Source organism: Psychrobacter sp. S1-30-MNA-CIBAN-0213 (assembly GCF_040309845.1).
Taxonomy (GTDB): Bacteria; Pseudomonadota; Gammaproteobacteria; order Pseudomonadales; family Moraxellaceae; genus Psychrobacter.
On the sequence record NZ_JBEOPE010000007.1, the window covers coordinates 57672 to 115342 of the forward strand.

General features: G+C 41.9%; 49 protein-coding genes and 1 pseudogene (1 of these 50 only partly in view). 24 read left to right on the plus strand and 26 right to left on the minus strand.

The genetic code is table 11. The annotated features are described in order from the left end of the window. Positions 1-1029: the 3' portion of an RNA polymerase sigma factor RpoD gene (rpoD, locus tag AAEY87_RS08550; RefSeq protein WP_350656812.1), read on the plus strand. Its footprint begins 870 nt before the window's first position; the window shows 1029 of its 1899 coding nt (coding positions 871-1899); the start codon falls outside the window, past its left edge; the stop codon is at positions 1027-1029. A 106-nt stretch (positions 1030-1135) separates the two neighbouring features. After that, positions 1136-1486, plus strand: a complete 351-nt coding sequence (locus AAEY87_RS08555) for an integrase arm-type DNA-binding domain-containing protein (protein ID WP_350656864.1) — start codon at positions 1136-1138, stop codon at positions 1484-1486. 386 nt (positions 1487-1872) lie between these two features. On the opposite strand, the gene AAEY87_RS08560 is transcribed toward AAEY87_RS08555, so the two are convergent. The 3 genes from AAEY87_RS08560 to AAEY87_RS08570 are packed head-to-tail and all read right to left on the minus strand — an operon-like array spanning position 1873 to position 4947. Continuing rightward, positions 1873-2418 (minus strand): DUF3124 domain-containing protein, encoded by a 546-nt coding sequence (locus AAEY87_RS08560; RefSeq protein ID WP_350656813.1) that lies wholly within the window; start codon positions 2416-2418, stop codon positions 1873-1875. Between the two features lie 18 nt (positions 2419-2436). Next, a complete protein-coding gene (locus tag AAEY87_RS08565) occupies positions 2437-3138 on the minus strand; it encodes a potassium channel family protein (protein WP_350656814.1) in 702 nt (233 codons plus the stop codon). Between the two features lie 48 nt (positions 3139-3186). Then, complete coding sequence (locus AAEY87_RS08570) at positions 3187-4947, minus strand: TrkH family potassium uptake protein (RefSeq protein WP_068036032.1); 1761 nt, start codon at positions 4945-4947, stop codon at positions 3187-3189. A gap of 411 nt (positions 4948-5358) precedes the next feature. Here AAEY87_RS08570 and ampC point away from each other — a divergent pair, with 411 nt between their 5' ends. Beyond that, a complete protein-coding gene (gene ampC, locus AAEY87_RS08575) occupies positions 5359-6534 on the plus strand; it encodes a class C beta-lactamase (protein WP_350656815.1) in 1176 nt (391 codons plus the stop codon). A 90-nt stretch (positions 6535-6624) separates the two neighbouring features. On the opposite strand, the gene AAEY87_RS08580 is transcribed toward ampC, so the two are convergent. Next, complete coding sequence (locus tag AAEY87_RS08580; RefSeq protein WP_350656816.1) at positions 6625-7458, minus strand: hypothetical protein; 834 nt, start codon at positions 7456-7458, stop codon at positions 6625-6627. Between the two features lie 114 nt (positions 7459-7572). Next, a complete protein-coding gene (locus AAEY87_RS08585; RefSeq protein ID WP_350656818.1) occupies positions 7573-8499 on the minus strand; it encodes a bestrophin family protein in 927 nt (308 codons plus the stop codon). A gap of 477 nt (positions 8500-8976) precedes the next feature. On the opposite strand from AAEY87_RS08585, the gene AAEY87_RS08590 reads away from it, so the two are divergent. The 10 genes from AAEY87_RS08590 (at position 8977) to yfaE (ending at position 16994) form a co-directional block, all read left to right on the plus strand. Beyond that, positions 8977-9357 (plus strand): YbeD family protein, encoded by a 381-nt coding sequence (locus tag AAEY87_RS08590; RefSeq protein ID WP_082785672.1) that lies wholly within the window; start codon positions 8977-8979, stop codon positions 9355-9357. 506 nt (positions 9358-9863) lie between these two features. Further along, positions 9864-12140 carry a class 1a ribonucleoside-diphosphate reductase subunit alpha gene (gene nrdA, locus AAEY87_RS08595; protein WP_350656819.1) on the plus strand — a complete coding sequence of 759 codons (2277 nt, stop codon included), beginning with the start codon at positions 9864-9866 and terminating at the stop codon, positions 12138-12140. A 130-nt stretch (positions 12141-12270) separates the two neighbouring features. Continuing rightward, a complete protein-coding gene (locus AAEY87_RS08600) occupies positions 12271-12450 on the plus strand; it encodes a hypothetical protein (RefSeq protein WP_350656820.1) in 180 nt (59 codons plus the stop codon). A 214-nt stretch (positions 12451-12664) separates the two neighbouring features. Then, complete coding sequence (locus AAEY87_RS08605) at positions 12665-12892, plus strand: hypothetical protein (protein WP_350656821.1); 228 nt, start codon at positions 12665-12667, stop codon at positions 12890-12892. Between the two features lie 87 nt (positions 12893-12979). Beyond that, positions 12980-13891 (plus strand): hypothetical protein, encoded by a 912-nt coding sequence (locus tag AAEY87_RS08610; protein WP_350656823.1) that lies wholly within the window; start codon positions 12980-12982, stop codon positions 13889-13891. Between the two features lie 433 nt (positions 13892-14324). Continuing rightward, complete coding sequence (locus AAEY87_RS08615; RefSeq protein WP_350656825.1) at positions 14325-14576, plus strand: type II toxin-antitoxin system Phd/YefM family antitoxin; 252 nt, start codon at positions 14325-14327, stop codon at positions 14574-14576. Next, positions 14566-14853 (plus strand): type II toxin-antitoxin system RelE family toxin, encoded by a 288-nt coding sequence (locus AAEY87_RS08620; protein ID WP_068327992.1) that lies wholly within the window; start codon positions 14566-14568, stop codon positions 14851-14853. The genes AAEY87_RS08615 and AAEY87_RS08620 overlap by 11 nt, the downstream gene beginning before the upstream one ends. 23 nt (positions 14854-14876) lie before the next feature. Further along, positions 14877-15248, plus strand: coding sequence for a hypothetical protein (locus tag AAEY87_RS08625; protein WP_068327995.1), 372 nt, complete (start codon positions 14877-14879; stop codon positions 15246-15248). 97 nt (positions 15249-15345) lie between these two features. After that, positions 15346-16479 carry a class Ia ribonucleoside-diphosphate reductase subunit beta gene (gene nrdB, locus AAEY87_RS08630; RefSeq protein ID WP_350656827.1) on the plus strand — a complete coding sequence of 378 codons (1134 nt, stop codon included), beginning with the start codon at positions 15346-15348 and terminating at the stop codon, positions 16477-16479. Positions 16480-16727: 248 nt separating this feature from the next. Continuing rightward, entirely contained in the window at positions 16728-16994 is a 267-nt protein-coding gene (gene yfaE / locus AAEY87_RS08635; RefSeq protein ID WP_068036052.1) for a class I ribonucleotide reductase maintenance protein YfaE, read from the plus strand. Positions 16995-17095: 101 nt separating this feature from the next. Here the strand turns inward: yfaE and AAEY87_RS08640 are convergent, their stop codons facing one another. Further along, entirely contained in the window at positions 17096-18442 is a 1347-nt protein-coding gene (locus tag AAEY87_RS08640; protein WP_068328001.1) for a S1C family serine protease, read from the minus strand. A 348-nt stretch (positions 18443-18790) separates the two neighbouring features. Here AAEY87_RS08640 and AAEY87_RS08645 point away from each other — a divergent pair, with 348 nt between their 5' ends. Together AAEY87_RS08645 and AAEY87_RS08650 are read left to right on the plus strand one after the other, a co-directional pair. Then, positions 18791-19633, plus strand: coding sequence for a Nif3-like dinuclear metal center hexameric protein (locus tag AAEY87_RS08645; RefSeq protein WP_350656829.1), 843 nt, complete (start codon positions 18791-18793; stop codon positions 19631-19633). Positions 19634-20616: 983 nt separating this feature from the next. Continuing rightward, a complete protein-coding gene (locus AAEY87_RS08650) occupies positions 20617-21822 on the plus strand; it encodes an MltF family protein (protein WP_068328004.1) in 1206 nt (401 codons plus the stop codon). A 122-nt stretch (positions 21823-21944) separates the two neighbouring features. On the opposite strand, the gene AAEY87_RS08655 is transcribed toward AAEY87_RS08650, so the two are convergent. The 3 genes from AAEY87_RS08655 to AAEY87_RS08665 all read right to left on the minus strand — a co-directional run bounded on the left by AAEY87_RS08655 (position 21945) and on the right by AAEY87_RS08665 (position 27286). Then, positions 21945-24941, minus strand: coding sequence for a LysM peptidoglycan-binding domain-containing protein (locus tag AAEY87_RS08655; RefSeq protein ID WP_350656830.1), 2997 nt, complete (start codon positions 24939-24941; stop codon positions 21945-21947). Between the two features lie 331 nt (positions 24942-25272). Beyond that, positions 25273-25767, minus strand: coding sequence for a hypothetical protein (locus AAEY87_RS08660; RefSeq protein WP_068036061.1), 495 nt, complete (start codon positions 25765-25767; stop codon positions 25273-25275). A 364-nt stretch (positions 25768-26131) separates the two neighbouring features. Continuing rightward, positions 26132-27286, minus strand: a complete 1155-nt coding sequence (locus tag AAEY87_RS08665; RefSeq protein ID WP_440453679.1) for a CNNM domain-containing protein — start codon at positions 27284-27286, stop codon at positions 26132-26134. Positions 27287-27948: 662 nt separating this feature from the next. Between AAEY87_RS08665 and yajC the strand changes: the two genes are divergently transcribed. The 6 genes from yajC to AAEY87_RS08695 all read left to right on the plus strand — a co-directional run bounded on the left by yajC (position 27949) and on the right by AAEY87_RS08695 (position 34580). Continuing rightward, on the plus strand, positions 27949-28227 hold the full coding sequence (gene yajC, locus AAEY87_RS08670; protein ID WP_068036063.1) for a preprotein translocase subunit YajC: 279 nt from the start codon (positions 27949-27951) through the stop codon (positions 28225-28227). A 345-nt stretch (positions 28228-28572) separates the two neighbouring features. Next, positions 28573-30450 carry a protein translocase subunit SecD gene (secD, locus tag AAEY87_RS08675; protein ID WP_068036066.1) on the plus strand — a complete coding sequence of 626 codons (1878 nt, stop codon included), beginning with the start codon at positions 28573-28575 and terminating at the stop codon, positions 30448-30450. 9 nt (positions 30451-30459) lie between these two features. Next, complete coding sequence (secF, locus tag AAEY87_RS08680; protein WP_350656832.1) at positions 30460-31743, plus strand: protein translocase subunit SecF; 1284 nt, start codon at positions 30460-30462, stop codon at positions 31741-31743. A 209-nt stretch (positions 31744-31952) separates the two neighbouring features. Further along, a complete protein-coding gene (locus AAEY87_RS08685; RefSeq protein ID WP_350656833.1) occupies positions 31953-33353 on the plus strand; it encodes an MATE family efflux transporter in 1401 nt (466 codons plus the stop codon). Positions 33354-33586: 233 nt separating this feature from the next. Continuing rightward, positions 33587-34228 (plus strand): AzlC family ABC transporter permease, encoded by a 642-nt coding sequence (locus tag AAEY87_RS08690; protein ID WP_350656866.1) that lies wholly within the window; start codon positions 33587-33589, stop codon positions 34226-34228. After that, complete coding sequence (locus tag AAEY87_RS08695) at positions 34221-34580, plus strand: AzlD domain-containing protein (RefSeq protein WP_068328017.1); 360 nt, start codon at positions 34221-34223, stop codon at positions 34578-34580. The genes AAEY87_RS08690 and AAEY87_RS08695 overlap by 8 nt, the downstream gene beginning before the upstream one ends. Before the next feature lie 111 nt (positions 34581-34691). Here AAEY87_RS08695 and purF read toward each other — a convergent pair whose 3' ends face one another. From purF to AAEY87_RS08750, 11 genes are all read right to left on the minus strand, one after another. Next, complete coding sequence (gene purF / locus AAEY87_RS08700) at positions 34692-36227, minus strand: amidophosphoribosyltransferase (RefSeq protein ID WP_068036077.1); 1536 nt, start codon at positions 36225-36227, stop codon at positions 34692-34694. A gap of 352 nt (positions 36228-36579) precedes the next feature. Next, a complete protein-coding gene (locus tag AAEY87_RS08705; RefSeq protein ID WP_068328020.1) occupies positions 36580-37077 on the minus strand; it encodes a CvpA family protein in 498 nt (165 codons plus the stop codon). 36 nt (positions 37078-37113) lie between these two features. Further along, positions 37114-38148: a quinone-dependent dihydroorotate dehydrogenase gene (locus tag AAEY87_RS08710; protein WP_068036081.1), complete on the minus strand. Its 1035-nt coding sequence runs from the start codon at positions 38146-38148 to the stop codon at positions 37114-37116. 194 nt (positions 38149-38342) lie between these two features. Then, complete coding sequence (locus AAEY87_RS08715) at positions 38343-38861, minus strand: DUF4870 family protein (RefSeq protein ID WP_350656834.1); 519 nt, start codon at positions 38859-38861, stop codon at positions 38343-38345. Positions 38862-39084: 223 nt separating this feature from the next. Next, positions 39085-39651, minus strand: a complete 567-nt coding sequence (locus AAEY87_RS08720; protein WP_068328024.1) for a type II secretion system protein M — start codon at positions 39649-39651, stop codon at positions 39085-39087. A gap of 165 nt (positions 39652-39816) precedes the next feature. Next, a complete protein-coding gene (gspL, locus tag AAEY87_RS08725) occupies positions 39817-41142 on the minus strand; it encodes a type II secretion system protein GspL (protein WP_350656867.1) in 1326 nt (441 codons plus the stop codon). A 52-nt stretch (positions 41143-41194) separates the two neighbouring features. Continuing rightward, positions 41195-41653: a phosphohistidine phosphatase SixA gene (gene sixA, locus AAEY87_RS08730; RefSeq protein WP_068036087.1), complete on the minus strand. Its 459-nt coding sequence runs from the start codon at positions 41651-41653 to the stop codon at positions 41195-41197. Between the two features lie 43 nt (positions 41654-41696). Further along, positions 41697-43127 (minus strand): NAD(P)H-dependent glycerol-3-phosphate dehydrogenase, encoded by a 1431-nt coding sequence (locus AAEY87_RS08735; protein WP_350656835.1) that lies wholly within the window; start codon positions 43125-43127, stop codon positions 41697-41699. Between the two features lie 144 nt (positions 43128-43271). Next, complete coding sequence (locus AAEY87_RS08740; protein ID WP_350656836.1) at positions 43272-43925, minus strand: nitroreductase family protein; 654 nt, start codon at positions 43923-43925, stop codon at positions 43272-43274. 186 nt (positions 43926-44111) lie between these two features. Continuing rightward, positions 44112-45218 (minus strand): cell division protein ZapE, encoded by a 1107-nt coding sequence (gene zapE, locus AAEY87_RS08745; protein ID WP_350656837.1) that lies wholly within the window; start codon positions 45216-45218, stop codon positions 44112-44114. An 81-nt stretch (positions 45219-45299) separates the two neighbouring features. After that, entirely contained in the window at positions 45300-45953 is a 654-nt protein-coding gene (locus AAEY87_RS08750; RefSeq protein WP_350656838.1) for an alpha/beta hydrolase, read from the minus strand. 339 nt (positions 45954-46292) lie between these two features. On the opposite strand from AAEY87_RS08750, the gene AAEY87_RS08755 reads away from it, so the two are divergent. The 3 genes from AAEY87_RS08755 to xseB all read left to right on the plus strand — a co-directional run bounded on the left by AAEY87_RS08755 (position 46293) and on the right by xseB (position 48842). Next, positions 46293-46661 (plus strand): hypothetical protein, encoded by a 369-nt coding sequence (locus AAEY87_RS08755; protein ID WP_350656839.1) that lies wholly within the window; start codon positions 46293-46295, stop codon positions 46659-46661. Positions 46662-46849: 188 nt separating this feature from the next. Next, positions 46850-48355 (plus strand): exodeoxyribonuclease VII large subunit, encoded by a 1506-nt coding sequence (gene xseA / locus AAEY87_RS08760; RefSeq protein WP_350656841.1) that lies wholly within the window; start codon positions 46850-46852, stop codon positions 48353-48355. Between the two features lie 241 nt (positions 48356-48596). Beyond that, a complete protein-coding gene (xseB, locus tag AAEY87_RS08765; protein WP_350656843.1) occupies positions 48597-48842 on the plus strand; it encodes an exodeoxyribonuclease VII small subunit in 246 nt (81 codons plus the stop codon). 7 nt (positions 48843-48849) lie between these two features. On the opposite strand, the gene pncB is transcribed toward xseB, so the two are convergent. From pncB to AAEY87_RS08795, 6 genes and pseudogenes are all read right to left on the minus strand, one after another. Then, positions 48850-50076 carry a nicotinate phosphoribosyltransferase gene (gene pncB / locus AAEY87_RS08770; RefSeq protein ID WP_068328031.1) on the minus strand — a complete coding sequence of 409 codons (1227 nt, stop codon included), beginning with the start codon at positions 50074-50076 and terminating at the stop codon, positions 48850-48852. Between the two features lie 312 nt (positions 50077-50388). Then, positions 50389-51717, minus strand: a pseudogene (locus AAEY87_RS08775) (erythromycin esterase family protein). Between the two features lie 4 nt (positions 51718-51721). Next, positions 51722-52372: a protein-L-isoaspartate(D-aspartate) O-methyltransferase gene (locus AAEY87_RS08780; protein ID WP_350656844.1), complete on the minus strand. Its 651-nt coding sequence runs from the start codon at positions 52370-52372 to the stop codon at positions 51722-51724. A 202-nt stretch (positions 52373-52574) separates the two neighbouring features. After that, on the minus strand, positions 52575-53525 hold the full coding sequence (locus tag AAEY87_RS08785) for an ATP-binding cassette domain-containing protein (protein WP_350656868.1): 951 nt from the start codon (positions 53523-53525) through the stop codon (positions 52575-52577). Positions 53526-53631: 106 nt separating this feature from the next. Then, a complete protein-coding gene (locus tag AAEY87_RS08790) occupies positions 53632-55575 on the minus strand; it encodes a glycine betaine ABC transporter substrate-binding protein (protein ID WP_350656845.1) in 1944 nt (647 codons plus the stop codon). Positions 55576-56013: 438 nt separating this feature from the next. Then, positions 56014-57492: a coniferyl aldehyde dehydrogenase gene (locus AAEY87_RS08795; protein ID WP_068328041.1), complete on the minus strand. Its 1479-nt coding sequence runs from the start codon at positions 57490-57492 to the stop codon at positions 56014-56016. Between the last annotated feature and the right edge of the window lie 179 nt (positions 57493-57671).

The following is a 57671-nucleotide window of genomic DNA, read 5'->3' on the forward strand; positions in this document are numbered from 1 at the left end:
ATGCATGACGTCTATGATGACGTACGTAAGCAAGAACGCCAGATTATGCGCTTGGTTATTCGCCGTGGTCGTATGCCGCGTTCTGAATTCCGTAAAACTTTCCCAAGTAATGAAACCAACGTTGATTGGCTCACTGAGCGTCTTAAAGGCAAGCCTGCTTTTTCTGAGACCTTAGAAAAAGTCATTGATGATGTCATTTTATTACAACGTAAAATCCGTGATTACGAGCAAAAGCTCGACATGGAAATCCACGACATGAAAGATGTGGCACGTGGTATGGCGATTGGTGAAGCCAAAGCTCGCCGTGCGAAGAAGGAAATGGTTGAGGCCAACTTACGCTTAGTAATCTCTATTGCTAAAAAATATACTAACCGTGGTTTACAGTTCTTGGATTTGATTCAGGAAGGTAATATCGGTTTAATGAAAGCGGTTGATAAATTTGAATATCGCCGTGGTTATAAGTTCTCGACTTATGCAACATGGTGGATTCGTCAGGCTATCACCCGCTCTATCGCTGACCAAGCACGTACTATTCGTATTCCGGTACACATGATTGAGACCATTAACAAGATAAACCGTGTCTCACGTCAGTTGCTACAAGAGATGGGACGTGAGCCAACGCCTGAGGAATTAGGCGAACGCTTAGAGATGGACGAAGTTAAAGTTCGTAAAGTGCTGAAGATTGCCAAAGAGCCTATCTCAATGGAGACTCCTATCGGTGATGATGAAGATTCGCACTTAGGCGACTTTATTGAAGACTCAACGATTTCAAGTCCTGTTGATGATGCAACATCTGCTGGTCTACGTGAAGCCACTCGTGACGTATTAGGTAACCTAACTGAGCGTGAAGCGCGTGTACTAAAAATGCGTTTCGGTATTGATATGCCAACCGATCATACTTTGGAAGAAGTCGGTAAGCAGTTCGATGTGACTCGTGAGCGTATTCGTCAAATTGAAGCAAAAGCGCTACGTAAGTTACGTCATCCTTCACGTTCTGAGCATTTACGCTCTTTCCTTGAAAACGACTAATTTATATAGGAATTGCTGAACTTATATAAACGTTCTGAAAAGAAAATCAAAAAAGCTGAGCATGTCTCAGCTTTTTTGTGCCTGTTAGATACCATGTGATAACGCTATAGTCCTTTCACTACAAGAGACTCAAGTTAAAAAATCTATCAAAAGTGCACAAGGCCAAAAGCGTGTTTATCACACCATTCGCGGCTATACTGGCTTACGTTTACGCATACGTAGTGAGAATGTCGAATTCCAACACCTTTACACACATCCAGCAACTATTAAATGCAAGGAAATGACACTAGGACTTTACCTAGCCTTAACGTTTGAACTTGCACGGCAAGCATATAATGATAATCTTAGCTTGTTAGCGCAAGGCATAGATCCGATAGCTCACCGTGATAATAAACGCATAGAACAAACCAATTCTTTAAACACTACCTTCCAAGATGTTGCTCATTACTGGCTTTGACCTATGCTGTCAATCCCCTAGATACTAACTTGGAAGATTTTAATCAGATAGCTTTATGATAATAATCTATGCTATCGATTTCATAGTCACTAAAGTTATATCTAACATTCGCAGTTCAATGTTTGTATAGCGCATCGAACGTATTCGAGTGATTATGGTAAATAGATTAAGAGATTAGTGTCTCAATCGCTTTCGATGCATTTACTCATTTAATAGAATGGTTATCTTAGGGCATACTTTAAAGAAAAAGGATTTGCACTGAGAATGTGATTTTGTATTTTGTATTTTGTATTTTGTATTTTGTATTTTGTATTTTGTATTTTGTATTTTGTATTTTGCTAGATATGATAAAGAACAATATACATTTAATACAAAATGATTTTTTATCAGTGCACAACCGGTGTACCTTCTGTACTAAAAGCAAAGCTTTTATTACTGAAGTTACCAATCATAACTGCCTCAATGACTGGTCTCACGGTCTCATCTACACCTTCAACTTCAATTATGAAGTTAGCGCCCGAACCGCCTTTATCTTCTTCTCTTTCGACAATATAGTTCAAGGTTGCCATGGCTGTTAGTTCAATGGTTTCTGTTAAGTATGATTTAACAAGCTCGCCATGTGTCCCGTAATAATCTATTTTATTAATATATAGTGAGTTCTTTAAGGTTGTGTTGCGCACGCTCAAGGTCGCTGACAGTAAAACCTTACGATTGTCTCTATCGGTATAAATGTCTGAATAAATCGGTACATAAAAGGTTTGTTTATAGCCAAACTTGCTGTGATCAACTTTTTTTGAGCTGTTCTCAAGCTCTTTAATAGGATCTTGATGTTCTTCTGAAAACATGACATTTGGGTCTTGTTTAGACGCATCACAGCCGCTCAACAGTAGCAAGCCAGTAATACATAAGACGGATATGCGACATTTATTCATAACGTTACCTTCTATCGATTAGTGTACCTTAACCCCAACACTACGTAAAAACTGATGGATATGTTTGTTCGCCCCGTAGACCACCAGCACATCATCATTCTGTAATATCTGCTCGGGCGTTGCTAGACCTTCGATACTAGGTTTACTTTGGTGACGACCAAAGCTGTCTTCATAGTGCTCATAGCGCATGGTGCTCAGCAGTTTAAGATCAAATTTATGTTCCATTTGTAAAGCCGCAATCGTTTTTCCAATTAAAATATCTGGGATACTAATCTCAACGATACTAAAGTGATCCGTTAAGCTAAACGAGTCGACGAAATAACGTAGCGATAGCCGTTTTGCCCAGCGCATCGCTGATTCTTTTTCGGGATGAAAAATATCATCAACCCCAATCGCTTGGAGGACTTTTTCGTGGAGCGGATTGATACTGCGACTGATTAAATGCTTGGCTTTCAAGGTTTTAAACAGTGCCGTCGCCATCACATTTGCCCCTTGGTCTTCACCAATTGCCACCACGACAATATCAGTATCCATAATCGGTAGACCGTTGACCGTATACTCATCGGTTGCATCCATGCAGATGGTATGGGTGATAACCTCCTTATAAGCTTCAACCTTTTGCATGCTGCTATCGATAGCAATGACCTCATGACCTTGGCTGGTCAGCGCCATACCGAGCGAGGAGCCAAAACTTCCTAAACCTGCAATGATATATTTCATGATACTCCTTGTCATTTATGCCATCGTAAATACAGCAATGGGGCATGATTAGTTAATAGTAATCTCTTCGGTTGGATAACGATAGTTACGTTGATGCCTGTTTTTAAGTAGTGCAACAAAAATAGTTAACATGCCGACGCGCCCAACAAACATAATCACTGAGACCACAAGCTTGCTGAAGGTTGATAAATCAGCGGTTAGGTTTAAGCTGAGACCTACAGTGCTATATGCCGAAAAACATTCAAAAACGACTTTAATCAAATCAAGCTCGGGCTGCTCATAACTAATGAGCGTCACGCCCAGTCCAATGACCAATAATGACAACCACATAATTGAAAATGCACGACGAATAGAGATGTCAGCAATCTCACGTTGGAATACTTCAACTTTGGTCTGACCGCGCGCTAAGCTCAAGGTATTTAAGACTGCAATAGCAAAGGTGCTGGTCTTGATACCACCGCCCGTTGAGTTTGGCGAGGCTCCAATCCACATCAAAAAAATGGTCAGCATAATGGTCGGGAATGCCAGCGCATCCATATCAGCAATATTAAATCCTGCCGTACGCGGAGTCGCTGCCGTAAATAACCCCGTAATGACCTTGCCGTAAACACTGCTATGCTCAGCAAGTATGCCATTGTATTCAAACATCAACACTCCAATCAGCCCGATCAGTAATAAGGCACCAGAAGTAATCAACGTAATACGACTATTAATACTGAGCAGCCATGGCTGATAACCATAACGCGGATCATGAGCATGGAGCGCCCTTTGGGTACGGTGACGTAGATAACGCAGTAAATTGGCAACAATCAAAAACCCCATACCACCAAATAAGAAGGTGGTACTAATGATCAGCTGTAAAGAATAGTTAAAGCGTAGCGACTCATCATATAAGCCAGCACTGAATGTTGAGAATCCAGCATTACAGAAAGCAGAGATGGCATGAAAAACAGAAAAAAACATCCGTTCAGAGAAGTTCATACCAGGTAAATCATAAATACTGATATAAATTAGCATAGCAGCGAGTGCTTCAATGCCAAAGGTGATATATAGAATAGACTTTAAGGTTGACACCATGTCGCCTAAACGCCGTGAAAAGTTCATCTCACTGATACTGAGTTGGGTCTCATAACTGACGCCACCTTTAAAAAAGTAGCTGAAGTAAGTCACAAAGGTCAAGATTCCCAAGCCGCCAATTTGAATCAGCCCTATAATAATCACTTGCCCAAAAGTAGTAAAACGCGTTGCCGTATCTACCACAATCAGCCCTGTGACGCAGACTGCGCTGGTAGCAGTAAATAAGGCATCAACAAAGGATATAGGCTCAGTGGTAGCGTTAGGCATCATCAATAGTAACGATCCAACCAATACCACTGATAAAAAACTTAAGATGAAAAATTGACCAGGGTTTAAAAAGGCACGATTCAGATTAAAGTTATTGTCGGATATTTCACGAATAAAAGTGACAAACACGGCAATCTTAATCGCAATAAATCCATCAACTGGCATCGATAGCCCTGAGCGAGCTAATTCAGTGAAATGTACCGCCAGTAAAACAAAAATAGCCACACTGGCTAGTAAGTCAAAAATCGCTACTTTATTTACAGAGAGGCGCGTCTTTGCGCGTACATAGCGCCAAACCGTTGCGACGAATCCGAGTAAAATGATAATTAAGTAAAAAAGATGAAAAATATGTTGTAGCCAAGATGATAGGGTAAATCCACTATCGACCAATGCAAATCCTATTCCAATAACACTGATAATGACGGCAAAATTATTTAATAAGCGATATGGTAGGGCTGGGTGCATAGCCTAATTCCAGACGAGGAGTAAATAGTATATTTATACTCCTTTTTTCTATTATTAACTAAGATTGGTTTTTAATAATCGTAACTAGCTATAATTTCTATGACAAACCCCTATAAATAAAGTTTGCCTTTATTTATAGGGGTTTGTCATATATTCGATATCAAATGAAATAGATGAGTTTTTTTGGCTTGCTGTGTGTGCCTATGTATGACAATGGTGGTCAGATTTAACGAATAAATAGGCAAATAATCATGGCAACAATCAAAATAGATACTAAACTTAAAAACTTATAAAAAATGTACAAGAGTGTTTACTATGAGATAAACTGCAAAAAATAGTAATCTTACTGGCTATTAAATCTAGCATATTTAATACCTACTATATCTACCAGACTGGACGAGTAATTGCACAATGAAAAAATCAGTTCAAACCATTTTAAATCGAGTGGGACTTACCGCTTTAATTGCAGCATCATTGATATCTGCAACGGTACAAGCAGCAGACAGTAATGATCGTCTAAAAAGCGTCGTTGATAAGCAAGCCAAATTACTAATGAAGGACCATAATATTCCAGGGATGGCTTTTGGCGTTATTATTGATGGCAAATCACATTTCTATCATTATGGTTTGGCTGATAAAAAATCTGGCAAACCTGTGTCAGAAAACACCATTTTTGAGCTAGGATCTATCAGTAAGACGTTTGCAGCTACCTTAGCCAGTTACTCTGAATTGAATGGCACACTGGCATTAGAAGATACGGCTGACAAATATATTCCTTACCTAAAAAACAGCGCCATTGGCAATACTAGGCTTATAAACTTAGCCACCTATTCGACTGGTGGTCTACCCCTACAAGTTCCTGATGAGGTTGAAAACAATAAGGGGTTACTGCGTTATTATAAGTCTTGGCAGCCTGTCTTTCCTGTAAACTCAAAGCGTCTATATTCCAATGCCAGTATAGGACTGTTTGGTTATATATCAGCACTGAGTATGGACTCTGATTACACACAGCTGATGGAAGAAAAAACACTGCCGTCACTCAATATGCCAAATACCTTTGTCAATGTTCCTAACGACAAAATGGCGGATTATGCGTTTGGTTATAATGCTGCTGGAGAACCGATAAGAGTCAATCCTGGCATGTTGGACGCCGAAGCCTATGGTATTAAATCCACCATTTCAGATATGACGCATTTCATGGCTGCGAATATGGGGCTGGTGCCGCTGGATAAAGATATCCAGCAAGCGTTAGACAACAATAGAAAGGGTTACTATCAGGCGAGCACTTTTACCCAAGGTTTAGGATGGGAGATGTATCCTTATCCTACCAAGCTAGAAACCTTGCTTGAGGGCAATTCAATGGATGTAGTGCTAAAGCCTCAAACCATTACAACCGACAATCATCCAACGCCTGTTTTAAACAACGTATGGGTTAATAAGACAGGTGCTACCAATGGGTTTGGCGGCTATATCGCTTATATTCCTGCTAAAAAATCAGGCATTGTCATTTTGGCAAATAAAAACTATCCAAATACAGATAGAGTCAAAGCAGCCTATACGATTTTAGAGAGTGCGATGACTCATTGATTGAGCATGAGTCACAAAGCAACCTTATGCAAATAGCTTTATAAATTATTGAGAACCCAGCTAAATGCTGGGTTCTTTTACATCTATGGCTTAAGAGCAACCTTCGACCAGATAAATCGCTTCTGGTATACCGATATCAATACTCTCTACCTGACCTTTTAATAGGTTTTTATTGTATGCTGTCCATTCAGTCGCTTTAATTTGATAGTCATTAAGCTTTTGACCGCCCTTGATATGATATTCAATCTGTATAGGCATCTTGTGCCCTTTATTATCAAGCTTAACGTCTTCGTCTTTTAACCACTCTCCTTGTTCATTTTCTTTGATAACTTCAAAATTCACATTAGCAATCAGGTTATAGTAGTCGCCATCAACTGCATATTTATCAACTTCGTAAATAAGGTCATTATTATGTGCTTTCATAACCTCTTTGACTGAATCACCGACGTTAATACCTGTATAAAGCGACATGGTTGGATCCTGAATAGTAATTAGTGCAACCTTGTCATTTATAATCTGATATAGCACAGAGGCACGTTTACCGTACTCTTCATCCACATAATTTAGTTTTTCATTACTGACGTAATAGCATTGTTCGTTATCGCCATCCTCTCTCGTAAGTCCTAAATCACTTAACAGTTTAGGAGTAATAACTTGCCCGAAGCTTAACTTCTGATAACCTGATAGGCTTACCATTGAAGCATTTGTCGGGGTTATATCTTTAGGCGATGTACTATTTGTCTCAATTATATTTTTATCTGTATCACTAGTTTGTGAATTTACATTATTAGAAGCACTATGGTTACCGGATGATAAACTCTGTGAGTCACAGCCAGTTATCAGTTGCATACTACCGACAATAACAGTAAAGAGTAATATGAATTTGGTCATTAAAAAAAGTGACTTTTGATGAAAATTTGACATCGCTACTCTCCTAATATGAGTCTGTTGATACATAATCTCTACTCTATCAGAAGTTCAACTTAACTATTGTAATAAGCTTTTGACAGCACAGTATTTAAAATGTCGAATACCTATCTATTCTAGATAACCGTTTTTGGGAGCGATATCAGGCGGAAGATCGGTCTCTCCCAGGGCTTCTAGTAAGTTGATTTCGATAGTGCGTGACAAAGCAGTCAGTGGCAATTGATTGGCCGCCAAGCCAAAAGGCTCTTCCAACTCTTCACTAAGGACATCTAGACCGAAAAAAGTATAGGCAATTACCGCACAAATTAAAGGGGTCACCCAGCCTAGTGAGGATACCAAGCCAAAAGGCAACATAAAGCAATACAGGTAGGTAGTACGATGCACTAAGAGCATATAAGCAAATGGCAGCGGCGTGTTATGAATGCGCTCACAGGCGGCCAAGACAATCGTCATAGAAGTAAGACGCTCGTCCATGTTTTGTATCATCTGCTCCGACGATAAGCACTGACGCCGACTGTCTCCGAGTTTTTTACCCATCAGGCGCATCAGATAATCAGGCAAGTTCTGCGTCTGGCGCATGTTGGCATGATGTATTGGTTCGACAAAACGCTCGACATCCTCCCAAGGCGAAGTACCACGAAGCCGGTGGCGTACAGCATGAGTAAAAGCAATAGTCAGGTAAATCATAGAACGCTGGGTGTCTCGTCCAGTCTCATCTTCTTCGTCTATAAAAGAAAGCAGTTGGCGAGTTAGGCTGCGGGCATCATAAACTAGCTGACCCCATAAACCGCGAGCTTCCCACCAACGCTGATAGCTTGCATTGTTACGAAAGCCAAGAAACAGCGATAAGGCGACCCCAAGCAAGGTAAAAGGAGCCGTACTATAAGATGGGAATGACAAAGGAAACTCGTGCTGAACAATCGTTATGAGTGTACTAAGCAAGGTGACTAGCAAAATCTGCGGATAGATCTTCGGGATGATTGAGCCGCGAAGGGTAAAGAATATCTTGAGGGCATTGGGTGTTTGCCGGACAATCATATTAGCTTCCTAGCGAGATGGTCTGTAAGCGCAGTATTAATTATAGGCTGTGTTTCGAGTACAGAGTTGCAAACTATACATTGGCATCATAGTATAGGTAATAATTGATTAAAAGCTCTTAAATAAATGTTTATTAATCGCATCCATCAAAAGTAGTCCAACTGCTCAACATTGTAAAAAATAGCGACAAATCATTGACTACCTGTTTGACTATTCCTATCTCCTCAAAAAAATTGATAGAACAGCGCGCGCGTAAACGCCAACACTTCTGCTACATTAATAATGTATTACCCTAGCCCTCCCAGCACTTGAATAATATCCAAATGCCACTATAAATAGTGAATACAGCTACCGCACATAACAAATGTACTAATCCAAAAATTACATCAACCAAAGAACTGAGCGAGTCTCAGCTTTTTTGATTTTGCGGAAACCAATATTAAAACCAATATTTTCATAAAAAATAAGGATACCATCATGACTGATGACCCAAAAGACACCAGTAATCAAAACCAAGCGCCCAAAAAAGATGTCAAAGTCACTGAGCTAGTCGCCAACGACGGTATCTTAAAAGGTAAAAAAACTGACGTGCAAAACCCTGAGCTTTGGGAGTTCCCGATGGACTACCCAATGAGCATCATCGGTCATGAAGGCGAGCATGAGACCTTACTCAATGAAGTCAAGCTTATCCTTGGTAGCCAGTTCCCAGAGTTCGATTTGGCATCTATGGAAGTAAAACCTTCAAAAACAGGTCGTTTTCATTCGGTACGGGTCAATTTATATTTAACTACCGTTGAGCAAGTGAACATCTTATATGCCTCACTTGATGAAGCAAAAACCGTACGCATGGTGGTATAAACTCGTACGCTAAAGTTAAAAAACAAATTTAACGTTTCAATACCGCAATCGTCACTCATATGGGTGGCGATTTTTTGTAGTCTCAGGTACAATCACCACCGCTATTATTATCGTGATTACGGCTATTATTAGTAGTTAGTTTGTCGAGTAATAAAAATAAAATGACAACTACTTTTTTACAAAAAATTTTATTATTTGAGTCAATCGCGTCTAACCCTTATCCCATCGTCCTTTGCTAAATTTTGGACACGCTACAACCTCACAGCAACATAGTTTCACTCTAAAATCAATATAGCATTTTCAAAATTTTCCCGCTATATTGTGCCTACTTACTAACAAACACGCTATATCTAGTGCTCAGTGGTTTTATTCATCACTATGAGCAGCGGTATGCTTTTGTCTAAAAAAACTTCAGCGACCGTAACACCTTGTTATAGCGTAATAAAAAACTTTGCTAGATTTAATCTACGCAGGGTAAATATCAGCAATCAATAATAGAGGGTAACATGACACATATCGATAAGATTCAAGTGACCAAACGCGACGGACGTTTAGAGCCTATTGATTTAGATAAAATTCATAAGGTTATCGCGTGGGCAGCTCATGATTTAGATAATGTGTCTGTATCACAAGTTGAGCTAAAGTCGCACATTCAGTTTTATGAAGGTATCAAAACTCGTGACATTCACGAGACCATCATCAAATCTGCTGCCGACTTAATCTCTGAAGATACTCCTGACTATCAATATTTAGCCGCGCGTTTGGCTATCTTCCACCTACGCAAAATCGCTTACAACAGATTTACCCCGCCGCACCTATTTGATCATGTAACCACCCTGACCAATGCCGGCAAGTATGACGAGCATATCCTAGCTGATTATAGCCGTGCTGAGTTCGATGAGTTAGAAGAGTATATGGATCACTGGCGCGATATGAACTTGGCTTATGCTGCCGTTGAGCAGATGGCTGGTAAATACCTCGTGCAAGATCGCGTCACCAAGACGGTCTACGAGAGCCCGCAGTTCTTATATATGCTCGTCGGCATGTGTCTGTTTAGCCGTTATGATAAATCAGAGCGTCTCGACTACGTCAAACGCTTCTATGATGCGACTTCACAATTTAAAATCTCTCTACCAACGCCAATCATGTCTGGTGTGCGTACGCCATCGCGCCAGTTTAGCTCGTGCGTCTTGATCGAATGTGGTGATAGCCTAGATTCTATTAATGCTACCACCAGCGCCATCGTGCGTTATGTATCACAGCGTGCTGGTATCGGCATCAACGCTGGTCGTATTCGTGCCCTTGGTAGCCCTATCCGTGGCGGCGAAGCGCAGCACACTGGCTGTATTCCATTCTATAAACTATTCCAAACTGCGGTTAAATGCTGCTCACAAGGCGGCGTCCGTGGTGGTGCTGCGACATTATTTTATCCATTATGGCATTTAGAAGTTGAGTCGCTATTGGTACTCAAAAACAACCGCGGCGTTGAAGACAACCGTGTCCGTCATATGGATTACGGCGTACAGTTAAATAAAACGATGTATACCCGCCTCATCAAAGGTCAAGACATCTCGCTATTCTCTCCAGGTGATACCCCTGGCTTGTATGATGCGTTCTTTGAAGATCAAGACAAATTCGAAGAGCTATACACCAAGTACGAGAATGACCCCAGCATTCGTAGCCGCCAAATCCCAGCGGCAGATTTGTTTAGCTTGATGATGCAAGAGCGCGCCAGCACGGGTCGTATCTATATCCAAAACGTCGATCATTGCAACACTCATAGCCCATTTGACCCGACGGTCGCGCCGATTCGTCAGTCAAACCTATGTATGGAAATTGCGCTACCGACTAAGCCACTTGATAACATCAATGACGAAGAAGGCGAAATCGCCCTTTGTACGCTATCAGCAGTTAATTTAGGTAAAGTTGAAAACGTCAGCGATATCGAAGAACCGGCCGAGCTCATCGTGCGTGCGCTTGATGCCCTACTCGATTATCAAGACTATCCGGTAAAAGCGGCGCAAAACGGCAGTATGCGTCGTCGTACATTGGGTGTGGGCGTGATTAACTATGCTTATTACCTTGCCAAAAATGGCGTACGCTATTCAGACGACAGCGCGCTTGGTCTGACCCATCAAACGTTTGAAGCGCTACAGTTTTATCTCTTAAAAGCCTCAAACAAATTGGCAAAAGAGCAAGGCGCGTGCCCTGCCTTTAACGAGACTACCTACTCGCAAGGTATCTTGCCGATTGATACCTATAAAAAAGACTTGGATAAAATCTGCCAAGAGCCGCTACATCTCGATTGGGAAACGCTACGTACTGAGATTACCACTCACGGTCTGCGCAACTCTACCTTAACGGCCTTGATGCCGTCTGAGACCTCTAGTCAGATTGCCAACGCGACTAACGGTATCGAGCCACCACGTGGTCTAGTCTCTATCAAAGCATCAAAAGATGGCATCTTAAAGCAAGTCGTTCCTGATATCGGTACGCTTAGACATCAGTACGAGCTGCTATGGCAAATGCCAAACAATGACGGTTACCTAAAGCTGGTGGCTGTTATGCAGAAGTTCGTTGATCAAAGTATCTCTGCCAATACCAACTACGATCCAGTTCGTTATGCTGGTGGCCGTGTACCGATGAAGATATTGCTAAAAGATCTGCTAAACGCTTATAAAATGGGCGTGAAAACGTTGTACTACCATAACACTCGTGACGGCGCGAACGATGCCCAAGCGGATATGGAAGATGATTGTGCTGGCGGTGCTTGTAAGATCTAGGTTCGACTATCCAGCTCTCTAATTCAATTTAGAGAGTTGGGTAGATATTTTGATTTAGCAAAAGGGGGTAAAACAGAAATATAGGTAGTAGAAAACCACTGAAACCAATTAACAAAGAGGTAAATTAAGTATGGCTAAAAATACAGGCCGTAGTACTCGCAAAGGTTCGGTAACAGCTCGAACTCAAATGAAGCATCCTAGTAACCCTAAGCATTCGCTTAAGAGAGACGCTAATACAGGTCAATTTATGAGTGGTATGAAAGGTCTATATAAGGGGGTAGCACAAGAAGTAGACGATAGAAGAAAATAAAAATGGCATATTCAAGTTAACTTAAATATGCCATTGGAGATAATGAATACGCCAATATTCGTTATCAGGAAGTTAAGACTATCGACTTTTACAAGTGATAAGCAAATAGAATAACGTTCCGTTCTTAGACAGCTATTCTAATTTAAAACTTACCCCTTGTCCAAAGAAACCGTGAAGTGATAGTCACAAATGTTTCAGCTCAGGAGAAATGAGCATGGAAAAATATCGTGATATCGATGGTAACTCTGGTATAAGCGCATATGAGGTCGGTGACGATTTCATAATTGTGCGTTTCAAGAAAGGTGGTATGTATCTGTATGACTATTCCATAACTGGTTCTAATCATGTTAACAAAATGATAGAACTAGCTAGAATGGGAAATGGACTTAACGGATACATAAACTTAAACATTGAACACGCTAGTGCTAGAAAAATAGCATAGGTGTTTAGTCTGACCTAAATGGTTTAGTGTTAGGGTGTTTCGACACCTTAGCACTATTGAGTATAAGTTGCTAAGAGGAATAAAAATTTGAATACTTCAATTAGTAAAAAGCCTTTTGTGAGAATTACTACTGAGGATGATATTTTTAAAATGAGTGGATATACTGACTCATTAGATTCTAAGAAGGAAAAATTAAAGCAAGTTATTAATAGATATGAACTTCCAAACAAGGTTAGATGCGGTTTATCAAATTGTCGTACACCTCATAATATTGGATGTATTGTTGAAACTGATACAGGCAAGCTAACAAACGTAGGACATATATGTGGTAAAAATCACTTTGGTGTTAGCTTCCAAACTTTAGAGAAGAGCTTCAACAGAGAGTATAGAGATAGACAAGCAAAAGAAAAAATAGCAAGCTTCAAGGGTAATTCAAGCCAATACCTTGAAAGAGTAATAGCTATAGAAAATACGTATGGAAAGATTGGTCATATTCATAAGCTACAGCAGTTTTTTACTCATGCTTCAAAAGGCTGTCCCTCATTTATCCTTGAGATGATTAAGCTTATGGTAAAAAACAGAAACCCTACTATTTATAAGACTACAAAGCTTAGCAAAGAAGAATATGAAACCTTAAAGACTAGTGGAGTAAAAGCACCGTCAAGGTATAAAGAGATACCTATAGGCACTATTGATGGCTTAGCATTTTTATATAATGAGAATAATCTGAGAGTGTATGCTGAAGGCTTCAAAAACCCTTTGGATGAGCTATTGAACCTAAATGTCAGTTCTTTAAGTAGCAGTCAACTTGATAGATGGTCTAAGAGAATCGGTGAGTTTGACCGTACAATTAACCAAACCCATGAAATAATGATAGACAGTAAAATATTTCTTGATAGGAGAAATATTTTAAAATTTAGAAAGTTAATACCTGATGACGATACGCAATTTATATATCTTGTAAAAATCCTAAAAGACCAGTTTGACATTAAAATCTAGTTGTAGGGTGCGCCCAACGCACCGATGATATTCAAATTGTGTTTAAAAGTGTGCGAGGCGCACCCTACAAATTAAGCTCAAACGAAAAAGTCGTTAAGAAAAAAGAAAGCCGACCTAACAAGGTCATTTAGCCACGACTATAGCGGTATCCTGCCAACGACGATGGCTCTCAGAAAATCACAGATTTTCTCTTGCGTTGGGGCAAAGCAGTGCTTTGCTTTTTCCCTCCTCAAGACTGTGGCTGGGAGTGGTCGCTCGAACGTTGGAACACTGCCAGACATAATAGACTGCACGCCAGCGGCTAGGCAGATACAAGCGGTAGGCGGGATTGGCTACCCAAAATATTTAAATTTAATACAATAACAAATAAGACCTAATTTTCATGCTAATATTAGACCTATATTTAGAGCCTAATATTAGTGGAGAATGAGTCATGCAACCGATATTTGCGACACAGACAGCCAGTATCTCAGAACTAAAAACCAACCCTTCGGCACTGATTAAACAGTCGGATGGTGAATCCATTGCTATTTTAAATCATAACAAACCTGTGGCTTACTTAGTTTCAACAGATATGTATGAGCGCATGATGGAAGCGATGGACGATATGGCATTAAGCCAAACCGTTGATGCACGAATGAATGACGGGCAAGTACCTGTAAAGGTAACGTTGGGTGACTTATAATCTTGAGTTTCATCCTTTAGCATTAAAAGAATGGAAAAAGTTAGCGCCCAGTATTCAGCAGCAGTTTAAGAAAAAATTACAGCAGCGCTTATTAAACCCTCGTGTTCCTGCTTCAAAACTCTCGGGACATACAGACGCCTATAAAATCAAACTACGCACCATAGGCTATCGTCTGGTTTATACCGTAAAAGATGATGTAGTGGTGGTTTATGTGCTAGCCGTAGGCAAAAGAGAAAACAATAAGGTATATGAAAGCCTTGTGTCACGCCAACCATAATTTATAAAAACGACGGAGGTCATGTGCAATATACCGCAATCATCAAAGACGGTGGTTTGTTTATCCCAAATGTATTTTCAGACCTAAACGATGGTGGCTCGCATATCGTACAAGTCGAGGTTGATATTGCAGAGGTGCGTCAGCAGTTAGGTGTGGATGAAGCATCAAAGACAGCCATCACCAAAAAAAGCGTGGCAAAAGCAGCCAAAAAGCCAGTATCGAGAACGGCTAAAAAGGACACAAAAATAGCAGCGGAAGATATGGATGTGAGTACCCTACGCAAAAGCGCACTTGATGAACTAGAAGCACTCGATGATAGTGAACTGAGCGAAATTTTTAAAGCCTATATGAACGACGGACAAGAGTCGTCACAGATATCACTAGAGAACCTCTAAGCTAAAAAGCTATAATCCGAAAACGTGTAATAACATCAAATCAAAGCCAGTCAAACCCATATAAATTAATAACCGTATCAATTATAAAGGCAGTCCCATGACTTACTCGATTTTTTCCCAAACGCCAAACAATGCTATGAAAGAGCCGATGTTCTTTGGTCAGCCGGTCAATATTGCCCGCTACGATCAACAAAAGCATCCTATCTTTGAGCAGCTGATCGAAAAGCAGCTATCGTTCTTTTGGCGTCCAGAAGAAGTTGATGTGTCAAAAGACCGCATGGACTTTGGCAATCTGTCCTCGCATGAGCAGCATATATTTTTGAGTAACCTCAAATACCAGACCCTACTCGACTCTATCCAAGGTCGTAGCCCAAACGTGGTGCTATTGCCATTGGTATCGATTCCAGAGCTGGAAACTTGGATTGAGACTTGGTCGTTTTCAGAAACCATTCACTCACGCAGCTATACTCATATCATTCGCAACATCGTCAACGATCCAGGCGTTATCTTTGACGACATTATGCAAAATGAGCATATTTTAGAGCGTGCGTCTGACATTGCCAAATACTATGACGACTTGTACCGCAATTCGCAGCTCTATAGCTTGTATGGTCCGGGTACGCACAATATCAACGGTACAGAAATCACTGTCGATTTAAAGTCACTGAAAAAGCAGATGTATCTGTGCATTATGGCGGTCAACGTCTTAGAGGCTATTCGCTTTTATGTGTCGTTTGCGTGCTCGTTTGCGTTCGCTGAGCGTAAATTAATGGAAGGTAATGCCAAGATTATTAAGCTTATCGCCCGTGATGAGGCGCTGCATTTAACTGGTACGCAGCATATACTTAACCTTATGCGTAACGGCAAGGACGATCCAGAGATGGTAGAGATTGCCCATGAGTGCTATGAGGCAAGTATTGAGATCTTCGTTAAAGCGGCAGAGCAAGAAAAAGAATGGGCCAGCTATCTGTTTAAAGATGGCTCGATGATTGGTCTGAATAAAGACATACTTTGCCAGTATATTGAATACATTACTAACTTACGTATGGAAGCGGTCGGCTTGCCATCAGCGTTCCCGAACTCTAAGTCAAATCCGATTCCATGGATTAATACATGGCTATCGTCTGATAACGTCCAAGTCGCCCCACAAGAGACGGAAATCAGCTCGTACTTGGTCGGTCAGATTGACTCGGATCTATCAAATAGTGATTTTGATGACTTTGAGCTTTAAAGGCTGGTATTTTAAAGGCTAATGCTCTAAGACTAATATTTTAAAGCTAGGCTTTTAATAGTTTAACTTTGCAACGCTCAACCTTAATAGTTATGGCTTAACCTTAATCCTTTAAGCTTAAGCCATTTTAGTTTTAGTAAGGACTTATTAGGCTGCGTTCAATATGCTCTAAATGAACATGCCTTAATTGAATAAGGTAACACTCAAAGAAAACTGGGACAATCAAACCAGTTAAAATAGGATCAACTATGACTTGGGTAATGACCAGTAAAAAACAGTTCTATTTGCATGATGATGAAAGTCTGCTCGATGGGCTGCTACGTACAGGACACGATGTCAACTATCAATGCCGCGAGGGCTATTGTGGTAGCTGCCGAGTCAAGCGCATTGCCAGCTCACACTTGGTGGACTATCCATTTGAGCCATTAGCCATGATTGAGGATGATGAGATATTGCCTTGCTGTTGCCGTGTGCAAGGCGTGATTTATATCAACCATGAACCTATTGTGAAATAACACCTCATTTATTAAAAGTTAAAATCAATAAAAAGCGCACTATCTAAATAAGATAGCGCGCTTTTTTATACATGACTGCTTGCTATATATATCTGTCTTGACTATTGGGCAGCAGCATCTTGTTCAAACAACTTTAATAGCTCTTCACGCATACGATTACGCTCTTCTTCCGACATCATAGGCGCATTTGGATCATCGTAATATTGCTGCTCGCCTTGACTATCTGGACTACCTTGACCATTCAACCTGTCATCATGCAAGATTCTTGGCTCTTCAACCTCCACGACTTCTTGGGCAGGACGTTCTTCAAGCAATATCTTAACCTGCTTGTTTTGACCATTGCGCAATACTTGTGCATTTAGCTCAGTCGTTGGTGCTTTACGTGCTACGTATTGAATAAGCTTGTTTGCATCAGTCATCTCGATACCATCAATCGTCAAGATCACATCACCGACTTTTAAACCACTTTTGGCAGCAGGGCCTTGAGCGACGACATTCAGGACTTCTACCCCTGTTGAGGTCTCAAGACGCGTTGGGTCGCGTAGTTGCGATTGGATTTCGATACCTAGCCAGCCGCGACTAACTCTACCGTCTTTAATGAGCGCATTCATGACCTGCTCAACGATAGCGGTTGGAATGGCAAACCCAATACCCATAGAGCCGCCAGAGCGGGAGAAGATAACGGTGTTGATACCGACTAGCTCACCACGAGCATCGACGAGCGCGCCACCTGAGTTACCGGGATTGATAGCCGCATCCGTCTGAATAAAATCTTCAAACTTATTAACGCCAAGACCAGTACGACCAGTCGCTGAAATAATCCCTTGAGTGACCGTTTGACCGACCCCAAATGGATTACCAATCGCTAAGGCTAAGTCACCAACGCGACTAGGCGCTTCACGAAAGCCTAATGGCGTCAGTCCGGTCATATCAACCTTGATAACTGCTAGATCACTATCTGGGTCAGTACCAATAACTTTGGCGCGGCTTTTACGGCCGTCATTGAAGGCAACGGTAATCTCATCCGCTTTCTCAATCACATGAGCATTAGTGACGATATAGCCATCCTCTGACACGATGACACCCGAACCTAGGTTAGTCGGCCCTTGACCTTGCGGTCCGCCATGGAACTCAAAGAAGCGGCGTAAGACTGGATCATCCATATAAGGATGCTCAGCCATCGTTTGGGTAGTATAGATATTTACCACTGACTGCGAGGCTCGCGCCACCGCATTGTGATAAGAAGCGATGGGTGCTGGCTTATCAGAAGTAGGTGCTAACGCTTCCTGCTCAGCAGCCGTCGTCCTTGGTGGCTCCCACGTTGTCTCAGATGGTGCCTTCATACTCATAAACAACCAGATAAACGCTGCGATTATTATCAGCAGTAATATCCAAGGCAACCACTTCCACAGAGTTGCCTTATTGTTGGTGTTTGGGGATGACGACATATATAAACCTCTATAAATTTGATACGGACAGACAGTGATAAATGTGGTGAGACGATTGCGATTAAATTGTTATTAAGTAGGTGCTGTTAACCGGTTATTAATCGGTTGATAAGCTGCTGTAAATCAGCTATTAATAAGTCAGACACTATCTATTAGACAGGCTCACGTAGGTAAATTATAACTGGCAACACCATAAAATAGTAACGTATCGTGTACCATTTCAGTTATGGGGTTTATCTCCTCATTTACAACATCATGCTAGAATGATTGCCATAAAAACTTGTTTATCAATTACGCTCGCTTGACCAACTGAAATCATTATATCAATTGAAATGATAAGGACACACAATGACCGCGAAAGATATTTTAACTGAACCATCAAATACAGCGATTACCGCACAAGCCTTGACCCAATTTTGCGATGACTATCTATCTGCGAGTGCCTTTAAAGACTATGCACCTAATGGATTGCAAGTAGATGGCGGACAGCCTATCAGACGCATTGTTACAGGCGTTACTGCCTGTGAAGCCTTAATCGATGCTGCAATTGAGGCAAAAGCTGATGCCATCATGGTACATCATGGCTACTTTTGGAAAGGTGAACCTGAGCCTATCACTGGTATGAAAGGTAGACGCATTCGTAAATTGATGCAACACGGTATCTCTATGATTGGCTATCATCTACCCCTTGATGCGCACCCTACCATCGGTAATAATGCCAAGCTCGCTGAGATGCTAGGATTAACCATTACCGAAGCGCTTTATCCTCATGAATCGCACCCTGTCGGCAATATCGCCATTTGTACTCCGCAAAGTGCTGAAACATTAATCCAAACGATTACTCAAGCATTGGGACGCATGCCTCTACATATTTCAGGTAACTATCACTATTCTGCGAATGACCAATCAGATCAAACCAATGTTACAGCACCAAAACTGATTGAACGTGTGGGTCTCTGCACAGGCGGTGCACAAGATATGATTGAGCAAGCGGCAGCGATGGGCTGTGATGCCTATATCTCTGGTGAAATATCTGAGCGCACTACTCATAGTGCTAGAGAGCTTGGGATTGACTATTTTGCCTGTGGTCATCATGCGACAGAACGAGGCGGCATTCAGGCGTTAGGTAAACTGGTTACTGAGCATTTTGGACTGCCAGTCACATTTATAGACATCGACAATCCCGCATAGCTCTACATGACCAGCATTCTAGATAACCAGCTTTTATCAGTGCGAGATATTGACGAGCTTATAATCTTTAACCAGCTCAACCCCTTTAACCTTTGAGAAAATAGACTTTATTCACTTATACGAATATAATGGCTATTTTTGACCGTCTATTCCTTAATTGTTAAGTTTTATCACTCTTTTATTAACTTTACTTGAATAATGGTGTTATAAACCGCATAAAGTTAACTTGCGAAAGAACGTTTTGTCATGAAACTTCCCATTTACTATGGCCTCCGGTTATAACGTTGAGCTAATGAGCGATTATCCGTATATCTATGACAGATTACGGATAATTAGTATTCTCTCAGCTTAACGTTGCAATGATTGTGTACATTAACTTTAAGAAATGACGTGTCATTTGCGCTAAAAACATTTGATACGACAAAATTCATATGGTTAATGATCAACATTGCTGGACATTAGTGTATTAGCAATATGCTGCCTTATCAGTTATTCATAGGCTGCTGAATCTGCTAGTGATAGTACAGTAGAATTAATTTTGGTTAAGATCAATATAGCCCCTTACTTTTACAACAATATTATTACTTATGCATTTGTCTCAATAACTTATTCATGACCTTACCTATGTTCAATATAGTATTTTAGTCATATTTTAGTCCGTTATCGGTAAAGGTGACATAACTGTCATTACCTGTTACCTTTATTTATGCTGCTTAGTTTATGTTACGTCTATAGCTTAAGCATACGGTTTATAAGGCTTTTTATGGGTTTATTATTAAACCTTATATGGAAAGCCTTTATGATAATAATATCTATATTGATACAAGATGCGGTAGTGCTTGTGCTATTAATGAGCCTATCATCATTTAAGATGCAATCTTATCGTCTATCTGCTGTTTAGTTGTTTAGAATAGCTGTTTGGATAGTCATGACGATAATTGCAGCTTTACGGTAAGTAGGATGGCTAAAATCAGGAGACATCCATGCAGCGTATTACTTATCGTGTCAAAGTATCTGCGCAAGGTGCTAAACGCCGTATTTCTTATTTACTGCGTCCTAAGCGCACACTTAGCACCAAAAGTAACATCGTTTCATCCGTTACCCCTACTAAGTCAAACCGTTTTGCCAAGACGAAAAAAATGGCACAAGTATCGAGTATTGCCCTACTCTCTTTACCTGCTGAGAGTCTGACAATGATGGACCCAAAAGTGCCAGCGTATGATCACGTCATGCTGGAGGAGACGCTAACTATCGCAGCTGTCCCTGGAGATAGCACCTATTTTGCGACCGATGGTTTCCAACATGGCTTTGGTTATGATCTGGTACGTAGCTACGCTGATGAGCTGGGAGTCAAGGTTGATCTAAAGGCTTATGCGAGCGAAGAAGCAGCATTGCGAGCGCTAAAATCAGGTAATGCTGATATGGCATTAACCACGGCTAGCACGCAGCTAAAAAGTCAGCTTAATCTATCGTCGGTCAATGTCAGCTGCGGTTATGATACTAGCCTGACTAAAAATGGCTTGCATCCAAAAGTCAGCTGGACGTTCAACCAAGCTGATGATCCATTGTCACAAAAGGCCAGTTACTTTTTATGTGATAGCATCAAGCTCGAAAATACGCAAAAGCTTGCAGCATTCTATAATCAGAACTTGCTAAAAGATGCGTACAGTCAAAACCATTTTAAAAAGACTCTGACAGAAAAGCTGCCTGATTATCAGTCTTCTTTTAAAGAGCAAGCGCGTAACTACAATCATGACTGGGAGTTGCTGGTGGCAATGGGTTATCAAGAGTCGCATCTTGATGCCAATGCAGTATCGCCAACAGGTGTACGTGGTTTGATGATGTTAACCAACAATACTGCAAAAGCCATGGGGGTCTCAGATCGTGTAGACCCTTATCAAAGCATCGGCGGTGGCGCTCGTTATCTAGAGCAGATGAAAACTGACTTTGCTGATGTGCCAAAGACCGATCGGATTTGGTTTGCACTCGCTGCTTATAATATGGGTCCTAATGCTATTAAAGGTATTCAGCGCAAACTTAGTGACGCAGGTATTGACGATAAAAACTGGGCGAACGTCTATACCTATCTATCAGAAAATAGAGCCTCAAATAGCCGATATGGTCAAGCGATGCACTACGTAAGTAATATCAGAAGTTATCTTGAAACCATTAAAACTCGTATGGTCTAGGCCTAACCTCTGAGTTGATAAAAGGCGTAAACATAAAAAAAGCTGCTCTTATTATTAAGAGCAGCTTTTTTTGGTTAACATTTTGCCAATAGTACTTACTATTTAGTAAATACTATTTAAAATCAACGATTAGGTACTGTCAAACGCTGACCACGTTGTAACATAGTATCTGCCGAGATTTTATTCATATCAGCAAGCTCTTGAGTTGAGACTCCATATTTACGTGCCAGCCCAATTAGACTATCGCCAGAGCCAACCGTATATCTAACTGTCGCCTTAGGCAATTTGATTGTCTGTCCACGCTGTAACTGAGCATTAGTCGCTAGGTTATTAGTTGCCGCTAAGTCTTCTACTGAAATACCAGAACGGCGCGCTAGAGCGATCAAACCATCACCTGACTGTACTTTGTAATTCTCAGTGTTACCAAGTTTTTTGCCAGTACTGGTGCTACTGCTGCTAGAAGCGGCACTACTACTGTTACTAGAGGTACTGACACTACCGCCACTAGCAGGAATAGTAATAGTGCGACCAAGTATCAAGTTTGAAGTCGTACTCAGACCATTCGCTGAGGCCAAGTCACTGACACCGATATTGTAGCGGCTGGCAACGCCCGTTAAACTATCTCCAGATTGTACTTTATAGCTTATTGGTTGATCATTTAACTGACGATTCACTTCTGCCTTAGATACTGGTACTTTAATCGTCTGACCGCGTTGCAAGCGAGCTCTAGCATCAAAGTTACTATTAACTGCTGCAACTTCTTCTGCACTTACGCCGATGCTATTAGCAATCCCAATTAACGTCTCACCTGACTTTACGGTATAGCGACTAGTAGGGGTTGAGCTGCTAGCACTACTATTTGTACTTGTGCTACTAGAGTTGTTGCTAGCAGAAGTAAAGTCAACACTGGCAGGTATTTTCAACGTCTGACCCACGTATAACGAGTCTGTCGTGCGTATCCCATTGAGGCTAGCTAGAACATCAGTTGAGATATTAAATTGACGTGCTAAGGCAATCAAACCATCACCAGATTTAACTTTATAGTTCTTAGTTGCAGTGGTAGATTTACTAGGCTTAGAAGACGGCGCAGCAGGTGTGCTAGTCGGCGCTGTTACTTTACCGGGTATCAACCATAGCTTCTGCCCTCTCATTAAGTCAGAACGGCTACTTAAATTATTGTAACTTGCTAGCTGTGTCACGGATAAACCAAAACGATTAGCCGTACCGATGAGCGTATCACCCGACTGCACTACATAGCTATCTGGCTGGCTTTCAGTCGTTGTATTAGCACTACTTAGTGGCTCAATAGTCTTCGCATTATACAAATACAGGGTGCTACCAGACAATAACTTTGCTTTGGAATCTATTTGATTCCACTCAGTGATATCGCGCCAGCTTACCCCAGCACGACTAGCAATATTCGATAAGGTATCACCACGTTTTACGGTATAAGTGGTACGTGTGCCTTGAGGTTTTGGCTTACTCACTGGCGTTTTTGCAAAGCTAAGTTTTTTCTCTTCCCCACTCGCTTCTAAGATAGACTGCTGAGTCTGTACCGCTGATAGATTGATATTACCGTCAGCATTGATTACATTGGTTTCAGTCGTTTTAGTTCGAATCTGATTGGCAATGAAATCACGCTCTTCTTTACTAAGAGGCGGCTCTTGAACAATGGTATTATTTTGTGTGATTTGAGCTGAAGTAGTTGGCAAACTATTACTGCTTTGTAGCTCAGCATTAATCTTGCTGGTCTCTTTACTAGTAATAGGTGGTTCATTACGGATAGATGAGTTGCTGTTATATCCAGAGCTACTAGTCGATGTCAGCGTTGGCGAAATATAACTGGTTGTTTGCTGTGGCACGCTAGCAGTAGCAGCATAATCAGCCAAACCGCTACCAGTAGAAGGTAATGATGAGCTGGTGTACGGTTTGCCATTATAGCTTGGCGTCGTAGTGGTACTGCTTGAGCTACTCGTACTGCTTGAAGCAAGTATATTACCTGTACCATTCCCTCTCAACGATATAAGCTTAGCATCAAGGTTGGTATTAACGTCATTAGGAATAATAATACGCTGCGGGCCTGATGAATCGATACGTCCTGACGTTAGCGCAGTATTCAATCTTTCTAGTTCATCATAACTAACCCCAGTAACTTGGGCTACTTCAGCCAAGCTTACGCCATAGTTAACTGGCACACTGCGAAAATGCTGACGGTTGGCAATGGCGGGTAAATAAACACCATATTGCTCAGGCTTAGCAACGATTTCGGCAACAGCCAAAAAACGCGGTACATAGTTCATGGTTTCAGTAGGCAGTCTGAGTGACCAGTAGTCAGTTGGTAATCCGTTTGCCGCATTGGCATCAATTGCCCTTTGCACACGACCAGGGCCAGCGTTATAAGCGGCTAATGCCAATTCCCAACTACCAAACTGATTATGTAACGCAGTCAAGAAGTCATAAGCTGCACGTGTTGATTCAATGACATCACGACGACCATCGTAGGTGCTACTTTGATTCAGACCATAGATACGACCAGTACTTGGAATAAACTGCCACAAGCCTGCTGCTGCTGCACTACTTGTACCACTTGGATCATAGGAGCTTTCGATGACTGGCAGCAAAGCAAGCTCAGTGGGAATATTACGGCGCTCAGCTTCACGTACCGTATGATAAATATAACGACTTGCACGCGCAGTTAAGCGGTTTAGATAGTCTTGTCTGCTGGTAAACCAACTTTTCTGTCCTTCAATCCGTTGGTTATAGATAGGCTGACCACCATTCATACGATAACCAGCACGCAAGCGATTCCATAAATCACCGTACTGTTGAATAGCAAGTTTGTTATCTTCCACCATCGTCATGTCAGTAGCTTCTAATAAGTCCGCCAACTCATCTAAGCTCTCTGCATCCAAAAATGCAGTCGAGTAATCATCACTTGTGGTTGGCCGAGCAGCTCCAGACTGATTAGCTGGACGCTTAGTCACAACAGGCGAGCTATTGGTAGCGCCTGTACCTTTCACTGCTGACGTATTACTACATGCGCTAATAAGCAAAGTCGACACCGCAAGCGTCAGTGGTAAAGCAATAAATGAGCGGGATTTTAATGACACAGTAGACATGATGATAGAATTTTCCTAACGACAAAAAGTGATAAAAATAAAGTTAATCGACAGTATAGTATGCAATGCAAACCAAAAACTATACTTCTGTAGAAGATTGTCTATAAAATTTAGAATAATACGGTTAGATGTCTTATTTTTGGCTATATTTTTAGCGCTTACCCTTCACTAGTGACAGTAATCACTAGTGACAATAACTGGCTTATTAAACAGTTTTTCAGCCAACGAATGCTAGTTGAATAATTACCTAGCCATTATTTACTGTAATAAATTAACAGCTATTTTAATAGATGATTACTTCAATCAGTAATTAATTTAATTAGCAATTACTTCAATCAATAGTTACCTGTGATACTGCACGTAATAACACAGCGTTCCCAGTAGATAAAGTAAGCGTAACTCTTGATGTGGTCACAAACGAAACGTTTTTGCCGTCTTTTACCCAACTCTCAACCGTCTTAACGTTTGCTTTAGCTTGTGAGCCAGTAGTGACAATGTTATCAACGCTGATATCATAGCGATAGTTTGAAGTTTGATTCCAACTATCTTGCAGTAATTTTAAGTAAGCATTTTTGTCAAGGCTAGTAGATTTTCCTTTTCTAGATAATGAAATCAATGCATCATCAGACACTAGGGTAGCAACTTGGTTGATGCTTTTATTGTTAGCAGCTGATTTCATTGCAGCTGCATAGTTCTGCACCAAGCCTTCACTCATCGTTGCTGCTTGGGCATTAATAGCAACCGTACCAACTACAGCCGCTAGCGTAGCTACGCTAGCACTTTTAATAAATAGAGCTAATAGCCCTTTATTCCATAATCGTTTCATTGTGATCCTTAGCGGTATCTCTTTTATTATCTAGTTTTTGTTAAGTGGCTCTATTCTATTGATATTTTTATAATCGAATGAGCTGTTTGACATATCAACTTTGATATATCGGCATAGTCATTATCTATACTTATTTGACGTCGTACCTGATAAGAAATAATAGGTTGCCATGACAAGCTACACAGTACAGTTAATCCACTACTTAAAGTTAATTTAAGCTTTTTAAGAGGCAGTTTTAGCCTAGCATTAAATCCTCACACCCATGTAACGTCATGTGTAATTATTGCGTGCATACCTGCCTATTCTCCTACTACATATAGCCAATAACTTTTTTCAAAAACTTTCAGTAGCTTATCAATGAGTTTTAAGGTTTCGTATTATCATCTATCGTCTGTTCATCATCGTTAAGCTTCATGCCTAAACGCTCTACTCGTCTGTCCATCATTTGTCGTGCTAATGCTTGCATATCTTCAACACGATCTATCTCATCGACAATCTCAAGCCCTAATAAAGTCTCGAAGACATCCTCTAAAGTCACTAGACCTTTAACCTCACCATATTCACCTACCGTGATTGCAATATGAATACGGTTTTTTAGCATTAATTCTAATAAATCGAATAGCTTCATTTTTGAGAATACAAAAGTAATCTCGCGTTGAAACTGCGTTAACGGCTTATGCATAGCATGATTGACTTTCGCTAACAACATATCTGTTTTTAATACAAAACCAGTAATATTATCTAGATCACCATCATAAATAGGTAACCGCGAAAAAGTCAGTTTTGGACGATCAGCCAGTACTTCGGCGACTGTTTTGTTCTGCTCAAATGCCAGCATCACCGAACGCGGTGTCATGATATCTTCGACTTTAATCGCGCCAAACGCGAGTAAATTACGAATGATTCGTGATTCTAATGGATCGATTTGACCTGATTCTTCGCCAATACTAGCAAGAGCTGCAAACTCGCGACGACTAAAGACATGAGTCTCTTTACCGCGCACAAGCAATTTGGTCAAACGCTCTGAGAACCAAATGAGAGGATATAGAAGAAGAATAATACCACGTACAAAGTAAGCCACCATACCGCTTAACTGACGCCAATATACTGTTCCTAATGTTTTTGGAATAATCTCAGATAAAAACAAGATTGCCAAAGTCATAATCGTAGAAAACAGTCCAAACCAGGCGCTACCAAAGACAATCGTTGCCTGTGCACCAGCGCCAATCGAACCTAACGTGTGTGCTACAGTATTCAACGTCAAAATAGCCGCTAGCGATTGATCAATATTATCAATCTTCAGGCGTCTTAGCATATTTGCTTTTTTGGGATTGCTTTCTTCAACATCAGCAATATATGACGGGGTCATACTGAGTAATGCTGACTCTGCTAAGGAGCAGACAAATGACACACCAATGGCAATAGCAACAAAGAATACTAACAGAGCAATACTTGCAGCAGTTGGGGCAGCTATGGCCGAAGCTTCAACAGCCAATGCTGAATGAGGTAAAAAAACCATTGGTACAGCTATCAGCGCTGATAAACCAAATGCGGACTTATTGCTAGGGCATGTGTAATCATGTGTCGTCGGGGGAGGTTCAGCAGACGCTTCTTTACGATAAGCGCGCGGACGACATAGACGAGGTATAAACGAAAAAGTGGTGAACAAGTTAGGTAACCTAAACAAAAAAGAGAATGAAAAAGGATAAAATACAATGAGTTTTATTGCTAGTAAATATAATGACTGGTAGCAGTTAGCTCTCATCTAATAAAAATAGCACTGTGTAATAGAGCTACAAACCAGCTACTATCAGCATCGACAAGAAACATAATCAACAATTTGATATTAGCACCGATGCTTATATTTAACAATAAAATGTCATGCTATCTACCTGTCTAGAAAAAATCCATTATAAATAAAAAGTGGTGCGGTTAGCATGGCTATTCATGGTGTTAAACAGATGTAACTTCAATATCTGGTTACGTAATATAGTCTTATATACAGCCGCTTTTATTTTTATAGATAATGCTTTAAAAGGATTGTCGTAATAGATATCGGCTGCTAGTATGCCAGTGCGCCAAGGAAAATACACTCATCCCATGATTAACAGTTACCAAGCTTGGGATTTTTTGTTACTATGCGTTTAATTTTACTATTATCTATAATTTATTGAGAGAGATATGGAAGCATTCGGTCAAATATTATTACCAGTCGCCTTTTTTGCTATTTTTTACTTTTTAGTGATCCGTCCACAGTCTAAACGTACCAAAGAACATCGTGCCATGGTAAATGCTTTGACCGTTGGTAGCGAAGTGATTTTTGCTGGCGGACTTATGGGTCGTATCAAAGGCCTTGAAGGCGACTACGCTATTGTAAGCTTAAACAACAATACCGACATTAAAGTACAGCGCGCTTCTGTTATTTCAGTATTGCCTACAGGTACTATAGAGAGCGTATAAATGTTAATGGTAAAGCTTCACGCCTAACATTCATTATCTTAGTATCAACCAGTATATTGATAAAAATGGCCGTTAACGTTTTACGGTCATTTTCTGCTACTAGATTGTCAAATTAGTTACCTAACTGACTGACGATAGCGGACTTACCTTCTATCGTATATATTACGATTCATAGTGTAGTCGTTTTATGATGCTTAGCTTTACGTTCTCTTATCATAGCGGATGATCTCAATGGTGAATAATTACTCATACTAATTGCGGTAGTTATCCATTGTAATCACGAACGTCCCATCTGCTGACTTGTGGCCTGCGTCGCCAGTACTTTATCAACTTAAAGAAGTGATTATGCAATATCCCGCTTGGAAATACTTACTCATTACCGTCGTGCTGATCATTGCTGGTCTGTATGCTGCTCCCAACCTTTATCCTGATGAACCTGCTGTGCAGATTACTAGTGCTGCAGCGGGTACTCAGCTATCTGAAGGCATTTTGACCGAGTCAGAAAGCCTGCTAAAAGAAGCTGGTATAAGCTACCATGATGGCACTTTTGAGGGCAACAGCGCACTGGTACGCTTAGACAATCCAGTCTCTCAGCTCAAAGCACAAGAAGTCCTAAAGAAAAATCTTAGCGATGATTATGTGGTTGCGCTTAACTTAGCACAAACAACACCGCAGTGGCTCCGTGATATCGGCGCAAAGCCGATGAAGCTGGGTCTAGATCTACGTGGCGGGGTACGTTTCGTTCTAGAAGTGGATATGGACAAAGCCTTAGAGCAGCGTCTGACCAGTGCGAGTCGTGACGTGCGCCGTGAGCTAAGGGCCGAGCGTGTCGCAGTCAAAGGCATTAAAACTGAGGCTCAAGGTATCATATTGCATTTTGCTGATACCGACGCGCGTAACCGTGCGCAAAATGTTTTACAAGGCTCAATGGGGTTGAATTTTAGTTTGCAGTCCTCTATCGATGACCAAGGCCCTGCGCTAATCATGGCATATAACGATGCGACGCTGGATGAGATTAATAGCTATGCAGTTAATCAAAACTTAACGACCCTACGCAACCGTATTGCTGAGCTTGGCGTTACCGAAGCCTTAGTACAGTCACAAGGTGCTAGCCGTATCGTTGTCGAGTTACCTGGTGTACAGGATACCGCTGAAGCCAAACGTGTACTTGGTCGTACTGCAAACCTTGAGTTCCGCCTAGTCGCTAAAGACAGCGAAAACTTCATGGGTGGTATACCTCCTGCTGGTACTGAATCGTTCCCGTTCGAAACGCTTGATGGTCCGCCAGTATTACTAGAGCGTCAAGCTATCGTCACTGGTGATAAGGTCACCAATGCCCAGACCAGTCTTGATGAAAGCGGTCGCCCTGAGGTCAATATCACTTTAGATAGCGCTGGCGGGAAGCTCATGCAAAACGCTACCCGTACTGCTGTTGGTGACCAAATGGCGGTATTGTTTATTGAAAATAAGCAAAGAATCACTTACGAAGAAGACCCTACTACTGGTGAATCTGTCGAAGTACGCACTCCTTATGCTGAGACCAAAGTCATTAACCGCGCTAATATTCAAGCGGTATTAGGCTCATCATTCCGTATTACAGGGCTTGATAGTAATGCTGAAGCTGCTGAGCTTGCACTACTATTACGTTCAGGAGCACTGGCTGCACCGATGTATTTCGTTGAAGAACGGACGATTGGACCTTCATTAGGTCAAGAAAACATTGCTAAAGGTCTGTTTTCTACTCAGGTCGGTTATCTATTAGTATTCGCCTTTATGATTATTTTTTATCGCTTGTTTGGGGTAATTGCCAACGTAGCGCTAGCAGTTAACGTCATCATTATCATCGCGATTATGTCAATTTTAGGCTCATCGCTTACCTTACCGGGTATTGCTGGCGTGGTCTTGACCATCGGTATGGCGGTAGATGCCAACGTACTAATCTTTGAGCGTATCCGAGAGGAGCTAGCGAACGGGGTGCGGCCAAAATCTGCAATCGTAGCAGGCTTCGACCGTGCTTTTAGTAGTATTTTCGATGCCAATATCACCACGTTGTTGGTCGCATTTATCTTATTTGCGATTGGTACTGGTCCGATTAAAGGCTTTGCGATTACTTTAGCTATTGGTATCGTCAGCTCGCTGTTTACCGCGATTTTGGTAACACGTGCACTGGTACAAATTGCTTATGGTAAGCGTAAATCTATCAAACGTTTGAGCATCGGCTAGGAGAATAACATGGCGATTGAACAGAATAATCCCCCAAAGAATGACAACACGCCGACATCTAGCAGCTCAGGTGGCGGTGCAGGTGACAGTCCTAACGAAAACAACAAACGTCGTCGCCGTAACAAGCCACGCCGTGATGGTAAAGGTAGCAATACCCAAGCTAATAATCCTACGACTGCAAAAACTGGCAAAGATAAGTCTCGTCGTAGTGCTCAAGGCACTAAAGATAATCAGGCATTGAGCACCCAAGCATCTAACGCTGCTGTTGATAACAATCATAACCACCTGATTGATAGTGCTGCTGATGACGCTGCTGTAAAAGAAGGCGGCATTAAAGCGGTTGGTAATCAGCGCATTATTCCATTTATGAAGATAGAAAAGCCTATGGCAATTTTATCTCTATTGATGGTGATTGGTAGTATCATTGCGATTGCTGTGAATGGCCTTAACTTAGGTTTAGACTTTACTGGCGGGGTTTCAGCAGACGTGCGTTATGAGCAGCCTGCCGAGCAAGTCGAAGTCGTACAAGCGCTGGCTGATAATGGTTTTGATGATGCTGTCGTACAGTATCTAGGCACCCGTCAAGAGCTATTAGTACGTTTGCCACCACAATCTGATAATATTGACGGACTAAGCGCAAGTCTGACTCAAGCACTAGCCCTACCCAATAATAATGCTGATATCAGTAACGTTAATATTATCGGTAGCCAAGTCGGTAATGAGGTGTACTTAAACTCAGTAATGGCTTTAGTGCTGGCACTGGTTTGTATGCTTGGTTATGTGGCCCTACGCTTCCAATTTAAGCTATCGCTTGGCGCAGTAATGTCATTATTTCATGATGCTATCGTCACCATCGGTGTCTTTGCATTATTCGGCTTTCCATTCGACTTAACCGTATTAGCAGCTATCTTGGCATTGATTGGCTATTCATTGAACGATACTATTGTCGTCTATGACCGTATTCGTGAAAACTTCCGTCGTGTCCGTGGCATCAGTCCTTATCAGACGGTTGATCTGTCATTAACAGAGACCCTGCGTCGTACTATTATGACTATTTCAACGGTATTGTTAGTTGTATTAGCAATGATGTTCTTGGGCGGTGATGGATTGTATTGGTTCTCAGTAGCACTATTCATTGGTCTACTTGCTGGTACTTATTCATCAACCTATATCGCTAGCTCTATCCCTCTTCGAATGGGTCTATCACGCGATGATTTCATCGTTAAAGTGAAGCCTGAGTTTGAGGAAGAGATTGTTACTTTCAATGACCCAAAGATGTTTGAACAAGATTAATCTTAAAAAGTTGTTTGGATAATGCTGACTTTTAACAATAGCAGCATTGTCCTAAACATAACTAAAGCATCAAATAAAAGCACCTATTAGTTAGGTGCTTTTATCTTTATATAATTACCAAATATATCGAATAGTACAAGCTCATCCCGCACCTATGCAATACACTGACGGGTACTATCATCTGTGTTTTATGCACAAGCGATCATTTTATGCCAACGACTACCCCGCCAAAAGCTATGCTACCTATTGATACTCGCTATACGCGCATTATCGCGATTGCCGTTCCAGTATTACTAGCAAACTTAGCGATGCCACTACAAAGCGTGATTGATACGGCTATCGTCGGCAATATGAATGATGCAGCAAAGCTTGCAGGTATGGGGCTAGCGATACAGCTTTTGTCCCTATTACTCGTTAGCTTTAACTTTTTGCAGTATGCGTCTTCTGGTTTATCCGCACAGGCTTTAGGGCAACTTGCTGATAATAACGACTCTATAAACTTGCAGCATAAAGCATCACCGCTCCTGTCTATTTTGCAGCGTGCGCTCTTACTAGCCGTCGTCATTGGTCTAGTGCTCCTACTAGCGAAGCCTTGGCTCATAGATTTTGGCTTGCAAGCGTTGTCAGCCAATCCTGATAGTGGTGCTGCTGCAAAGATTTATCTAGATGTGCGCTTTTGGGGTGTCATAGCTGAGCTAATGAACTTTGCCTTTATTGGCTGGTTTGCAGGGCAAGGTAAGACTCGCTATATGCTCTATCAGCAAGGTTTTATTGCCATCCTTAATATCATTCTGACGCTATTTTTTGTCTATGGTATGCAGTTGGGAATAGCTGGCGTTGCTCTAGGGACTACTATCGCATTTTGGTCAGGGGTTGTATTAGCGTTATGGCTTAGTCGCCGGAATTTGCAATTGACTTGGATAGCCTTTTTTGAGGTTGATCCACAGCACTTTACTAAAAACAAAATGCTTAGGCTATTCTCGCTAAATAAAGATATTTTTATTCGTACGCTCATTTTAACCTTAAGTTTTGCATGGATTACTCGTCTATCCGCTCAAAGTGGCGATTTGGTTTTGGCAGCCAATGCAATTTTATTGCAAGTATTGAGCATTTCAGCCTTCGCACTTGATGGTGTGGCAGTGTCAGCTGAGACCTTAAGTGGTCAAGCAGCAGGGCGGCGAGATTGGCCGCGCTTTCGTATTATCGTAAAGCGTACAGGAGTGGTCAGCTACGGTCTCGCCTTACTGTTAAGCGCGATTTGGTGGCTTGCAATGCCTACCTATCTAGATCTCATGACCAATATTGAAACGGTCTTTACCTTAACCAATGCTTATCAAGGTTATGCGATATTGCTACCACTCATTGGTGTGGGCGCTTATTGGCTCGATGGAATATTTTTTGGTCTAACCGCAGGCCATGTCATTCGTAATGCCGCCTTGATATTAGCCGTTATCTTTTTTCCGCTTAGCTGGCTGCTATATCAGCAGTGGGATATGACGGGTATTTGGCTCAGTGTTTGGTGCTTGTTATTATTACGCATGTTTATTCTCAGTGGCTTTTTATACCATGCACATAGAACAGGTAGCTATGAAAAATTACAGCCAATTTGATAGCCTACAAAAGAGGCCTAATTTGAAAGAAGCTTAGCTTGAAGGAAACATAGCTTGAAGGAAACATAGCTTGACAGTCATCATTTACGTGAACAAAAATTTGTAACGAAAAAGTCTTTAATAAATAGCAAAGTCAGACAATCTTAGGATATCTCGTGAACACTTACTCTGAACAACATCAAGACTCTACCTATCAGTGGGCAGAGGGCTTCAAAAAAAGCATTCCAGTTGCCATGGGCTACCTACCTGCAGGTATCGCCTTTGGCGTTCTTGCTCAGGTCGCTGGAGTGCCAATATGGGCAACTATTATGCTGAGTATCGTCTTATATGCGGGCGCTGCACAATACGCTTGTCTACCGATGCTTAGCGCCGGTTTGCCGATTGGTAGTATCGCGACCAACATTGCAGCCATCAACCTACGTCATGTGTTCTACGGGATGCCACTGCTACAGTATTTCCCTACGCATAAACTGGCTAAAGCTTACTGCTTATTTGCACTTACTGATGAGACATTTTCAGTAATGACTAGCTTACCTAATGAGACGCGACGCGCACTCATATTACCGATAAGTTTGTTTAACCAAAGCTGGTGGGTATTGGCCTCTATCATTGGAGTAATGATAGGCAGCGCTCTTAGCGACTTGGTGCCACACTTAGACTTTGCATTGGTTTGTTTATTCGCAATTTTGGCTTACGAACAATTCCAAAGTATCAAACGCTACTTCCCTATTGGTATCGCTGTCATTGCTTTGGCTATCGCCTCACTATTTACTAGCAACTGGCTGTTGTTAGTAGCAATCACCATTTGCATGCTGATGATTTTGGCGCGTGGTTTTTGGGTACAGCGTAAAGTAACAGGAGAGACTAATGAATAGCAGCTATTTGATTGCAGCCACTTTCGCTATGGCCGGAGTTACTTTTATTACTCGTGCTATTCCCGCCTTGATACCCAAAAAGCTTCTTGATACGCCTTGGCTGCATCGACTAAATGAGAGCCTACCGCTATCAGTCATGGTGTTATTAATTTTAACTAGCCTCTCCTATCAAGACTTATCCGCTAGTACCGGGCTAAATAGCGCACAAGTACAATTATTACTGGCTCAGATTGGTGCATTAGCGCTAGTGCTCATTGTGTACCATGTCAGCCGTCAGTTATTGGTAAGCATGGTCGTCGGTATCGCAGCGATTAATGCTCTACTTTGGCTATTAAATAACTTTTTAAGTTAATAGTTTTTTTAAACTAATAACTTCAAATTAGACACAATAAAAAAGGCTGGATTCATAATGAATCCAGCCTTTTGTCTTTAAATATCGTCATCTCTTAAGCTATATAGCTGCTTAAAACTCTTCCACACCCATCATATCGACAGGAGTATCAGCGACAACTTGTACGCCTTTCTTGCCTGTTTTAGCGGTTTCACTACGCTGCTCTTGCAGGTGATCAAGGTAAGCTTCATTGATTTGACCAGTGATATAGCAACCGTTAAATACGGCACAATCAAAGCCTTCCACTCGGCTATGTTTCGTATCTTTTACCGCATCGATAAGATCATCTAAGTCTTGGAAAATCAGACGATCAGCACCGATGATATTACGCACTTCTTCAACACTATGCCCTGAAGCGATAAGCTCGCTACGTACTGGCATATCAATACCATACACGTTAGGGTATTTTACCGGTGGCGCAGCACTGGCGAAAAATACCTTTTTCGCGCCTGCATCACGTGCCATTTGAATGATTTCATGACAAGTAGTACCACGCACAATAGAGTCATCAACCAATAAGACGTTTTTGTCTTTGAACTCTAACGGTACTGCGCTAAGCTTTTGGCGTACCGACTTTTTACGTTGCTGCTGACCTGGCATAATAAAGGTACGACCGATGTAGCGGTTTTTCATAAACCCTTCACGGTACTTAATATTCATCTTAAGTGCCAGCTCCATCGCTGACGTACGCGAAGTATCCGGAATTGGAATCACTACATCAATATCGTGATCTTCGCCCCATTCATTAAGGATTTTCTGACCCAGTTTTTCGCCCATACGTAGGCGAGATTTGTAGACAGAGATATTGTCCATAATAGAATCTGGACGCGCAAAATAAACGTATTCAAAAATACAAGGCGTGTACTCTTGTTGCTCTACGCATTGATACGTATGCAGCTTATGATCTAAATCAATGAAGATAGCTTCGCCAGGTTTAACATCACGGATGATGCTAAAGCCACAACCTGTCAATGCGACTGACTCAGAGGCAACCATATACTCTGTGCCACCGTTGGCAGCTAAACGTTCACCAAAAATAAGTGGACGAATACCATTAGGGTCACGAAATGCTAATAAGCCATGACCCGTAATCATTGCTACTACGCCATAAGCACCTTCACAGCGAGCATAAACTGCTTTTACCGCTTCAAAAATATCATCAGGCGTTGGATGAGTTTTGCCTAAGTTTTGCATCTCGTGGGCAAGCACGTTTAACAATACTTCAGAATCAGAATCGGTATTTAAATGACGACGATCATCTTGATATAACGATTTAGCCAAGCTCTCTGCATTGGTCAAGTTACCATTGTGTGCCAAGGTAATTCCATAAGGAGAGTTTACGTAGAATGGCTGCGCCTCCGCACTGCTTGACGTGCCCGCAGTAGGATAGCGAACATGACCAATACCGAACTTACCAACCAGTCTGACCATATGGCGGTTCATAAAAACATCACGAACCATACCGTTTTCTTTACGCAAGTATAGGCGCCCATCCTGCAAAGTCACAATACCGGCGGCATCTTGACCACGATGTTGCAACATAGTTAAGGCATCATAAAGAATTTGGTTGACTGGCTCATGAGCTGCAACCCCAACGACTCCACACATAGTTATGTCCTATTTAAAACCATACATTAGTAACGCAATAACGGCAAACTTAGTGGCAGTGATATGTGCCAGTTAACCGATGACCTGATGATATTTATATACTGATAATTACTTCATTGACAGTAGAGTGCTACTATCTTTAAGATTCAATTGATATAAGAATAAAGATACCGTTTAATTTAAGAATATAGCTATTATAATGATGACACATAAGTGGCAATATTTAGATTATGCATTATCAACAATAGAAATTTATATTTTAAATATTGTGGATGCTAAATGATATTGAATGATAATTTATCAAGGTGTGTTATTAACGCTTATCTATCGAAGCTAACTAATTTTATCATAGCTAGGACTGATTTATCTGTTCCCAAGCACCGCCTAACACATCTGATGCTAGCGTTTTAGCCATCGGTGCGTAAGGAAGCAACTCAGGTGCTAATACAGAAGTTTGCCACTGCGGAAGCTGTACCAATAATGGTGCGCTGACACTAAGAACCACTAAAACCACAAGGACGTTTTTGGCAGCACCTAGTACACCGCCCGCCATTTTATCTACCACGCCCAAGCGTAAAGTTTTAAGCACCCCTGAAAATACAAACGCTACCAAATGCATAACAGCTAATACAACGATCACTACCAACAAAAAAGCCGTTGCCATTTGTAGCACAGGATTTTGTACCAATCCTGATAACTGCGGGGCAATCGAACCTGCTAGTCGAGTAGCAACAATCAAGGCAATGAACCAACCTACTAAACCCACTGCCGTTTTAATCAGACCTACTTGAAAGCCGCGCCATAAGCCAATAAGAACAACAATGGCAATTACGATATCTAAACCACTCATATTTACCACCTTATTATCCTATCGAACCTACTTCAATTAACTCTCTTGCGCATCATAATAGCCGCCAATAGCTTGAATACAAGACTGTACTAACCCTGGGCCACGATAAATAAGACCCGTATAAAGCTGTACCATATCGGCACCTGCTTTAATCTTTTTGACGGCTTTTTCACCGCTATCAATACCACCAACACCTATGATAGCAACTTTACCATCCAACTGATCTGAGAACTGTTGCAAAATCTGGGTACTAATATGACTGACTGGACGACCAGATAAACCGCCTGCTTGGTCACCATCAATCAGATCCTCAACACCTACTCGGCTCAAGGTCGTATTGGTCGCAATCAAACCATCAATTTCAAAGTCTAATAGTTGCTGCGAGATATAATCAACTTGTAGCGGGTCTAAATCAGGGGCAACCTTTAGTACTAGAGGCACATAAAAACCATACTCCGTCGCCAGCTGGCTATGGCGGTTTTTGATTACATCTAACAGCTGAGTTAATGCCTCACCACTTTGCAAATCACGCAAATTCTTAGTATTCGGCGATGAGATATTAATCGTAATATAGGAAGCATGCGGATAGACACGCTCTAAACAATACACATAATCATCAGCAGCGTGTTCAACAGGCGTGCTGGCGTTTTTACCAATATTAATACCGATATTGCCTTTATACTTACAGCGTTTGACATTATCAATTAGATAATCAACACCCTGATTATTAAAGCCCATCCGGTTAATAATCGCATCTGCCTGTTTTATTCTAAATAACCGCGGCTTGTCATTGCCGACTTGTGGTTTGGGCGTCACCGTGCCCACTTCAATAAAGCCAAAGCCTAACTCAGCAAGCGCGTCAATATAATCACCATTTTTATCCAATCCTGCCGCTAACCCAACAGGGTTAGAGAACTGTAAACCCATGCACTCGGTTGGTTGCATGGATTGACCATATACCAAGCCCAAAGCACGTGCTTTATGAGCTTTAGCTAATAGAGACAAGGTCATATCATGAGCGTGTTCGGGGTCCATCTTAAACAAAAACGGGCGAAGTAAGGCGTAGGACATAATGACAATAAACCCTGCTTGGATGAAAATGATGAATGGAATAACATGAATGAAGCATTGAGCGTCATAAAACGCTGCGATTATATCAGCTTAACAGGAGTAAAACCAAAGTTTCATACCTAGTATTCTTAACAAAAACTTAATATTAGACTTAATTTGACAAGCATCAATGACAGCATTAATAATTAACAAACTTATGGTACAGGACGCTTGTCAGTGAGCGCAATCCAGCCTCTCACAATACGGTATAAATGCCAGATGAAGGTGAAAGTCATAAGTAACACACCAAACCCAGCTAATAAAAACGAACCAATAGCTATATTGCCGCTATCGGCTAACATGCTGACGCCAAAGCCACCTAATGCAAAGGTGATGATAACAGTACCAATAACAAAAAAGACAGTACTGTACCAAAAAGTCTTAATCTGCCAGTCAAAATGTGTCGCTAGCCATGTGCCATCAGCATCACGACGTTTGCCGTAATTCATTATAATCGGCACAACCCACAATAATCCTGCGGTAAAGTAACTGACCACGTAAAGCAAATAAGTTATATGGTTATAAGTAATTAATGAGCGCTGCTTTTCTTCAGTCAACAGCTGGCCTCGCCCATGCATAAGGCTGTGCGTCGCCTGTGACTCAATAAAAGATTCAGTCGTTTGCGTCCGAGTACCTGAATGCTCATCGAGATTATGATTAGGAGACTGGTTCATAATAAATATCCATAACTGACAGTAGCCATTAACTACTCAATTGTGGCAAATGCGACCGTTTTCAAGATGCAAGTCTTTAATGCCTGAGCTATGCTCATGAATGGTCTGATCTACGATGAGCGTTTGATATTGATGAATCTACAAGTAGTTTTTAACAAGAGCTTTCAAAAGTAGTTTTCAGAGTAGCTTTTAAAAGTAGTTTTCAGAGTAGCTTTTAAAAGTACTAAGAAGTGACAGTCGCTTGCACTTGCATCTGCTTGGTAGCCAAATCCTGCTGCATCGATAGCTGAGTGAACTGCCACCCTTGCTGTTCAAGCTTACCAAGGGCGGCACTTACAATCGCTTGGCTAGGATGACTAAAGCTCAGTTGCACCCCTTCGCCATTAGCAACCACTTGCGCATTATCGATACCAGAATTATTTAACGTAGCATTCACACGACTAGCTGGTGGCATCGTATCAGCACCATCTTGACTATTGGCAGCATTTAATGCATTTGGATCAATGTTACCTGCCTGCGAACGTAGCCAAAAATAATCAGCGACCTGCTCTTGGTAATCGGACTTACTGTCTTTAGCAGCTTGATGGACGCTATAGCCACCGTAACCACCAATGAATAATAGTAGAAATAATAGCAAAACAGCTAATGCTAACTGATCACGAGGAGATAATGCCTGCCAGCGCGACCATAGGGCATTTTGGTAGTTACCGACGCGTTCTGATAACGCATTGGTGACTGGCTGATTATGGGTAGCACGGCTAGGTTTAGCACGGCGCTGTAATAGTTTCATTACCTGACCTTGATGGATGGTATAAAATTTGTCTATGAATTCGTAGTTAATAAATGAATAGTAACTGACTATTAAACACAATGGGTAGCAACCAAATTGGCGCATGACTATAACTGTCAAAAACTATGATCGTCAAACCCTCATAAATTTATAAGCTATAAAAACTTAAGATTGAGCTGAGCTATCTATGGCAGCAGGATCATTTTCGATATTAACAGTAATCTGGCCACTAAACTGCCCCTGCTCATTACTATTGACCCGCTCTAAACTAGCAGCGATACCTTGGCCAGTCAATGTGCTAGCAAACTGATCGAGACTACCACGCTCTGGCGCTATCAATGTAAAGCTCAGCGCGGTTGGTTCCATAACCAACGCCTGTGCATGTAACGAGGATTGCTTAATAAGCGGTGATATCCGTGCCAATACTGCTAAATGTGAAGCTGATTCTTGGCTGTCGCTACGTAGTTTTGGCTGCATCTGCACTTGCAGCTTAGTACGACTGGTATTGAGCACTTCATCAGGGAACCAAGATTGATACTGAACTGCGATTGCTGTCTGCGTGGCATCGGTTGCAATATTATAGCGATAGATTTGCAAGCCATCGGTTGCCATTTGCAATACCAATGCTGACAGTGCGACCATCATAGCTATCCGCAAATAAGGTGATAGCTGGGTATCTGATGACTTAACAAAGAAATTAAGCGCATGCCGTTCTGGAGTTTCAATTGGCATGGGAACAGTGGATAGCGGTGTCAATAATATCTGCTGTTCAGTCAATAAAGCAGCTGTTTCTGTCGCGATATTAGAGTCTAGTGTCGATTCTGTTGCTGGTTCTAAAACAGTCTTCTGCAAATCAACATGATTGTCCACCATATCATTAAATGCATCAGCTGGAGAGCCAACAGTTGTCTTAACAGTTGACTGTATTGAGCGTAGTAAACAGACTTCACTTAAATGCGGTAAGCGCTCAAACATTAACGGTAAATAACTGACCGCTAACCCTTGGCGCTGCGATTGTCGCAATAGAGCGGTATATTGATCTTGATATAAGACTACTTGCTGGCCTGCCCCTTCTTCAGGAATAGGCAACAGCAAAAAATCTGGTAGTAACGCATTGATACTTAAGCCAACCAAAGCGGCGCTCTGTTTCCATGCTTCTATATCACTCTCAGCCAATGCGTACAGATGATGTGCATGGGTATCACTAATCTGGCGAACGGCTAACTGCTCAACTGGTGCTAGTGATGTCTCTTCAAATAAATACTGTTTGCCTGTGCTACCGAGCTGCTTAAGCTGGGCTGCATTAAGCTTGGTATCGACTTGTAATAAATGACTGGAAGGAAAATACAGACACAGTGATGTATGGCTACTTCTACTATTGCCGTAGATATCATACAGTTGCTGCCAGCCGCTAACAGATTGCCACTCTTTTGCATCAGCATGCCAAACTGCTAACGGACTATGTTGCGCTCTTATCCAAACATGTAACACCAAGCGTGTCCTTACTTATGAGACTAATTATTAAAATAAAACCAACCATTAATTAATACGGCTGCTGCGGCACAAAACGGTCTATTTCTGTTGCCATACCGGTCATGACAAATTCCATCTCAAAAACGCGCGCTTCAGCCAAAGCAAATGACTCAGGACTATCGCCAGTCAGTAAACTGGCAAGATAGGCGATGATAGACATATGGCAAACCACGACCAAAGATTCTGCTTCAATCTTTGCAATATCTGCTAACGCTACATGGGCATCATCAGATGGGGTAATATTATCTTGTATCGTAACTGGCACTGTAGGAGCGCGCGATTGCAACTCAGCTAACGTTTGCTGCGCTCGTTTATAAGGGCTCACTACAAAGTGGTCTGGCGCATAACGCCCAATAATATAATCAGCTGTTTGTGAAGCTTGCTGTTGTCCATAGTCGGTCAGTTGACGTGCACTGTCTGGACGAGTCTCATCTTCTGCTTGCCCATGACGCATCAATATAATTTTCATAATATTCCTTTAGCAAAGCTTCTTATGTGCTGTTTTATCGAACTCACTTTTTGTCTTTATTAACATCATCTTTGTTAGCAGTATCTTTTTTAGCAACTTTATTTTTAGCTGAATCATCATCAGTATTAGTAACGTTTTCAGAGTCTTGTTCTTGGTCTTGGTCATCTGAATTCTTAGCAGCCGCTTGCATCTGGGCAGTAAGCGCAGCATTACTATAATCATGTGGCATTACAAATTCGACATCGCTACGGAACCCTGCTTCCATCAAATGCAATGCAACACCTAATGCCGCTTTATCTTCATATATGACAGCATAGAGTGCATGGGTAATCGGCATATATATGCCTTCTTTAGTCGCTTTTTCATGCACTTGCTGAATGGTATTGACCCCTTCAGCAGTTTGTCCAAGTTTCTTTACTGCCGCATCAATGCTCATTCCGCGTCCGAGCATATTACCGATTTGATAGTTACGGCTCAGCTCTGAGCTACAGGTGGCATATAAATCACCAACCCCTGATAAGCCTAAGAAAGTTAATGGATTAGCACCAGTCTCAACTCCGAAGCGACTCATTTCTGCTAACGCGCGCGTCAACAGCATAGCTTTAGTGTTCTCGCCTACATCGTATGCAGCAGCCATACCCATGGCGATCGCATAAATATTTTTGAGCGCACCGCCAAGCTCTACCCCATGAATGTCATCGCTGGCGAATACTCGAAAGAATGCACTATGCAACGCTGCTTGTACCGCATGACGCAGTGGCTCTGAATGACTAGCAATTACCGTAGCCGACGGCATATTTTTCATAATCTCAATAGCAAGGTTTGGCCCTGACATAACCCCAAAGTTTACTTCTGGCAACTCATCTTTGATGATGTCGCTCATCAGAGCAAAGGTATCTTTTTCCATACCTTTAGTTAGAGATACAATCGATTGCCCCGTAATAAATGGGGCGATATTTTTAAGAGTTTCACGGAAAGCTAAGCTCGGTACGGCAAGAAAGATAATATCTTTATCTTTAACCGTTGACTCTAAATCATGGCTATACTTAAGGCGATCATCCAACTTGTAACCTGGCAGATATTTTTTATTCATCTGCGATTTAGCCATGGCTTTAACCGTACGCTTATCGCGAACCCAAAGCGTCGCATCACAACCATTACGCGCCGCTAAGTTTGCCATTGCCGTACCAAAACTACCACCACCTAAGAATGCTAAGCGCAATTGAGCTGGATTATCACGTACCTGCTCCATATTCTTAGCGACATCTGCTTCAACGGAACTAGGGTTAAGCTTTCTACGTCCAAGCCCTGATTTGGTAGCACGCTCGATAATGCTTGCCAGCAGCCCACTAGATTTTTCAGCATTGATTTGGTCTGAATCTGTATCAGTGGCCTTTTTATTAGGAACTACTTTATCAATAGCCTCTTTCTTAGGCTTTTTATTAGAAGTATTGTTTTCAGTAGAGCTTGTCATATCTAGTTATCCGTGTTGACTGCTTATTTCATTTAGGCAGATTACACTGTCTGCTTAAAAAGGTATAGCGTTATGTGAGGCTTTGAGTTTGACACTTAATCATATCAGCTATGATTAAGTGTCAATAGGTTGATAGATTGACACTTATGATTCGAAGCGTACTAATGGCTCGATATCAATAGATTTACGTGTAGGTTCATCCTTAGGACTGGTGCCAGTATAAACAAAAGCCGTCACATAATCATCTGGACCTACATCGAAATATGCTTTTACCGCTGGTTCGTTACATAGTAATCCAGTGCGCCACACCGTACTGAAACCTTGCGCTTTTAAAGCTAAAATTAGATTTTGCACAGCGGCGCCCGCACTTAACATTTGCTCAAAAGGAGGCACTTTTTTGTGCGCCTGCATGTGGGTGACGACAGTAATGATAAGCGGTGCACGTAACGGCATCGTATGGGTTTTTTTTATGGTTTTTTCAGACAACTCTTCACCATCTTGCAGCGCTTTTGCTTGTGCAGCCTCAACAAGCGCACGACCTAACTCATGACGAGCATCACCTTTAGTCACTATAAAGCGCCATGGACGCAGCTTTTTGTGATCAGGAGCTGTTGCAGCGCACTCAATGGCAGCTTCGATCTGAGAACGAGTCGGCGCTGGAGCATCCAGATTACCCATACTGCGTCTTGAGTTAATCCAGCCTATCATCTCTTCGCTCGTGAGCGGGACGCTATCAGTCGCTATATTCTCAACAAGTATTTTTTTATCGTTTTTATCTTTATTGTCGTCAGTTTCCATTATTTATCCTTGCTTATTGTTGTGAAATGCCAGCGCTATTTTATCGATTAAAGCTATTTTATTATGAATGTAATATTGTTGTAAAAATCATTTAAAATACTCACTCATAAATGCTATGAGTTAAGATTAAGACCAACAGTAAACAAAGACAGCCACCTTTAACGGCTGTCTTTCAAAGAATAGTAATTACGCAGCGTCAACATCTTCAACGCGATGCTCCATTCTTAGGTAATCTTCTGATTGCATTTCAAGCAAGCGTGAACGCGTACGTTCAATCTCAAACGCCAGCTTCTCCCCTTGATATAACTCAAGAATTGACTGCTCCGCGCGTACCAACAGCTTAACGCGGCGATCATAGAACTCATCTACAAGATAAATAAAACGGCGCGTCGGATCACGTAAGTCATCGTCTAATGCTGGTACTGCATTGACCAATACCGTATTAAATTGCTTAGCGATTTCAATAAAGTCCGAAGCGGAACGCGGCTCCATACATAGATGACGAAAGTCGCAGAATAAGATATCTTCGGTGCGGGCATTGATTTTGATTTCACGACCATTAATGATGATAGGCTCGTTACTGATTTTTTGATTATTAGATAAGCTGGCAAAACGGTTGGCTAACCAATGGTGATTGGCTTTGGTCATAGGCGACTCGTACAACTCCGCTTGCTGCAATACGCGCAAACGATAATCAATGCCAGAGTCGATATTCATTACAGTGGTATGACGCTCAACTTCAGCGATAGCGGGCATAAAACGATCACGATGCAAACCGTCTTTGTACAGTCCTGATGGTTCAATGTTTGAAGTCGCCACTAAAGTAACGCCACGATTAAACAACATGGTAAACAAATCGCCTAAAATCATAGCATCAGAGACATTGGAGACAAAAAACTCATCGAAACAGATAATCACTGCTTCTGCATAAATAATATCAGCAACTTTTTCGAGTGGATCACTCTCGCCTTGTATCGCATTTAACTCGCGATGCACGCGCTGCATAAAGTGATGAAAATGCTGACGCATCTTGCGATCAATGGTCAATGAATCATAAAACATGTCCATCATCCAAGTTTTACCACGACCAACCCCGCCCCACATATACAGACCTTTTGGTGCGGCAGGCTTGGATTTTAGAAAGCTAAAAAAGCCTTTTTTCTGTTCTGCACTACTATTGAGCTGATGATAAAGCTCATCAAGGTAGCTCATGGCCTGATATTGCTGCTCATCTCGAGTAAACTCATCAGTACTGATAGCTTGCTCATAGCGTTGCAATGGGGATAATCTCATAATGCGACTCATCGTTAGACAAAATAATTAATTGTGTTTGGACTACTCTATACAGTTGACACGGCTTAATTTAAACCATATTTACTGACTAAAACTGTGCTGTTCAAGCAGCTTCTTCAATTCGGATAAGCGTCCATGGAAAAAATGTCCTGCGCCGTCCACGACACTGACAGCAAGCCCTAAGCGGTCAGCAAAAGCCTGCATATTCTCAGGGTCAATAACCTCATCAGCATTACCGTAAATCTCAAAAGTTTTATCAACTGGTAAGCTCAAATCACTACTGTCGTTCTTTTCTACTGATGGCGCAATAAGGGCAACTTTTGAAATCTCAAAATCACTCAACCCCCAAATATGCGAGGCATCAAGCACCTGCTCAGCAACGCGCGCTGTGACATAACCGCCAAAAGAAAAACCACCAAGCCACAGTTTGCGGGCATTGGTTTGTTCTGCAATCCATTGTAGCACGGTCATTGCGTCCACTACTTCACCTTCAGCATAATCATGCGCACCAGTTGACTGCCCCACACCGCGGAAGTTAAAACGCACCACATGCATGCCATTATCGCGTGCAAAACGGTACATAGTCGTGACTACTTTATTATTCATCGTGCCGTCGAACAGCGGATTGGGATGACAAAGTAGTGCCACCGTATCAGTATTCGCATCATTCGGATTATCTTGTTGCCATAGTGCGTCAACTTCGAGCACGCCAGCAGGAGCAGGAATCAATTGCATAGACTTACTTACTAATTAAGAATGGATACGTTAATTATCCTAGATATGATTTATATTTCAAGTGATTTGCTGTGTACTGGTGGTGTTTGTCTTGTTTTTGCTCTATCACAATTAGCAATCTTATCGCGTTTTCAATTAATTCAACGGCAAAATGCAATATCACTGCAATATCGAACACAATAACCGCCTAGACACTTAAGAGTCGAATAGGTTAGATTTACGCTGTCTATGAATAAACTGATTAGATGACGAGATAGTTGCCTAACTCATATTTGATTTTTATACTTAAGTTTTAATGTTTGATTTTCATGTTTAATTTACAGGAACTAGGAATAATTTATGAATACTTTTAATAAGACCGCAACCTTAACGGCTACTTTAGCCGCAGCTCTCGCATTGAGCGCTTGTCAAAGTACGCCTTCATCTCCTGTTATCCAGCGTGCCAACTCTATTTATGAGACAACTGGCATTGCAGATACCAAAGTAAAAGCTCAAAAAAATGCGATAGACAGTGCGCAAAAAACTTGCCGAAGCAAGCAAGTTATTATTGTCGATGACAAAGTCAAATATAACGGTATTTTAGATGAACGTGCTGGCCGCATGGTTGGGCAGGCCGGTGCAGTCCTCGGTTCAATTTTTGGTACTGGCTCGCCAGACTTGTCACGTAGCGACGACTATGAGTATACGATCAACTTCCGTTGCCAATAACGTTAACATTGCTCAGAAAAACACTGTGATTTAGCATTTAGCCAATAAGTCTGCGAGAATAATAATATATTAATCGCAGGTTTGTTGGCTTCTCTTTTTGTGTGTGCATTTTTAAGTTAAACTATCCTGTTCAATGTTTAGCACCCCCTAGTCAACCTGTAAGTCTTAACTACCTTTGGTCTACTATTATGCGTAAACCCAATCTTTCAAATGTTAAACAAGCTAAGGTCTTAGCGCCCGCAAAAGATTTAGCGACTCTAGAGGCCGAACTCGCTGAGCAAGAGAATAGTCTAGAATTAGAAGACACTGTCCTGCGTTTAAGTGACTACTTGTCAGCGGTTGAGATGGTTATCAAGCAGACCTTTGACCATCGTGTATGGGTAAAAGCAGAAATTCGTAATCTGTCTAGCAAAGGTGGACATTATTACTTTGAATTGGCAGAAAAAGATGACGATGGTAAAGTCATTGCCAGCTGCCGTGGTAACCTCTGGCGCTTTAAAGCCGCACGCGTCTTAGCGAAGTTTGAGCGTGCAACCGGTATGCCGCTTGACCGTGATTTGACGGTACTCCTTAAAGTATCGGCAGGTTTTCATGCGCAATATGGCTTCTCGCTCACCATTGAAGATATTGACCCCAGCTATACACTGGGAGACTTGGCGCGTCAATATGCGGAAATGGTCGACCGTTTGACGGGTGAAGGACTATTACACCTGAACCAGCAGTTGCCTACCCCATTTGATATCGAACATGTGCTGGTCATCGCCCCTGAAAAGGCTGCCGGATTGGGCGACTTCCAAGCCGATGCAGATCGCTTAGCCAGTACAGGTGCTTGTCATTTTCATTATCATAATGCTACCTTTCAAGGCAATCACGCCCCGAGCGAGATCCGTCAAGCAATCGTCAGCGCCCAACAGCAATTCCAAGATACTTATCAGCGGTTGCCAGATTTATTAGTAATTATTCGCGGTGGTGGTGCGGTAGGTGACTTGGCTTATCTCAATGATTATGAACTCGCCGCCCTAGTTGCCGAGCAACCTATCCCTGTGTGGGTTGGCATTGGTCACGAGCGTGACAAAGTTATCTTAGATGAGGTCGCGCATACTAGCTTTGATACGCCATCTAAAGTGATTGCAGCTATCATGGCGCATTTAGCCCAGCTAGTCACTCAGACGCTGCAATACCAAGCACAAATCAAACAAGCTGCTCAACGGCAGTTGAATATGGCTGAGCAAAAAACGTCACGCCAGTTAAGCCAAATACAATCACAAACGATTGGTCAGCTAACCGCACTGCAAAAAGACAGTGATTATGCGTGGCGTAGCATTCAGCAAAGCGCACAGCGCCAAGTTAAGCAAGCAGTAAGACTAACAAGCGATCTGCGCGCGCAGACTCAATCCTCTGCTTATCAGCAGTTAGCAATCGCTGCTACTTATAGTCAAGACTATCGAAAAACTGTGATGCAAAGTGCTCAGCAACACGTCATACAAGCACAGCGTGACAGCGAACATCTACGTGACATTGTACTCTTGCATCGTCCTTCTCGCGTGCTCAAACAAGGCTATACCATGCTTACTGATGCAAAAGACAAGCAAATACTGACCAGCAGTGCGCAGCTTTATCCTGAGCAAACGGTACATATTGTCTTAAAAGATGGTAAAGCAAAAGCACAAATTATTGATGTGGTGGCCAAGTAGTTATAGTCTATTTACTATAAAAGACACAGGTCTACTGGGATAAATTTTGCGCAGCCTCTGGAGTGACGAAGTCGCACAGCAATCAAGGAAAATTTGTACCAGCAGCCGATTACAATGGGTGTACTTCTTTTATTTAGGATCAACCATAATAAGTAATATCAACAACCATTGAAATCAAAACTTTTAATGACTATTTATCCACCTTTTTTCTTAACCTTAGACTTGAATATTAGGAAACCTTATGACAACCCCTACTCGCCGACGCAAAAAAGCCGCCCCAAAAACCTTTAAGGCGGCTTACGATATTCTAAAAACTAATGCTGCTGAACTACAGCAGCAAGATGAGCCGGATATCGATAATTTGATGACCACGGTTGAAGAGTCGATTGCTGCTTATCGCGTTTGCGAAACCCGTATCAATGCCGTACAACAAGCACTAGATGCAGCTTTTGCAGAAGAAGTAAAATCTGAGGAAATAGATAGCTAAATTATATCTACTCTGGCTCATCAACCTCAAAGACTTGGCGCAGATAGGCAAGATAGGTATCATTATTGATCATGGTCTTGCCTGGGCTGTCAGACAATTTAGCGACTGGCTGCCCATTGCACTCAACCAGTTTGAGGACGATATTTATCGGTGTGATGCCCATATCATTGGTGAGATTGGTACCAATGCCAAAGCTGGTCTTGATTTGACCCTTAAAGTATTGATGCAACTCCCAAGCATTTTCAAGATTCAAACCGTCACTAAAGGTCAAAATCTTAGTCTTAGGATCTATCTTTAACTTTTTATAATGAGCAATTGCCTTATCACCCCAGATATATGGGTCGCCGCTATCATGACGCAAACCATCAAATAGCTTGGCAAAATACAAGTCAAAGTCACGTAAGAACGCGTCCATTCCGACAACATCTGTCAGCGCAATGCCTAAATCGCCACGATACTCATGCACCCACGCTTCAAGGGCGGCTTTTTGTGAATCACGCAAACGCACATCCAATGCCTGAAATGCCTGCATAAACTCATGCGCCATGGTACCGATGGGTGTCATTCCTAGCTTTTTTGCCAAATAAACATTTGATGTACCGCTAACGATATTTGGTTCAGCTTTGTGCAAGGTCTCAACCACATGAGCTTGCCAAACTTTACTAAAGCGTCTACGAGTACCAAAATCAGCGACGATAAATGGTGGTGTATCATGACTATACTTTGCTTGTTCCTCTGCATATTGATGCAACAACGCAACTTTTGCGTCCAGTCTACGCTGTCCTTCTTCAATGACACTAGGATCTGATAAGGCATTGAAATATAACTCATTTACTATCGCTAATACAAAAACTTCGAAGAACATCGCCTGAATCATAGGCCCTTCGATATCGATGCATAAACGGCCTTTGCCATCGGTACTGACAGTAATAAAACGACGCTTCAGCTTAAACAATTCCAAATAATCAACGAAGTCTGAACGAATAAAGCGCAAACCACGCAAATATTCCAATTCATCTTCTAAAAATCGTAACTCACACAAGCTATCTAGTTGATGCTCTAACGAGTCTTTGATGTCGGCTAACGGATAAGCCGTGTCTTTATTATTGCGGCAGCGAAAGCGATAAACGCCATGCGTCTGCGGAAACTGATGCAACATGGCTTGTAACATCGTAAATTTATACAAATCGTTATCGAGTAACGAGGTAATAATAGGTGCATAGGTAACGGTCATGCTATGGCCTTAAAAACGCAAAAATAAGAAATAAACGTCACCAATACGTAAAGCGACATAATATAAGGGCGATAAGCTTACAACGCCTACTAAGCGTGAGTTATCAGTAAAAAGTTAAGTATAACGAAGTTTGTTGTTTTTTTCAGAATTCGCTCTTGATTGCAGCAAAATTACTACGCTTGCCTATGGCGGGCTTGTCCTCAATCTGCACCTTAAGCTAGACCTCTTGCAAAAGTAGCACTTCATTGAGCTTTATGAACAAAGCTTCAAGGCTTAGCACTGATTTATGCAAGAGGTCTAATACATTAATATTTATAAACCAAACGGGAAGGTATCGAATGTTCCTTCCCCTATCTCTTTTGTCAAAGCTTCAACCGCACGCGTTTTATCAAACCAGATATACTCATCAAACTGAGAGGGCAAAGAGGCATAAAAATAATGACTCTGTCGCTCAGTTTCAGGTCTATAAATGACGCCTATCGCTCGTTCTAATCGCTCTGGGAGTAATTCTTTACGGATGTCTTCATTAAGTGGATAACGCAATGGTAAAAGAAAATTATCAGTAGATACCTCATGAAAAATACGTTCATAACTGTCAATGTGTGAGGGCTGTACTTGTTTTACCTCCATTGGCCCTCCCCATCTAGATGCAGCGGCAACGGTACCGTGATCGGTGCCAAAACCTATATTATAGGCTTCGTCGCCATATTCTTGCCGTGCCAATTGGCCTATATTTAATTCGCCACGTGCGCTCATTTGAGTTGCCCGAGCATCACCAATATGGGAATTATGCGCCCAAACGACCGCCTTTGATTTGGAGCCTCTAAACTCAAGTACCGCCTATAGTGTTTCAAACATATGTTGATCACGCTGATTCCATGAGTTGTTTTCAGCAGAATACTTTTCATCGTAATACATAGTGCGGTAATAACGTTCGGCATTGACTATCAGCTTGGCATTTTGTTCGGCGTCAAAAAATTGTTCTTTATTGGCTATAGAATACTCTAAATATTTCTTCAGTAAATCCTGTAGGTTTTTTAGTACTTCTGCTTCACAACTTTTATGCTGCTCGGTCATCACCGCACGGCTGTACAAAGCAGGGTCATTTGCCCAAGGCATCAGACAGCCATAACGCTCGCGGGCAATTTCTGCAGTCTTAGGATCTACTTGCTGTAAATAGTCCAATACCGCTTCAATAGAACTGTATAAGCTGTATAAATCCAGACCATAAAATCCTACTTTTTCTTCTGAAGATTCTGTTTTATCATTGTATGCATGAAGCCAATGGGTAAATTCAAGCATGGATTGATTGGCCCACATCCAAGTAGGAAATCTGGAAAAAGGCTTATTTTGAAGCAAAGCATCCTGTTCTCTGCCATGAATATAACGATGGATATGCGCGGCATCTGGCCAGTCAGCTTCAGCAGTGATAATAGTAAAATCTTTCTTTTCTATGAGTTCTTTAGTTATACGTGCCCGCATTTCATAAAATTCAGCCGTTCCATGTGATGCCTCGCCAAGCAACACAACACGGCTGTCTCCAATACGCTCCATGAGATTATCTAGATTGACGTCATCAATATTTGCAAAATGTTCACTTGATTGATCAATTAATTCAGGCAAAGTCCTATAATTTTTCATTACTTTACTCTCCCCAACCTGCTGCACCAATCAGAGGTACAAAACGAACGCCTCCCAAATCTTCTGTCTTATATTCATCTTTACTGATACGCCGAATACGTACAAGTTTTTGTGACTTCAAGGACTTACCAACGGGAATGACCATGCGTCCGCCAATGACTAATTGTTCTTTAAGTGTTTGCGGTACTTCAGGCCCTCCTGCTGCCACTATGATGGCATCAAAAGGTGCTTTTTCAGGCCATCCAAGGGTACCATCGCCATGCTTGACCTGAACATTGGTATAGCCCGTTTCTTTAAGTTTTACCTGAGCAGTATCTGCCAAAGCTTTGTGGCGCTCAATCGTATAGACAGTCTTACAGATCTCCCCAAGCACGGCTGCGGCATATCCCGACCCTGTACCGACTTCAAGTACGCGGTCATCTGACTTCAACTCAAGTGCCGCAGTCATCAATGCAACAATATAAGGCTGTGAAATGGTCTGATTTTCCTCAATAGGTAAAGGTGAATCTCTGTAAGCAGATTCAATGAGATCGGTAGGCGTAAATGCTTCACGTGGTACCGCATTTAGCGCATTAAGTACTGTTTGATCATGTAAGCCGCGAGCCACAAGTTGGTCATTTACCATTTGCTGTCTTAATTTTTTAAAATTACTCATTATGGTCTCCTTAATTTTCATTTTAGAAGATTCAGTATCACATACAGACACTCCTAAATAAAAAAGGTATAACAATGTGTAACTGAGAAAAATTCATTCGCTGGCTGTACGTCGTCCCAAAGCCTTTAAGTCGTACCAAAGATTACATAAAAGAGCTTCTTGTGATTCAAAATTTTTAACGGTTATAAATGTTTAACTCACTCTAGGCTTTAGCACTCATAAATTGCGCCACATAATCATCAGCCGGATTATGGCGTAACTCATTAGGTGTACCCGTTTGCACTAAACGCCCACCATTCAAGATACTGATACGCTGACCGACTTTTACCGCTTCATCGATATCATGGGTGATAAAGACAATAGTCTTATTCAGCCGTTCTTGTAGCTCAAGCAACTGATCTTGCAGCTGGGCACGAATGAGCGGATCAAGCGCGGAGAACGCCTCATCCATCAGCAAGATTGGATTATCTGTTGCCAGTGCGCGTGCCAGCCCGACACGCTGCTGCATACCACCTGACAGCTCATCAGGATAGCTATGCTCTAAGTTTGGCAATCCAACTTCGTTAAGCCAATGTCTTGCAACTTCATGGCGTTCGCTAATACTCATCTTACGCACACGCAGACCATAAGCGACGTTTTGCATGACGGTCATATGTGGCACTAGGCCAAAATGCTGAAACACCATGCTGACCGTTTGCTGGCGATAGTGCTGCAACTCTTTGTCATCAAGCTCTAACACATTAATCGCAGAAGGTGACTTTTCGTTTCCCACTGGATCTTTATTGATATCGGTAGTCGTTGCAGTTGACTGAATGTCAGTGGTAGGTTTTTTCATATTGGCAGGATTTTTTGTATTAGTAGGACTTTTTGCATTGATAGAGGTATCAACCCATATTTTACCGCTGGTTGGATCAATTAAGCGATTGATATGCCGTATCAACGTTGATTTCCCAGAGCCTGACAACCCCATAATACAATGCAGCTCGCCTGCCTTAATATTCAAATTAATATCATATAACCCAACCGAATAGCCAGTTTGCTCTTTAACCGCAATGCTATCCATACCCTCAGACAGTAGTGCCAGAGCAGCCTGTGCTTGTGTGCTGCTGGCATTATAAATCTTACTGATGTTCTCTAGCTGGATATGATTCATCATTGCTCTCGCTGTTTATATTTTTTTATTTTCGTTATTGTGGTTTTCGCTGTTTGTTACGCTCACTTTTAACTGGTCATGCTCACTTTTAACATTAAGCAAACGACTAACCAATCGGGCGTTTACCTGCGTCAATGGTTTTTTGACGCGCACGCTTGCCCTGACCAAATGCTTGAGTAATACGGTCAATAATAATGGCGACAATGACGATAGCGGTACCTGCTTGTAAGCCTTGGCCGATATTGAGCGTTTGGATAGATTGCAAGACATCTTCACCAAGACCAGGTGCGCCAATCATGGAGGCAAGTACTACCATGGCAAGCGACATCATTACTGCCTGATTAATCCCTGCCATGATACTGGGTAGCGCTTGCGGCAATTTAATCCAGATGAGCAGCTGTAAATGCGTACTACCAAACGAACGCCCTGCCTCGACCATCTCGTGATTGACTTGTGTAATACCCAAAGTCGTCAGACGAATGAGTGGCGGCAGTGCATAAATGACCGTAGCAAATAGCGCTGGCACTTTACCAATACCGAACAGCATAAGCACTGGAATGAGATAAACAAAACTGGGCATGGTCTGCATGACATCTAGTATAGGTGTGACGATTTTACGCAGCACCTTACTACCCGACATAGCAATGCCAATAGGTATACCAATCACCACCGTGACCAACACCGATACAATAAGCAGAGCAAAGGTATCAATCAACGCGCCCCACAGTCCAAACGCGCCAATGAGAAATAACCCTGCCCCGCATGCTAGCGCAAACCATATCTTGCGCACACCAAACCATGCCAATACCGTCACAAGCGCAATAATCAGCCAAGGTGGCATAATGGTTAATAGACGCTCAATGGGTAACAGTAAATAGGTTAATGCCATCGTGCTAATGGTACGAAACACATCACCGTAATTTTGGACAACGTTTGCTAATGTGTTATTAAGCGGAGTCTCAAGTGACCATGAAGGGAAGCTTGATGATAAGCCAAATCGATTATCACCGGCTGCACTTTTATTAACAATACCAGTATTAGCAACAGCAGTACCTGTTAGGCTAATACCTAACTTAGCAGCAAGACTTGTGGCCGCTTCATCAGATAACCATGATTGCCAGACATCTGGATTTTCACGCAAGAATGTTAATGCTTGCTCATCCCCACTACGTTTGCTTTCGCTCATCTCCAAAATAGCACCATTGAGTTCATCAGAGGTGAACTGTATGTTTTTGAAGACATCGGCCAGCTCAGGATTAGACTCAATAAATGGTGTAGATACGGCGATACCTAAAGGTGATACAGGGAAGCCAGAGACACAGTCGGCTGTGCCATCAGCTCGTAGCAAATCTTGCCAACAGACGTCATTATGGGCAGGGAATTCTAATGATGCAAAGTCATACTTTGCCATCAAGCCCGTAGGCTGCCAGTAGTAGAATAATAGCGGTTTATGCTGTTCAAAAGCGGAGGCAATCTCGGCATCGAGAGCAGCACCCGTTCCAGGATGGGCGTTGTTAAAAACACTATCCAAACCAGTATTCTTAAGCAAACGAGTGTTAAAAATCTCACACGTCCAACCAGACGGACAATTCATAAAGCGTGACTTACCGGGTTCTTCGGGGTCTTTAAATAGCTCAGCATACTTAGGCAAATCTTGATGACTGCGTAGACCTGGGTTTTCTTCTAGTACATATTTAGGAACATACCAACCTTGAGTTGCGCCGCCCTTGAGCGTATCGCCAATGACCGCCACTTTATTTTGTTCAATGGCTTGTTCCATGATTGGTGAGCGTCCAACCCATTGCTCCCCAATTACTTGGATGTCGTTTTGAGACAATGCAGTTTCAAGCGCAGGACCAGCACCCGGCACCTCTTCGATCGTACAATCATAGCCATCTTCAGCGATGTACTTGAGCACTCCAGAGATGAATTGACCGCTCTCCCATGTCAGTGCGCCAAATTTGATTGGTGATTCGCAAGCTGCTGACGCCGACACCGGCAATAACAACGCGCTCATACACAGTAAACTTAACGCAATCCATTGGCGCATGTTATGTCCTATTTGTCGTTACTTTAGCTGGTCATTATTATTGAAGTTTGTTTCTAATCAGAAATATAAATTTACCACAACTACCGTCTAGTAATATTACGAAGTGTAGCGATTTATAGTATTGATGACAAATGCTTATTTATCAATCACTAACGCTAATCCTTAGACCGTTGTGCATATGGAATCTCAAATACTACTGAGATGAATAACATCGCAAAATCGATACAGCAATCCACGATAAAACAAATACAGTGCTGCTTAAATGAATTTTGCGCAGTCTCTGTCTGGCATAGCGCACAGCAAGCAAGGTAAATTTATACCAATAGCACGTTCTAATGGCTATAGCTTTTTCTTGAATACTGACTGTATTTCAAACAAAAAATAGCGCCTATGTTAATAGACGCTATGATACTTTGAATGGCAAAACTCAAATATTGGTTACTTTAACAGCAGAGCCATACCTTTTCTAAACAGCTCGCCATAAGGCGGTAACAGCAAGTTCATACCATTAAGTTTAGATTGTACGAAGACAGGCTTCATATGACTTAAGCGCTCAAACCCTGCTTTGCCATGATACGCACCGACACCTGAATGTCCTACTCCGCCAAACGGCAAATCATGCTGGGTCACATGCAAGATGACCTCATTAATACAGACTCCGCCCGACACCGTATGCGTACGCACCTTGTCGATATCGCGATCATTGTTACCAAACACATATAGCGCCAATGGACGTGGACGCGCATTGATAAAATGAATCGCATCATCAAGCGTCTCATAATGCATCAGTGGCAAAATCGGTGCAAAAATCTCATTTTGCATTACTTCACTATCCGCCTCAGGATCAGCAACGACAACTGGTGGCATTAAGCGCGTCTCAGAGCTTGCCTCAACATCAGTAAGCGGCTGCACACTATCAGCTGGCAACTTTTGCAGATAACCTGCTACACGCTTAAACTGCTCATCATTGATAATGTGGCTATAGTCTTGGTTATTGTCAATATTGGGATAGTGTTTTTGCATCCACTCTTTTGCTAGGCTAATAAAGCGCTCGTGATGTTGACGTTGAATCAATACATAATCAGGCGCGATACAAGTCTGACCCGCATTAAGGGTTTTACCCATCATTACCCGATTAACCGCATTTTCAAGATTCACATCATCAAGCACGATGACCGGTGATTTACCACCAAGCTCAAGAGTCACTGGCGTTAAATTCGGTGCCGCAGCCGCCATGACTTTTTTGCCCACTGCAGTAGAGCCAGTATAGAGTAGATGATCAAAAGGTAACTTACTAAAAGCCTCAGCAATATCGACTTCTCCCAGTACCACACAGACCATATCTGGTGAAAAATAATGCGCGACTGCTTTAGCAAAAGCTTCGGCAAATTTGGGCGCGGCCTCACTCATTTTAACCATTACCCGATTACCAGCGGTAAGTGCATCAATCATCGGTCCTATTGCCAAAAATAGCGGATAATTCCATGGCACCATAATGCCAACCACTCCTAATGGCTGCGGCTGAATCTCATTGTGCGCGGGCATATATAATGCTGAAATAGAAACGCGGCGGGTTTTCATCCATGCCTTGCCATGTTTTTTGGCATGACTGATACCAGTAAAGCTAGGGAATAGCTCTGCAAACTGAGTTTCTGACTCGCTACGATAGCCAAAATCTGCACTGATAGCCTTGGCCAAGTTTTTTTGATTATCGCTAAGTAGAGCTTCTAGATTGTCTAACTGAGCCTCACGAGTTGCCCAATCAGTAATAGGATGGGTGCGACTTAGGGTTTGCAGGTGTGAAAATTTCGCCTGTAATTGTTCTATAGTAGTAATAGTGCTCAGCGAGGTATCAGAGCTGCTTGTCATTTGAGTATTTATAGCTTGGTCGTTTATAGTTTGGTCATGATCTGTCATGTGTCGTCCTTGTCGTACACGCTAAAGTGAAAGCACCCTAGCCAGTTGCTATTTAATGTAGCGCATTGATCAATGAATGAAAAGGTCGATTCACATACTGGTAGGTTTGCATAAATTATTTTTTGAAGCAGCATCTGTATTATCTAAGAAGGAAGCATTCGCCTATTTAAGGTTGGGTG

Coding starts and splice junctions, on each gene's coding strand:
- AAEY87_RS08615 (WP_350656825.1), top strand. CDS start 14,325: ATGCAACCGATATTTGCGACACAGACAGCCAGTATCTCAGAACTAAAA.
- AAEY87_RS08695 (WP_068328017.1), top strand. CDS start 34,221: ATGAATAGCAGCTATTTGATTGCAGCCACTTTCGCTATGGCCGGAGTT.
- AAEY87_RS08665 (WP_440453679.1), bottom strand. CDS start 27,286: ATGGTTTTTTTACCTCATTCAGCATTGGCTGTTGAAGCTTCGGCCATA.
- ampC (WP_350656815.1), top strand. CDS start 5,359: ATGAAAAAATCAGTTCAAACCATTTTAAATCGAGTGGGACTTACCGCT.
- AAEY87_RS08690 (WP_350656866.1), top strand. CDS start 33,587: ATGGGCTACCTACCTGCAGGTATCGCCTTTGGCGTTCTTGCTCAGGTC.
- AAEY87_RS08795 (WP_068328041.1), bottom strand. CDS start 57,492: ATGACAGATCATGACCAAACTATAAACGACCAAGCTATAAATACTCAA.
- secD (WP_068036066.1), top strand. CDS start 28,573: ATGCAATATCCCGCTTGGAAATACTTACTCATTACCGTCGTGCTGATC.
- secF (WP_350656832.1), top strand. CDS start 30,460: ATGGCGATTGAACAGAATAATCCCCCAAAGAATGACAACACGCCGACA.
- AAEY87_RS08720 (WP_068328024.1), bottom strand. CDS start 39,651: ATGAAACTATTACAGCGCCGTGCTAAACCTAGCCGTGCTACCCATAAT.
- AAEY87_RS08710 (WP_068036081.1), bottom strand. CDS start 38,148: ATGTCCTACGCCTTACTTCGCCCGTTTTTGTTTAAGATGGACCCCGAA.
- nrdB (WP_350656827.1), top strand. CDS start 15,346: ATGACTTACTCGATTTTTTCCCAAACGCCAAACAATGCTATGAAAGAG.
- AAEY87_RS08785 (WP_350656868.1), bottom strand. CDS start 53,525: ATGAATCATATCCAGCTAGAGAACATCAGTAAGATTTATAATGCCAGC.
- AAEY87_RS08715 (WP_350656834.1), bottom strand. CDS start 38,861: ATGAACCAGTCTCCTAATCATAATCTCGATGAGCATTCAGGTACTCGG.
- AAEY87_RS08780 (WP_350656844.1), bottom strand. CDS start 52,372: ATGAGTAATTTTAAAAAATTAAGACAGCAAATGGTAAATGACCAACTT.
- AAEY87_RS08740 (WP_350656836.1), bottom strand. CDS start 43,925: ATGGAAACTGACGACAATAAAGATAAAAACGATAAAAAAATACTTGTT.
- AAEY87_RS08590 (WP_082785672.1), top strand. CDS start 8,977: ATGACTGATGACCCAAAAGACACCAGTAATCAAAACCAAGCGCCCAAA.
- pncB (WP_068328031.1), bottom strand. CDS start 50,076: ATGACCGTTACCTATGCACCTATTATTACCTCGTTACTCGATAACGAT.
- AAEY87_RS08705 (WP_068328020.1), bottom strand. CDS start 37,077: ATGAGTGGTTTAGATATCGTAATTGCCATTGTTGTTCTTATTGGCTTA.
- AAEY87_RS08645 (WP_350656829.1), top strand. CDS start 18,791: ATGACCGCGAAAGATATTTTAACTGAACCATCAAATACAGCGATTACC.
- AAEY87_RS08755 (WP_350656839.1), top strand. CDS start 46,293: ATGAATACTTTTAATAAGACCGCAACCTTAACGGCTACTTTAGCCGCA.
- AAEY87_RS08790 (WP_350656845.1), bottom strand. CDS start 55,575: ATGCGCCAATGGATTGCGTTAAGTTTACTGTGTATGAGCGCGTTGTTA.
- AAEY87_RS08600 (WP_350656820.1), top strand. CDS start 12,271: ATGGCTAAAAATACAGGCCGTAGTACTCGCAAAGGTTCGGTAACAGCT.
- xseA (WP_350656841.1), top strand. CDS start 46,850: ATGCGTAAACCCAATCTTTCAAATGTTAAACAAGCTAAGGTCTTAGCG.
- AAEY87_RS08580 (WP_350656816.1), bottom strand. CDS start 7,458: ATGTCAAATTTTCATCAAAAGTCACTTTTTTTAATGACCAAATTCATA.
- AAEY87_RS08650 (WP_068328004.1), top strand. CDS start 20,617: ATGCAGCGTATTACTTATCGTGTCAAAGTATCTGCGCAAGGTGCTAAA.
- AAEY87_RS08605 (WP_350656821.1), top strand. CDS start 12,665: ATGGAAAAATATCGTGATATCGATGGTAACTCTGGTATAAGCGCATAT.
- AAEY87_RS08570 (WP_068036032.1), bottom strand. CDS start 4,947: ATGCACCCAGCCCTACCATATCGCTTATTAAATAATTTTGCCGTCATT.
- xseB (WP_350656843.1), top strand. CDS start 48,597: ATGACAACCCCTACTCGCCGACGCAAAAAAGCCGCCCCAAAAACCTTT.
- AAEY87_RS08685 (WP_350656833.1), top strand. CDS start 31,953: ATGCCAACGACTACCCCGCCAAAAGCTATGCTACCTATTGATACTCGC.
- AAEY87_RS08660 (WP_068036061.1), bottom strand. CDS start 25,767: ATGAAACGATTATGGAATAAAGGGCTATTAGCTCTATTTATTAAAAGT.
- AAEY87_RS08585 (WP_350656818.1), bottom strand. CDS start 8,499: ATGATTGTCCGGCAAACACCCAATGCCCTCAAGATATTCTTTACCCTT.
- AAEY87_RS08750 (WP_350656838.1), bottom strand. CDS start 45,953: ATGCAATTGATTCCTGCTCCTGCTGGCGTGCTCGAAGTTGACGCACTA.
- AAEY87_RS08640 (WP_068328001.1), bottom strand. CDS start 18,442: ATGTCGTCATCCCCAAACACCAACAATAAGGCAACTCTGTGGAAGTGG.
- sixA (WP_068036087.1), bottom strand. CDS start 41,653: ATGAAAATTATATTGATGCGTCATGGGCAAGCAGAAGATGAGACTCGT.
- zapE (WP_350656837.1), bottom strand. CDS start 45,218: ATGAGATTATCCCCATTGCAACGCTATGAGCAAGCTATCAGTACTGAT.
- nrdA (WP_350656819.1), top strand. CDS start 9,864: ATGACACATATCGATAAGATTCAAGTGACCAAACGCGACGGACGTTTA.
- AAEY87_RS08735 (WP_350656835.1), bottom strand. CDS start 43,127: ATGACAAGCTCTACTGAAAACAATACTTCTAATAAAAAGCCTAAGAAA.
- AAEY87_RS08655 (WP_350656830.1), bottom strand. CDS start 24,941: ATGTCTACTGTGTCATTAAAATCCCGCTCATTTATTGCTTTACCACTG.
- purF (WP_068036077.1), bottom strand. CDS start 36,227: ATGTGTGGAGTCGTTGGGGTTGCAGCTCATGAGCCAGTCAACCAAATT.
- yajC (WP_068036063.1), top strand. CDS start 27,949: ATGGAAGCATTCGGTCAAATATTATTACCAGTCGCCTTTTTTGCTATT.
- AAEY87_RS08565 (WP_350656814.1), bottom strand. CDS start 3,138: ATGAAATATATCATTGCAGGTTTAGGAAGTTTTGGCTCCTCGCTCGGT.
- yfaE (WP_068036052.1), top strand. CDS start 16,728: ATGACTTGGGTAATGACCAGTAAAAAACAGTTCTATTTGCATGATGAT.
- AAEY87_RS08560 (WP_350656813.1), bottom strand. CDS start 2,418: ATGAATAAATGTCGCATATCCGTCTTATGTATTACTGGCTTGCTACTG.